This window comes from Bacillus sp. ISL-75 (assembly GCF_018613095.1).
Genome location: NZ_JAGGQX010000017.1, coordinates 67,410 through 114,883, shown reverse-complemented (window position 1 = coordinate 114,883; position 47,474 = coordinate 67,410). Strand labels below are relative to the sequence as shown.

40 protein-coding genes and 2 pseudogenes are annotated in these 47,474 nt (G+C 40.5%); 12 read left to right on the top strand and 30 right to left on the bottom strand.

The annotated features are described in order from the left end of the window. Positions 1 to 94: 94 nt before the first annotated feature. The 12 genes from J7E63_RS30475 to J7E63_RS07680 form a co-directional block, all read right to left on the bottom strand. A complete protein-coding gene (locus J7E63_RS30475; RefSeq protein ID WP_374193710.1) occupies positions 95 to 349 on the bottom strand; it encodes an EAL domain-containing protein in 255 nt (84 codons plus the stop codon). Between the two features lie 370 nt (positions 350 to 719). After that, positions 720 to 1,667, bottom strand: a complete 948-nt coding sequence (manA, locus tag J7E63_RS07730; protein ID WP_215010929.1) for a mannose-6-phosphate isomerase, class I — start codon at positions 1,665 to 1,667, stop codon at positions 720 to 722. 20 nt (positions 1,668 to 1,687) lie between these two features. Continuing rightward, a complete protein-coding gene (locus J7E63_RS07725) occupies positions 1,688 to 2,554 on the bottom strand; it encodes an ROK family protein (RefSeq protein WP_215010918.1) in 867 nt (288 codons plus the stop codon). 26 nt (positions 2,555 to 2,580) lie between these two features. Then, the gene (locus tag J7E63_RS07720) at positions 2,581 to 3,810 is read right to left on the bottom strand and encodes an MFS transporter (protein WP_215010917.1); all 1,230 of its coding nucleotides are present in this window, start codon (positions 3,808 to 3,810) and stop codon (positions 2,581 to 2,583) included. Positions 3,811 to 3,864: 54 nt separating this feature from the next. Then, positions 3,865 to 4,857 (bottom strand): zinc-dependent alcohol dehydrogenase family protein, encoded by a 993-nt coding sequence (locus J7E63_RS07715; protein WP_215010916.1) that lies wholly within the window; start codon positions 4,855 to 4,857, stop codon positions 3,865 to 3,867. Continuing rightward, the gene (locus J7E63_RS07710; RefSeq protein WP_215010915.1) at positions 4,854 to 7,376 is read right to left on the bottom strand and encodes a beta-mannosidase; all 2,523 of its coding nucleotides are present in this window, start codon (positions 7,374 to 7,376) and stop codon (positions 4,854 to 4,856) included. The genes J7E63_RS07715 and J7E63_RS07710 overlap by 4 nt, the downstream gene beginning before the upstream one ends. Before the next feature lie 125 nt (positions 7,377 to 7,501). Continuing rightward, on the bottom strand, positions 7,502 to 8,566 hold the full coding sequence (locus tag J7E63_RS07705; RefSeq protein ID WP_215010914.1) for a BtaManbiosPhlase: 1,065 nt from the start codon (positions 8,564 to 8,566) through the stop codon (positions 7,502 to 7,504). A gap of 31 nt (positions 8,567 to 8,597) precedes the next feature. Next, positions 8,598 to 9,542 carry an MTP-1 family protein gene (locus J7E63_RS07700; protein ID WP_215010913.1) on the bottom strand — a complete coding sequence of 315 codons (945 nt, stop codon included), beginning with the start codon at positions 9,540 to 9,542 and terminating at the stop codon, positions 8,598 to 8,600. Next, on the bottom strand, positions 9,520 to 11,127 hold the full coding sequence (locus J7E63_RS07695) for a glycoside hydrolase family 13 protein (protein ID WP_251033419.1): 1,608 nt from the start codon (positions 11,125 to 11,127) through the stop codon (positions 9,520 to 9,522). Before J7E63_RS07695 ends, J7E63_RS07700 begins: the two co-directional genes overlap by 23 nt. Positions 11,128 to 11,148: 21 nt before the next feature. Then, positions 11,149 to 11,979 carry a carbohydrate ABC transporter permease gene (locus J7E63_RS07690; protein ID WP_088089797.1) on the bottom strand — a complete coding sequence of 277 codons (831 nt, stop codon included), beginning with the start codon at positions 11,977 to 11,979 and terminating at the stop codon, positions 11,149 to 11,151. Continuing rightward, the gene (locus J7E63_RS07685; RefSeq protein WP_088089798.1) at positions 11,966 to 12,844 is read right to left on the bottom strand and encodes a carbohydrate ABC transporter permease; all 879 of its coding nucleotides are present in this window, start codon (positions 12,842 to 12,844) and stop codon (positions 11,966 to 11,968) included. The genes J7E63_RS07690 and J7E63_RS07685 overlap by 14 nt, the downstream gene beginning before the upstream one ends. Then, positions 12,844 to 14,160: an extracellular solute-binding protein gene (locus J7E63_RS07680; protein WP_215010927.1), complete on the bottom strand. Its 1,317-nt coding sequence runs from the start codon at positions 14,158 to 14,160 to the stop codon at positions 12,844 to 12,846. The genes J7E63_RS07685 and J7E63_RS07680 overlap by 1 nt, the downstream gene beginning before the upstream one ends. A 466-nt stretch (positions 14,161 to 14,626) precedes the next feature. Here J7E63_RS07680 and J7E63_RS07675 point away from each other — a divergent pair, with 466 nt between their 5' ends. From J7E63_RS07675 to J7E63_RS07665, 3 genes are read left to right on the top strand one after another with little or no spacing between them, the layout of a single operon-like run. Further along, a complete protein-coding gene (locus J7E63_RS07675) occupies positions 14,627 to 15,658 on the top strand; it encodes a LacI family DNA-binding transcriptional regulator (RefSeq protein ID WP_215010912.1) in 1,032 nt (343 codons plus the stop codon). Beyond that, on the top strand, positions 15,655 to 16,176 hold the full coding sequence (locus J7E63_RS07670) for an AAA family ATPase (protein ID WP_374193708.1): 522 nt from the start codon (positions 15,655 to 15,657) through the stop codon (positions 16,174 to 16,176). The genes J7E63_RS07675 and J7E63_RS07670 overlap by 4 nt, the downstream gene beginning before the upstream one ends. A 27-nt stretch (positions 16,177 to 16,203) precedes the next feature. After that, the gene (locus J7E63_RS07665) at positions 16,204 to 17,109 is read left to right on the top strand and encodes an aminoglycoside phosphotransferase family protein (protein WP_215010911.1); all 906 of its coding nucleotides are present in this window, start codon (positions 16,204 to 16,206) and stop codon (positions 17,107 to 17,109) included. Between the two features lie 137 nt (positions 17,110 to 17,246). On the opposite strand, the gene J7E63_RS07660 is transcribed toward J7E63_RS07665, so the two are convergent. Continuing rightward, entirely contained in the window at positions 17,247 to 17,708 is a 462-nt protein-coding gene (locus J7E63_RS07660) for a P-loop nucleotide/nucleoside kinase family protein (RefSeq protein WP_215010910.1), read from the bottom strand. A gap of 42 nt (positions 17,709 to 17,750) precedes the next feature. Beyond that, positions 17,751 to 18,752 (bottom strand): LacI family DNA-binding transcriptional regulator, encoded by a 1,002-nt coding sequence (locus J7E63_RS07655; protein ID WP_215010909.1) that lies wholly within the window; start codon positions 18,750 to 18,752, stop codon positions 17,751 to 17,753. A 241-nt stretch (positions 18,753 to 18,993) separates the two neighbouring features. Between J7E63_RS07655 and J7E63_RS07650 the strand changes: the two genes are divergently transcribed. After that, positions 18,994 to 20,775, top strand: a complete 1,782-nt coding sequence (locus J7E63_RS07650) for a hypothetical protein (protein WP_215010908.1) — start codon at positions 18,994 to 18,996, stop codon at positions 20,773 to 20,775. A 131-nt stretch (positions 20,776 to 20,906) separates the two neighbouring features. Here the strand turns inward: J7E63_RS07650 and J7E63_RS07645 are convergent, their stop codons facing one another. The 4 genes and pseudogenes from J7E63_RS07645 to J7E63_RS07630 all read right to left on the bottom strand — a co-directional run bounded on the left by J7E63_RS07645 (position 20,907) and on the right by J7E63_RS07630 (position 24,546). Then, positions 20,907 to 22,100: a thiolase family protein gene (locus tag J7E63_RS07645; protein WP_215010907.1), complete on the bottom strand. Its 1,194-nt coding sequence runs from the start codon at positions 22,098 to 22,100 to the stop codon at positions 20,907 to 20,909. A 50-nt stretch (positions 22,101 to 22,150) separates the two neighbouring features. Continuing rightward, positions 22,151 to 23,215, bottom strand: a pseudogene (locus tag J7E63_RS07640) (muconate cycloisomerase family protein). Between the two features lie 78 nt (positions 23,216 to 23,293). Beyond that, positions 23,294 to 23,929, bottom strand: coding sequence for a 3-oxoacid CoA-transferase subunit B (locus J7E63_RS07635; RefSeq protein ID WP_215010906.1), 636 nt, complete (start codon positions 23,927 to 23,929; stop codon positions 23,294 to 23,296). Next, positions 23,922 to 24,546, bottom strand: a pseudogene (locus tag J7E63_RS07630) (CoA transferase subunit A). The gene J7E63_RS07635 and the pseudogene J7E63_RS07630 overlap by 8 nt, the downstream one beginning before the upstream one ends. A 171-nt stretch (positions 24,547 to 24,717) precedes the next feature. On the opposite strand from J7E63_RS07630, the gene J7E63_RS07625 reads away from it, so the two are divergent. Further along, complete coding sequence (locus tag J7E63_RS07625) at positions 24,718 to 25,107, top strand: VOC family protein (RefSeq protein WP_215010905.1); 390 nt, start codon at positions 24,718 to 24,720, stop codon at positions 25,105 to 25,107. A 227-nt stretch (positions 25,108 to 25,334) separates the two neighbouring features. On the opposite strand, the gene J7E63_RS07620 is transcribed toward J7E63_RS07625, so the two are convergent. After that, positions 25,335 to 26,108, bottom strand: coding sequence for a phytanoyl-CoA dioxygenase family protein (locus J7E63_RS07620; RefSeq protein WP_215010904.1), 774 nt, complete (start codon positions 26,106 to 26,108; stop codon positions 25,335 to 25,337). Positions 26,109 to 26,197: 89 nt separating this feature from the next. On the opposite strand from J7E63_RS07620, the gene J7E63_RS07615 reads away from it, so the two are divergent. After that, positions 26,198 to 27,121, top strand: coding sequence for a helix-turn-helix domain-containing protein (locus J7E63_RS07615; protein ID WP_215010903.1), 924 nt, complete (start codon positions 26,198 to 26,200; stop codon positions 27,119 to 27,121). Positions 27,122 to 27,185: 64 nt separating this feature from the next. Here J7E63_RS07615 and J7E63_RS07610 read toward each other — a convergent pair whose 3' ends face one another. Next, positions 27,186 to 28,082, bottom strand: a complete 897-nt coding sequence (locus tag J7E63_RS07610; RefSeq protein WP_215010925.1) for a DMT family transporter — start codon at positions 28,080 to 28,082, stop codon at positions 27,186 to 27,188. A 197-nt stretch (positions 28,083 to 28,279) separates the two neighbouring features. Next, on the bottom strand, positions 28,280 to 29,050 hold the full coding sequence (locus J7E63_RS07605) for a LamB/YcsF family protein (RefSeq protein WP_215010902.1): 771 nt from the start codon (positions 29,048 to 29,050) through the stop codon (positions 28,280 to 28,282). A 272-nt stretch (positions 29,051 to 29,322) separates the two neighbouring features. Here J7E63_RS07605 and pxpB point away from each other — a divergent pair, with 272 nt between their 5' ends. From pxpB to J7E63_RS07590, 3 genes are all read left to right on the top strand, one after another. Continuing rightward, positions 29,323 to 30,057 carry a 5-oxoprolinase subunit PxpB gene (gene pxpB, locus J7E63_RS07600; RefSeq protein WP_215010901.1) on the top strand — a complete coding sequence of 245 codons (735 nt, stop codon included), beginning with the start codon at positions 29,323 to 29,325 and terminating at the stop codon, positions 30,055 to 30,057. Continuing rightward, the gene (locus J7E63_RS07595; RefSeq protein WP_251033417.1) at positions 30,054 to 31,049 is read left to right on the top strand and encodes a 5-oxoprolinase subunit C family protein; all 996 of its coding nucleotides are present in this window, start codon (positions 30,054 to 30,056) and stop codon (positions 31,047 to 31,049) included. Before pxpB ends, J7E63_RS07595 begins: the two co-directional genes overlap by 4 nt. Before the next feature lie 425 nt (positions 31,050 to 31,474). Further along, the gene (locus tag J7E63_RS07590; RefSeq protein ID WP_215010900.1) at positions 31,475 to 32,443 is read left to right on the top strand and encodes an SMP-30/gluconolactonase/LRE family protein; all 969 of its coding nucleotides are present in this window, start codon (positions 31,475 to 31,477) and stop codon (positions 32,441 to 32,443) included. Between the two features lie 233 nt (positions 32,444 to 32,676). Here the strand turns inward: J7E63_RS07590 and J7E63_RS07585 are convergent, their stop codons facing one another. The 5 genes from J7E63_RS07585 to J7E63_RS07565 form a co-directional block, all read right to left on the bottom strand. Beyond that, positions 32,677 to 33,684 (bottom strand): MupG family TIM beta-alpha barrel fold protein, encoded by a 1,008-nt coding sequence (locus J7E63_RS07585; protein WP_215010899.1) that lies wholly within the window; start codon positions 33,682 to 33,684, stop codon positions 32,677 to 32,679. After that, complete coding sequence (locus J7E63_RS07580) at positions 33,681 to 35,042, bottom strand: PTS transporter subunit EIIC (RefSeq protein WP_215010898.1); 1,362 nt, start codon at positions 35,040 to 35,042, stop codon at positions 33,681 to 33,683. Before J7E63_RS07580 ends, J7E63_RS07585 begins: the two co-directional genes overlap by 4 nt. Before the next feature lie 109 nt (positions 35,043 to 35,151). After that, complete coding sequence (locus J7E63_RS07575) at positions 35,152 to 36,006, bottom strand: MurR/RpiR family transcriptional regulator (RefSeq protein WP_088089843.1); 855 nt, start codon at positions 36,004 to 36,006, stop codon at positions 35,152 to 35,154. Positions 36,007 to 36,029: 23 nt separating this feature from the next. Continuing rightward, on the bottom strand, positions 36,030 to 36,938 hold the full coding sequence (gene murQ / locus J7E63_RS07570; RefSeq protein WP_215010897.1) for an N-acetylmuramic acid 6-phosphate etherase: 909 nt from the start codon (positions 36,936 to 36,938) through the stop codon (positions 36,030 to 36,032). Between the two features lie 150 nt (positions 36,939 to 37,088). Then, complete coding sequence (locus tag J7E63_RS07565) at positions 37,089 to 37,952, bottom strand: HAD family hydrolase (protein WP_215010896.1); 864 nt, start codon at positions 37,950 to 37,952, stop codon at positions 37,089 to 37,091. Positions 37,953 to 38,142: 190 nt separating this feature from the next. On the opposite strand from J7E63_RS07565, the gene glcD reads away from it, so the two are divergent. After that, on the top strand, positions 38,143 to 39,555 hold the full coding sequence (gene glcD / locus J7E63_RS07560) for a glycolate oxidase subunit GlcD (protein ID WP_215010895.1): 1,413 nt from the start codon (positions 38,143 to 38,145) through the stop codon (positions 39,553 to 39,555). Continuing rightward, positions 39,552 to 40,874, top strand: a complete 1,323-nt coding sequence (locus J7E63_RS07555) for a (Fe-S)-binding protein (protein WP_215010894.1) — start codon at positions 39,552 to 39,554, stop codon at positions 40,872 to 40,874. The genes glcD and J7E63_RS07555 overlap by 4 nt, the downstream gene beginning before the upstream one ends. A gap of 142 nt (positions 40,875 to 41,016) precedes the next feature. Here J7E63_RS07555 and J7E63_RS07550 read toward each other — a convergent pair whose 3' ends face one another. The 4 genes from J7E63_RS07550 to solA form a co-directional block, all read right to left on the bottom strand. Further along, entirely contained in the window at positions 41,017 to 42,207 is a 1,191-nt protein-coding gene (locus J7E63_RS07550) for an AraC family transcriptional regulator (protein ID WP_215010893.1), read from the bottom strand. Between the two features lie 80 nt (positions 42,208 to 42,287). Beyond that, positions 42,288 to 43,844 (bottom strand): histidine ammonia-lyase, encoded by a 1,557-nt coding sequence (gene hutH, locus J7E63_RS07545; protein ID WP_215010892.1) that lies wholly within the window; start codon positions 43,842 to 43,844, stop codon positions 42,288 to 42,290. A 30-nt stretch (positions 43,845 to 43,874) separates the two neighbouring features. Then, positions 43,875 to 45,254, bottom strand: coding sequence for an MFS transporter (locus J7E63_RS07540; RefSeq protein WP_215010891.1), 1,380 nt, complete (start codon positions 45,252 to 45,254; stop codon positions 43,875 to 43,877). A gap of 233 nt (positions 45,255 to 45,487) precedes the next feature. Next, on the bottom strand, positions 45,488 to 46,651 hold the full coding sequence (solA, locus tag J7E63_RS07535) for an N-methyl-L-tryptophan oxidase (protein WP_251033416.1): 1,164 nt from the start codon (positions 46,649 to 46,651) through the stop codon (positions 45,488 to 45,490). A gap of 341 nt (positions 46,652 to 46,992) precedes the next feature. Between solA and J7E63_RS07530 the strand changes: the two genes are divergently transcribed. Beyond that, on the top strand, positions 46,993 to 47,250 hold the full coding sequence (locus J7E63_RS07530) for an aspartyl-phosphate phosphatase Spo0E family protein (RefSeq protein ID WP_215010890.1): 258 nt from the start codon (positions 46,993 to 46,995) through the stop codon (positions 47,248 to 47,250). The last annotated feature ends 224 nt before the right edge of the window (positions 47,251 to 47,474 follow it).

Below are 47,474 nucleotides of genomic sequence, written 5' to 3'. Positions count from 1 at the left end.
TATGCGCCTGCGGGGTCTCCCCAGCCCCGTCCTCCCGCAGGAGTCTTCGCGCCTTCCGCTCCAATCAACTTAGCTATAAAATCAACAATTTCCTTTAACATAGCCTAAAATAAAGAGAATTCTGCTCCCATTTAGAAAAACTTCTCCACCAAATCAACTGAAGTGGGTCTGCTAAAATAGTAGCCTTGTATTTTATGCAGCCAATGCTGCATAAATATTGATATTGCTCCATTTCCTCAACACCTTCTGCTACCACATTCATACCAAGATTTCTGCCCATCGCAACCAATGCCCGACAAACCGACTTTTGATTTTTATTATCTAGACCCTGGATAAAGGATTTATCAATTTTGATGGTATATCACTCGTTTGAGGCATTTTTTCGACAATTACTTTTGGATTTGGCAGGCTCCTCGATGGAACCTGTTATTTGACCTTAATCTTGACCACATAGAAAGTAAGGAACAAAAAAAACGCGAGATTGAGATCCCGCGGTTTTCATGAAGGTGCAAAACTTATTCACCCTCCCCAAAAATTGAGAGGCTGAATTCATGGTCAGCCCTCTTTTATAGTATCCTTGCAATATTTCTTGCCGTATTAACAATATTAGAATAGGCATGTTTAAGGGCCTGTTCTAGTGATGTCACTCCTGGTACAAAAGCTCCCCTTAATCTAGAGGATCCTTACACTTTGTTTGTTTTATATTAAATTTCAACCTATCAAGTATGCGAAACGATTAATTCACAATTCCCGTCTACTTTAAATTCATCAAATCCCACAGGGATAATCAGATGAGAGCCCTTCTCCAATCCATATTGCTGACCATTATAAAGAAGTGTTCCCTCTCCCTTAATGACGCTGAGTAGCAAATATTGATCATTAAATGAGAAAGCAGCTGTTCCGCTAACGTCCCATTTGTAGACGGAGAAAAAGTCTGACTCCACAAACGTTGTAATCGTTACATTTTCAACTTCCTTGACTTTTGGAGTAACCCCAGCATCTTGATGAGGCACAGTTGTCACATCAATGGCTTTTTCTAAATGCAGCTCGCGCAAATTCCCTTCTCCATCTCTACGGTCGTAATCATACACACGGTAGGTTGTGTCTGAGCTTTGCTGGGTTTCTAATACAAGTGTACCTTCACACAATGCGTGGATGGTTCCGCTTGGAACATAAAAAAAGTCGCCTGGCTTGATTTTGACTCTGTGCAACAGCTCGTTCCATTTCTCTTCATTAATTTGCTCGACTAATTCTTCTTTTGTTTTCGCATTATGGCCGAAGATCATGTCGGCCCCTTCTTTACAATCGACGATATACCAGCATTCGGTTTTACCAAGATCCCCATTTTCATGAACCTTCGCATAAGAATCCTCAGGATGGACCTGAACGGATAAATCCATGTTCGCATCCAATATTTTCATTAAAAGTGGAAAAACCTCTTCCTTCGGATTTCCAAAAAGCTCTGGATTTTTAAGATATAGATCGTCCAAAGCCATACCAGCATACGAACCATTTTCTATAATCGAAGGTCCATTCGGATGAGCGGAAATTGCCCAGCATTCCCCTGTTTGATTATTTGGAATGTCGTACCCAAATTCAGTTTGTAAGGCGGTCCCGCCCCAAATTCTCTCTTTAAAAACTGGTCTTAAAAATAATGGTTGCACTATTATTACCTCCAAAAGTATCTTTAATTTTCCTCTTGAAATGCTTGATGAGCAAGCATGAGCGATCCAGTAATTCCCGCATTGTCACCTAAACCAGGACCGACAATATATTCAGTAAGATCCGGCAAAGCCACATACTCATTAATAAATTCCTTTAAATACTTATAAACGGAACTAAACACCTGTTTTTGATTCATAACTCCCCCGCCAAGGATGATTTTTTTCGGCGAAAGAATCAATACATATTGCATCAGGGCTTGGGCAATATAGTAGCCTTCTAGGTCCCAAACTTCCATTCGATCCACAAGTTGATCTCCTCTCGCTCCCCAGCGCTCTTCAATGGCAGGACCGGCCGCTAGACCTTCTAAGCAATCGTGGTGATAGGGGCACTTCCCTTGAAATTCGTCATTTGGATGCCGTCTCACAAGAATATGCCCCATTTCAGGGTGTGAAAGTCCTTGAAGAAGCCTCCCTTGAACAATGGCTCCTGCTCCAATTCCAGTACCAACTGTAATGTACAAGCAGCTGTCCAATCCTTTCGCTGCGCCAAAGGTGGCCTCACCCAAGGCTGCAGCATTAACATCGGTATTGAATCTAATTGGAACAGAAAAAGCATCTTTTAATGCTTGTACAAAAGGATAATCTTTCCAAGGTGTTTTAGGAGTTGATGTAATATATCCGTAAGTAGCACTTTCCCGATTCACATCAATTGGACCGAACGAACCCACACCAATTGCCTTTAAAGGATATTGCTTGAAAAATTCAATCACCTTTGTCATCGTTTCTGCTGGTACTGTGGTTGGAATCTGAATACGGTCTACGATATAACCCTTTTCATCGCCCACAGCACAAACAAACTTTGTTCCGCCTGCTTCTATTGCACCCAACATACATAAATTCCTCCAAATAAGAATTTCTACATTTCATTAAAACTAACCACAGATCCCTTTTTTGATTTTCTCCAAATAACATATAGGAATGGAATCATGATGACATATATAATCGGAAAAAGACTAAACGAGACAGGTAAAAGCAGGTCAAAATCAAAGTATTTTCTCATCGCTAAAAACAAAAATACTCCGATGATTCTTCCAACACCGAGTGGAATTTCTCGGATAATGATATAGTCCAAGCGCTTTTCCTTGTACTCGGGGTCCTTCTCAATTGCTTCATAAATCATGGCACTCATCGAGGTGGTAATCATATTTTGTGCTAATGGAGAGACAATTCCAAAAATAATCAACGAAATAAGGACAGGAAGGACCGATAACAAAACAGAACTCAAAAATATACTTACCGAACCGATCGCATAAATGGCGAGACGATATTTCGGATTAGAGAACATAGCTAGCAGATAGAATGTAACAATGGCAACAAGCTCAGCAGCCATATTATAAACTCCTAAACTTAATTCTCCACCAGCTACTTTAAAGGTAATCATCGTAATCAAAAAAGTCCCGTACACGCCTGATACAATCCCATCAGCAAACATTACCTTATACATCTTCTTCCATTCCTGTGATGGATTCTTGATGACATCCCAAAAATAACTTTTTGCTGTAATCGGGTGTCCCTTCACTTTTAGAGAGGTTAAAAAGGATATAAAAAAGAATACACAGGTTCCAATAAAAACGACATAATAACCCAGCATCCCTTCTAATTGCGAAATGATGATCCCTGACAAAACTGGGCCGATTACACCACCGATGGTAAATAGAATTCCTTGTACATATAAAAATTGATCTCGATTATCATTGGTTGTTAAGTCTAATACGGCCAAATGCATGCCGACATAATACAAGCTCATTGCCAATCCAGTTGAAAATCCTAACAACATGATATGATCACTTAATGTGTCATGAAAAATGAGCATAATTAAATAGGTAATCAGATAAAAGACAAATCCTAAACGCATCGTAATCATCGGACTCGTTTTCCTTGCAAGCCAGCCACAAAGTCCAAAACAAAAGATGATCGCGATGGACCAATACAAACTATAATAAGCTAGCAGTGAAAAGGTTTTATCCAGTTTCCATAAGAAAACACTTTGAAAAACACCTGACAATACCCCGCCAAAGGAAAATAAGGCATTCATCAGTAAATAGAACTTTAATTCCGTAGAAAAGGACTTAAAAATTTGAAACATTCTTTGATCTCCTTTTGCAGCGTAGTCGGCCTCAAGGGCCGACAACTCCTGCAACTAGTGGTTAATTATCGCTTTTGATACTTTAAGAATAGGAAAGTTCGCCATTGCTTCTGGCAACTCTTCGACAGTAAAACGATGAGAAATCAGCGACTCTACATCCACCACTTTTTTTGCAATAAGTGAAATAGCTTCTTCATGGGTAAATGGGTTCACGAACGAACCCTTAATGGTAAGTTCTTTTGAAAAAATTTCAAATGGCGAAACAGAAATAACAGTTTCTGGCGCTGCCACCCCAAAAAGTAACACTTGGCCGCCTTTTGCTGCTGATTTAACCGCCAATTCCATACTATCCGCTCTGCCCACACATTCAATCACAACATCTGCTTCTAGCTTAGAAGCATTTATTGGATGGACCACGTCATCAGCTCCCAGCTTATAAAGAAGCTCTCTTTTGTTCTCCGCAGGTTCACTCACAATGATAGAATCAACATTTTGCTGTTTGACCAATTGTAAAAACAATTGTCCAATAAAACCGCCGCCAATAATGAGTACCTTACTTAAGGGTGACAACTCAACCTTCCTAAATCCATGTAAAACACAGCCTAAGGGTTCGACAAGCGCAGCCTCTTCAAAAGTCATTTGGTCTGGGAGCTTGTAACAATTGGCATCGGGCACAACACAATACTCACCCATGCCGCCATCCCTTGTTACACCTACCGCCTGAAGATGATTACATAAATGTGCTCGGTTGCTGCGGCAATACTCACATGTACCGCAATAGATGTTCGGATCAATCGAAACTCGATCCCCTTTTTGGAGGGTTGATACTTCTGCACCTACTTCCACTACTTCCCCTGCCAATTCATGACCGAGAACAATTGGCGGCTGGACTTCAGCAGAACCGGGATGACCATGATAAATATGCTGATCTGTACCGCAAATTCCACAGCTTTTCACCTTTACAATGACCTCTTTTGGTGATGGAGAACGATAGTTCCAATCCATTACCTCTATTTGCTTTGTTCCTTGTAAAACCGCTGCTTTCATACGAGTTCCCCCTCTGTTTTCACACTATTAATAGCCTTCACTCTCAAGGTCTCCCAAGGAACGTCTTTTCCCTCAGCCTGTTCAACCTTAATCGTTCTGCTCTCATTCGGCAGTAAATCAAAGAAGTTATCCTCGATTACAAGCTGCTCCATATCCATTTCAATCGTTACCATTCGCGCGAGCATATTCGTAGATACCGTTAACTCCTTTTTCTCCTGATCAACCGTAACCGTTAATTTCGACTCTTCTAATCTGATATCCTTTTGATCACGGAAGTAATAGAAGTTTTCATAGGTTTTATTATTTTTGGAACTGAGGACGATAACAGCCTCTTCTGGCAGAATTCCGGCTAATGCATCTTGTTCCAATACTGCAGCCACTTGTTTCGAAACATTCGGTTCGATGGAAACCATCCATTGCTTTGAAAATACTTTTTCGCCATTAAATTGATAAACGGCCAGCTCAATTTCATCCTCATAGGTTTCTAACCGATCATTTACAACCCAAACCTTCATCTCCATGCCTGGTTCATGATCAAGCGTTAAAAGAACCGGACTATAGAACTTTCTTGCATAATGATAGGAAGCCTTTGGCAATAAATAATAATCGATAACTGACCAGCTTGTACCCGGCCAGCAGTCATTTAACTGCCAAAATAACGCACCGCTTGTATGTGGTTTATTACGCCTGTAATGTTCGATTCCATACTTCAAACCTTCCGCTTGTGTTAACATCGAATAGGAAATGTACTCATCTAAATCCTTAGGTACTCCTGTATACCCTTCCATTAGCAAAATTCCTTTTGGATGATGAATATCCTTATTGCGATACGCCATTTCTTCGCTTCCCCAGTAAAATTGATCCTTCGGGATATTTCGCTCTAATGTATAGCGATTAGAAGAAGCATGCATGCCAAATTCACTTGCAAAGAGTGTGGTATCATTTTTAAAATTTTTAAATGACAGCCCTTCGACACTGTAATTCACTTTCTGTGGTTCCCCAAATGTCCTCGGCTCTATATTGCCGTGCCAAACCTGCCAATTATGCGTATCTCCCTCGTCCCTTGAGTTATGATCATTTCCGCCAAATGGTGAGCTTGGCCAAAACAGACGCGTTGGGTCAAGTTCTTCAAGTAATTCAGGCATTAATTCATGATAGATTTTTTCACCATAAAAAGGATGCGTAATTTCACCTGATGAATACAACGCTTCATAGAGCCAATCATTCTCATTGTTTCCACACCAAAGAGCCAAGCAAGGATGATTACGCAGCCGTTTGACGACATGAATAATTTCTTCTTTAACGTTGGCCATAAAGTTCTTATTGTAATCCGGATACAGAGCACACGAAAACATGAAATCCTGCCAGACTAAAAGGCCAAGCCGATTACACTCGTCATAAAAAACCTCTTTTTCATAGATACCGCCACCCCATACACGAAGCATATTCATATTTGCATCTTTCGACATCTTGATTAAGTGCTTGTAACGGGAATCTGGAACGGCTCCAATGAAGCTATCGATTGGAATCCAATTAGCGCCTTTCGCAAATACCTTTTCACCATTTAAAACAAAGGAAAAACTATGATTGCCGTTTTCGTCTTTTCGTTGGACTTCGATGGTTCTGATCCCAAAGACTTCTTGTTTTTCATCCACTTTCACACCACCCGCAAGCAATTCAACCTTTAGTTGATAAAGATGAGGCGTGCCAATATCATGTGTCCACCATAGCTTTGGATTTTCCACTTCCAATAGCACTGTTGCGTGTTTGCGGTCTACTTTTACTTTAGTAGAGTAACTTTCTGCCCCAAAGGAGAGGTTAACAAAGACCTCATAATCCTTGTTTTTTGTATGTGCATCCACTTCAATATCTACTTCGACAATTGCATTTTCTGGAGAAATCGATTTCGTTTTCGCAAAGATATGATCAATTTTCGCAAAAGTTCTCTTCTCTAAATGAACATCCTTCCAAATCCCTGCAGCAACTAACCGAGGACCCCAGTCCCAGCCAAAATGACTTTGTGCTTTCCTCGTCCAGATTCTTTTCTTGCTAAATCCTGACCAATAATACTGAACCTTGTCTTTCACATGAACATGAATTGGATCAAATTTAACCGCCAGAACATTTTTCCCTTGCTTCAGCTCCCGAGAAACCTCAAAGCTGTGACTGATAAACATATTTGAGGTTGAACCTAGCTCCACACCATTTAAATAAACCGTAGCAAATGTGTCCAAACCTTCAAAAATCAACTCATAGCGGTGGTCTTTACTAACTTCATCATTGAACTCAAAAGTATTGCGATACCACCAAACCTTGTCCTCTACCCACTGACATTTCAAATCATTGTGTCCGAAAAAAGGATCATCAATCAGGTTTCGGTCAATCAGTGTTGAATGCACATCACCAGGTACTGATGCTGTCATCCAGAAGTAATCAATATATTCAGGTGCAGCGACCTCAAGATCACGACCGGTCCCCACATCAAAATATTTTATTTTCCAGTTATCATTCATTTTCATAATACGTCACCTACCATTGTAAAATGCTTACGAAATCTCAGGTTTACTAGTGAAGCCTATATACGCTAAAAACATATTAAAAAGGCCAAAATCAGTCACGCGATTTTGGCACTTATTTTTTCAAATTATCGATAAGTCAATGAATCTAAGATTTCTTTTAAGCTTAATTCCACACAAGCCATGGATGTATCAGCCACGCCGTAGAACATTTTAACTACATCACCTTCAACGACAGCCCCACATGAAAAGACTACATTTCCAAAGAAACCTTCTACCTCATAATCTGCTTCAGGCTCTAGAATCGGTTGATTTGAACGAGCAATGACTTTAGTTGGATTTTCTAAATCAAGTAATACTGCTCCCATACAATAGCGGTGATCGTCAGTTGCACCATGGTAAAGCTCCAGCCAGCCTTTTTCTGTCTTAAATGGAACAGCACCTCCGCCCATGCGTGCGCTATCCCACATTCCCGGACGTAACCCTAGTAAATGCTTGTGGTTACCCCAGTGCAAGAGATTTGTGGATTCAGCAATCCACATTTCTGGCATCCCTACACTTTTTGGTACAGGACGGTGAATCGCATAGTATTTTCCATTAATTTTTTCTGGAAAAATTAATACGTCTTTATTTTCCGGTGCAAAAATCATTCCATGATGTTCAGTTGTTATGAAGTCTTTTGTGGAAACCATCGATTCTCCTACACCAACAGGTGAAACAGCACTAAAATAGATATAATAAGTATCTTCAATTTTAGTAATCCTTGGATCCTCTATCCCAAATGTTTCTAACTCATTAGATGGATAAACAAACGGTTTCTCATCAATTGTGAAATGATGACCACCATCTTTGCTCCTTGCAATCCGTAAGTATGCTATAGATGTTAAATATTCAAATCCTTGTGTGTCCCCGCTTTTTCGAATCACACGTGGATCAGAGAAGTCAAAGGTAGGATCATCTAAACGGAATTCTAAAATCTCTAGTTCGTTTGTTGTAGGATTATAAATAGGTGCTTTCACAATATTAGCGTCTTCGCTGATTGGGCGCTCTGCTACACGAAGAAGCATAATAATTTCATCGTTATAGGTGGTAATCCCTGCATTAAATGCACCAATAACTTCAAAATCAGCTCGATGTGGTTTCACATCTGCTGGAGTGACTAATGGGTTCTCTTCATATCTATATACATTCATGTTATTTACTCCCTCTATAGTTTTATCGGAATTATTGCTCGTATTGTAAAAACGGATCGACGATGGTAATTTTTTGAGCTTCAGCATCACTAATTCCTGCATAAACATCAGCCGTGCCATCTTGTTTTCGAACTAACCCGCCGCTAAACACGACATCCACTAAGTCTGGGCGCTTCGTTGGACCAGGAAGGAACTGACTTCTTGTTGCGATTAGCTCCATATCAGTGAATATTCCCGTATCCGGGTCAAGCGCAAACACCATTGGATAATAGTGGCGGTTTCCTTCGCCATCAAAGGAGGCAACATGTCCCAATACTCCAACAAGACCATTAGCTAAAAGGTGCGGCTCGTTCGCTCCGCCCCATTCTTCGTCAATGAACTGTTCTTGAAGTAATGGCGCTTCGTTGACCACATCAATGGTCAGTTCAGATAATGAAGAGATCCGAGTCCAGCCAATTTTTCCTCTTCCGCCCTTTTCACCCTGAGGTCTTGTTAATACCCCAATGCTTCCATCTTTTAGTTCAACAAGTCGAAGGTCTTTCATCCCGTCTGGACCTTTTGCAAATTCTTGTAAACTTGCAATCGATTGACCTTTATAAAAAACAGTTCTCCAGCCAAGTTGTCCTTCAGTAGTTGGATGAGGGAAAATTTGAACGCCCCCCACTACTAGCTCTCCAGCAATTCGAGTAAAGAAAGGATCTTGTAACTCAAGAACGGGCGCCTTTTCTCTTGGAACCCACTCATTGTTTCTCTCGACAAAGAAGTATACATTGGAATGTTCACTGTCACGTGACTCCACTCGTCCGGCAATGACAAGCTCCCCTTCATCTTCAAACGGCGCACTAATATTATAGACATCATTTTCACCAATGCCTGAGAATACAATTTTTTCAGGATTGGTTGGTTGTGTTTTCGAAGTATATTCCTCTAAAAGCTGTTCACAAGTTTGAGCATTACCTTTCCTTAACAAGGCCATTTCCTATATCCCCCTTTAAGATCATTGCTTCATTCGCTAAAATTCTTATGACGTTTTCGCCATCCAACGTCGTTCTCTTCGTCGAAAGTAACAACTTCATATCAGCTACTACATCAAGCGTTTTTGATTGATTAGTGAAATTCAAAACTACTAATATATTTTCAAATGAATCCGTTCTGACGAAATAGATCATTCCATCTTGATTCCGTAAAAATTCATAATCTCCGTACTGTAGAGATGAATGTTCCTTTCGCAGTTTCAACAAACTTTTATAAAAAGAAAACATCGATTGCGGATCATTTATCTGGTCTTCAACAGTAACTTTGTCTGCATCCTTCGGAACAGTAATCCACGGCAGCCCGTCTGAAAAGCCGACATTGTCATGTGAATTCCATTGCATCGGGGTACGTGACATATCGCGGGATTTTTCATTCGCAATAACTAGGGCCTCCTCATGTGACTTACCCGCTTGTAATGCGAATTTATAGCCCATGATCCCTTGAACATCCTTCATTTTCGATATATCGTCTGTAACCCAATCTCGCATTCCAATTTCATCGCCGAAGTAAATGAACGGAACGCCCTTTGCTGTAAGCATCAAGGCAGCAACTAGTTTAGCCCGATCCTCATCGCCGCCAAATCGTGAAATATGCCGGGACATATCATGACTTGAAAAGAACAAAGTTGGAATTTGAGTGGAATCATAAGCTTGCTCAGTTCCCACTAATTGCTGATAGAGCTTATCCGCATCAAACTTTTCCATGCTTCCGATATTAAAATTAAAGACAACATCTAATTTGTTAAGACCAGAGTATTGCTTAAGAATATCCAGTTCCTCGGAACCAACCTCACCAACGAGAAATTTATCCGGATACTGATGAACAAAATCGGCAATTTCCTCAATAACAGTTAAAACACCCTCCTGGTCCTTATCATATAAATGGATTTGTTCCTCATCATATGGATTGTCTATAAACGAATCATTTACCTTTAAGAAGTTGATGACATCTAGCCGGAAACCATCGATTCCCTTTTCAAGCCAAAACTTCATCACATCAAACATGGCATATTTCACTTCAGGATTGGCCCAATTTAAATCAACCTGTTCCTTCGCAAAGGCATGGTAATAATATTGGTTCGTCTCACTGTCATATTCCCATGCAGAGCCTCCAAAGAAAGATTCCCAATTGTTCGGCTCATCTCTCCAAATATACCAATCTCGTTTCGGATGTTCCTTTGACGACTTTGATTTTTGGAACCATTGATGTTCAGAAGAAGTGTGATTGAGTACTAAATCTGCAATTACCTTGATACCACGTTGATGTGCTTCTTGTATAAACGTTTCAAAATCCGCCATCGTTCCATAATCCGGATCGATCCCATGATAGTCGGAAATGTCATAGCCGTTATCGACCTTTGGTGATGGATAAAACGGAGTCAGCCACAATCCGTCAATTCCCAATTCTTTAAGATAGTCGAGTTTAGAGGTAATCCCAGCAAAGTCACCGATTCCATCACCATTTCCATCTTTAAAGCTCGGCATGTAGATTTCATAAAATGTCGATTTTTTCCACCATTTAACCATTGTGTAAGAACTCCAATTCTTTTACTTAAGTGTAAACTGCATACCTTCTTGGAACTTTTTCGCGAACAGCAAGAAAATAATAATGATCGGAAGTGTTAACAACACAGATGCTGCGTACATCGGACCTGGATAGCCGCCGTACGGACCGAACATTTGTGATAAAAGGACGTTCAGCGTTAGCATATTATCGCTCTTCGCCACTAACATATCCCATAACAATTCAGTCCATCTTTCCATAAACAAGAATAAGAAGATAACAGTCGTAATCGATTTCGACATTGGCAGCACGACTTTAAACATAATTTGCAATTCACTCGCACCATCTAATTTTGCTGCTTCAATAAATGTATCTGGTATCGCCTTAAAGAAGTTCGTATACATAAACACCGCCCACAAACTCATCGCTTTCGGCAAAATCATTCCCCAATAAGAGTCATACATTCCGAGTCGTTGAATCACAAGGAACGTCGGAATTAACAAAATGATCGCTGGGAAAAACATTTGAAATAAAATAACGTTATTAACTGTGTCTCTTCCTTTAAAGGGCATTTTCGCTAATGCATAAGCAACCATTACCCCAGTTACCATCATTAAAAAGGTTGAAGCACCTGAAACAATAAAACTGTTAATAAACGCATTAAGCCATGGCCTCGGGATGACCGCTTCTCCTCCACCGAGCAGCCATTGATACGATTTCAAACTGTACTCTGTTGGAATTAGCTTCTTATCTACTTGGTCCCAATCAGCAAAAGAATTTAATACCATATAAATATACGGAAAGATCATAATCAGTAAGAGAACAACGGCAATTAGGTAACGAAACCATAATCCATTTTTCTTAGCTCCACCCATTTCGTTTCCCCCACATTTCTAAGAGTTTTCGAATGATTAAAATTGAAACAAACGTTACTACCGAAGCGATAATTGCAATCGCTGAAGCATAGCCTGCTTGAAGATTTGAGAACGCTCTTGTAAAAATCTCCATTTGCCATGTATTGGTTGCAAAATTTGGTCCACCGCCTGTTAATTGGTAAACCTCTGTGAAAATACCAAACGTAACTCCGATTGATAAAATTAATACGGTGAATAAAGCAGGGTAAAGGAGCGGGAAAGTAATTTTCCAGAAACGCTGCCAAGGAGTTACCCCATCAATCATCGCCGCTTCGTATACTTCCTTACTAATGCTCTCAAAACCTGAAGTTAAAATAAGGGCGTAGTACCCGGTGAATTTCCAAGCGATAATCATTGCAACCACAAAGAGTGCTGCAAACGGACTTCCAAGCCAATTAATATCTAATCCAAGGGAGTCTCGCAAGAATTCATTTACCGGACTGTTGTACGATAAAATCCCTTTTACGATAAATGATGATACAACCCCAGATGCTAAATAAGGCAGGAAAAAACCAATTAAAAATAGCCCTTTAAATTTAGGTAATCCTTGAACGATTAAGGCAACGATAATCGAAGATGCCACAACCAACGGTACAAATAAAGCCATAAATTTAAAGCTTACAAAAAATGCACTTTGAACACCTGGGCTCTTGAAAGCCTCCATGTAATTTTCCAATCCAACAAAACTAAAAGTTGGTGCAATTAAATTCCAATCGGTAAAGGATAAAAACAGTGACCACCCCAGTGGGATTAGAAAGAAAACGACCGCATATATAAGATAAGGACTGGCAAATAGCCAGCCCATCCTTCCTTGCTTAGTGCTCATTATTTAAGAGCCCCCTCAATTGCTTCTTGCATATCCTTCCAGGCAGTTTTCGGATCTTTCTCACCTTTGACCACTGGATTAAAAGCATGTTGACCAATTAATGTTTGGATATCATTGTATTTCGCGTTATCCATTGGAGGGACACCATTTGGAACGGCAGCTGCATATGGTTGTAATGCAGGGTTTTTGTCAAAGAACGCTTTAAACGCATCATTTGATGTTAAATCATCACGAGCAGGTGGTAAGCTTGTCTTTTCAAGCCATTTCGCATCATTTTTAGGGTTCGAATATACCCACTTAATGAATTCCATCGCTGCTTTTTGTTCTTCTTTTGTTGCAGAAGCGTAAACAACTAGACCTTTTGTATCAGCAAACGTTTTAACATTGGCAGTATCCATACCATCTGGTACAGGTGGTGCTGCTAAAGTATAAGTTTCGTTGAATTTCATATCCGGGAATTTTTCTGCCCAGTAAGGAATAGTCCAAGGACCAACATCGACGAAAATTCCTAACCCACTTTCAAACGGATCTTTTGACTGTCTTGTTAATAATGCATCTGCTTTACGTAGATCATCCATTAAGCCAAGTACCTGTTCGCCAGCTTTTTTATCAGCAGTGAATTTCGTTCCTTCAACAAACTTGTTACCGTTTGATGCAGCATCATACAACATGAAGAAGTCGAACCATCTTTTCCAAGCTGTTGGGTCGGCAAGGTCTGCTTTTGCCCATAGATATTTCTTTGGATATTTTTCCTTTAATTTCTTCGCCACATCTAACATTTCGCTATATGTTTTTGGCGGCTCGTTATAGCCAAGTTCTTTTAAAATGTCCAATCTCCAACCAAATAACATCGCATTGGAGTAAATTGGTAATACGTATTGGTGGCCGTCAGCGAATTCCCAGCTCTTCATAGTATTTTCCATGTTACGGTTTTTCTTAACTTCGTCCCATCCATCTAACTCATCTAATGGAACAAGTGCTTTACTGTCAGATAATTGAGCGGCAAAACCACGGTTAATATTTTCAGACATGGTTGGTGCACTTTTACCAGCGATTGCCGATTGAATACTTGCTTCAGATGTCGGGCTTTCCTTCATCGGACTAACATTAACTTTGATTTTAGGATTTTCCTTCGTAAACTCTTCTGCTACTTCCTTCCAATACACTTGCTGTGTTGGGTTTGGAGCAGCCCAGAATTCAATCGTTGTTACTCCATCTTTCGTGCCCGTACTTTTCTCCTTATTACCTGTAGAACAGGCAGCAAGACCAGAAACTGTAAGCGAAGCTGCGAATAAGATTGATGCTACTTTTTTCATTTTCATCTTCTATTCCTCCAATGACTAATATCTAATCCAATCTTTTATAAAAGTAGTAATGCCCTAATCAATTAGTAAACTAAACAAATTATTACATTGGTTCCAATGGCGTCATTTCCTCATCTGACAGCGCTACCAATAGCTTTCAAAAAAAAGTATACTATTTGTAATCCAAGTCAAAAATTATGGTATTAACCGAAACCCCTCATTTCTCAACATGCAATAATATAATTACAAAACAAAAAAATAATTATTTAGTAACGTTATTAACCACCTAACAAATGCAATTATTGCACCTTATTTTCATAATGTCAACTATTAATCTTTAGATTATAAAGTTGAAAATGAATAACTTACAATGATCGTCATATACACGACTATTGTAATTTTCAGTATGTAACGTTACAATGTAATTACAAACAATTACATTTAATTATTATGATATACATTAAGGGAGAACAAAGAAATGGAAAAAAAAGTGACCATGCAGGATATAGCGGATCGGTTAAATATCTCGAAAAACTCCGTTTCCCAAGCATTATCTGGAAAGCCGGGAGTTAGCGACGAAACCCGAAGGCTTGTACAAAATACTGCGGATGAACTAGGTTATTCCTATTCTAATAGTAGGAATCAAAAGCAAGTTGAAAAAAAGACACTAAAAAACATCGCTCTAATTGCTTCTGATTATGCTTTTTCCCTCAAAAGCTTTTTTGGTGAAATTTACTTAAGTATTGAAAAAGAACTGCGAGCACGTGGGATGAATTTATTTATTGAACCAATTGATAGCATTTCAATCGAAAATTTAACGCTTCCTTCTTTATTAACAAATCATGAAATTGATGGAGTTATAATCTTATCTCATATTAGTACAGACTACACCGCGAAAATTATTAGTACTGGTATCCCTACGGTTTTAATTGATCATCATGAACCTTCCTTACAGTCCGATTCGATTCTGACAAACAATCGCTTTGGAGCATTTACGGCTGTCGAGCATCTCATACAACTTGGACATCAGGACATAGCCTTTGTCGGTGACGTTGATATTTCTCCAAGCTATCAAGAGAGATTAGAAGGATACTTACTTGCTTTACGAAGATATAGGAAACAACCTAAGGAAGCATTCATGTTTACAAACGCACAGGAAAATTTAAATGAAATCAATTTATTCATCGATAACCTTGATGACCAGCCTTCCGCGTGGTTTTGCGTGAACGATGGCCACGGATTTCTAGTGACATCCGTTTTACAGCAAAAAGGCTTCAAGGTACCTGAAGATGTCTCTGTATGCAGTTTTGACAATGGACAATTATCACAAATTGCCACTCCTGCGATTACGACAATGGATATTGATTTAAATTATTTTGGTAAAAAGGCAGTCGAACGGCTTTGTTGGAGAATGGAAAACAAAGATGAACCGATCCAGGAGATCCTGTTACCTACCAAATTAATCATAAGAGAGTCCACTGCTCAGAAAAAACAACAATCATCGGAGTGATTCATTTGAAAACCATTTATATTATTTCTGGACCTTGCGGAGTGGGTAAATCCACTCTTGCAAAAGAACTAGCACGAACAGTAAAGAAAAGTGCCCTTATTAAAGGCGATAACTTCCTCTCGATGTATGAGGAAGCCTCTGCACCGCCTTGGGAAGAAAATTTAGTAATCATGTGGAAAAATATGCTTTCAGTAACGCAAACATTGATTCAACATGATTACAACGTCATTATCGATATTGTTGTGGAAGATGAGTTAGAGTGGTTCTGCAAGCATTTTGCATATCTGAATCTAAAAATTAAGTATGTGGTTTTGCGGGCTGATGAGAACATATTATTAGAACGCTTAAATAAACGGGGTGATCAATTTTTAATTGACCGCTCCTTATTTTTGCTAAATCAACTTGAGAATTCACCAGCAAATAAGAAACATCTTTACGACACCACTCATAAAAGCCCGACTGAAATATTAAAGGATATTATGAATTCTTCTGATTTTGATTTAGATATTTCAAAATAGTATAGCATTTTCAAAAGGAGGTCCTTCATGACCAATTCAAATAGTGCACCAGAAATCAACCTATCTCTCGTGAAACGGTTGATTTCCGGACAATTTCCGCAATGGGCAGACCTTCCCCTTGAGCCGTTCAACTCCACCGGGACGGAAAATGCAATCTATCGGCTTGGTGAGGATATGTTCGTGCGATTACCTCTTGGCGATTGGGCCATCCAGCAGGTGGAGAAGGAGCAACGGTGGCTTCCGTTCCTCGCCCCGCACCTACCGATTACCATCCCTACACCGCTCGCGTTTGGGTTGCCCGCCGAGGGTTACCCCTGGCGCTGGTCTGTATATCGATGGATCAAGGGTGAAAACGCAATTATGGGGCACATCGACAATCCATACCAAGCGGCGACTGAACTGGCTGAATTTGTAACTGCTCTGCAGCGGATTAATCCCGCCGGCGGTCCGCCCCCAGGGCATCACAACTTTGGACGCGGCCTGCCACTTGCCATGCGAGACGATGGTGTCCGCGAAGCAATTGCAAATCTGCACAACACGATTGATACCGATGCGGCAACCCTAGCGTGGGAATCAGCCCTCCAGACACCCGTGTGGGACGGACCACCCGTCTGGATCCACGGAGATCTCCTTCCCGGGAACCTCCTTGTCGAACAAGGGCGACTCGGTGCCGTCATCGACTTCGGTGGACTTGGCGTGGGAGATCCCGCAACTGACTGGATGTTCGCGTGGAATTTGCTTTCCGTCGAAAACCGGGAAATGTTGCGTGCAGCGCATTCAGTTGACGACGCAACCTGGGCACGAGGGCGTGGCTGGGCATTGTCAGTAGGACTGATTGCCCTTCCTTACTACCAAAGCAGCAATCCCGTGTTCGCCGGAGTCGCCCGTCGTCTTATTGATGAAGTTCTCGCCGATTACAAGAAAGGCGTATGATTTGAAGTTACTTTACCGAAAAGTTTTTGCTTTTTATAAAAGACAATAATGGGGATTCACGGTAATCAGACAAGATTACCGTGAACCCCCAAAAATTCCGCTTCCAGGCATATTTTTCCCAAAAATAAAACATTCAATTATGATTCAAGCTCTTCTTGTGTAGGAGACTCAAAAAGGAGCATGTACTCTTTAAGGTTTTCCTCAAGTAACCGAAAAGTACCTGGAGGAAGTTTAGCATTCCTTCCCGCCAAGCGCTCTAAAAGAATCTCTTCAGGCACATCTAAAAAATGAAGTTTAAAGTCAACCCCTAACTCTGCTGCTCTCGCGCGAAAATCATCTCGCTCGCTGCGACCCCACAATCCAAAGTCTAAAATCACATCAACTCCCAGAACTAACACTCTAGCAGCAACATCCCAAAGAAGACTTTCCACTAAGTCGTGCCTAGCATCGTGATCCTTATCATCCATATCGTGTCCAAATAAGCGAATATGCCATTCATCTGGAGTTAGTCTTAGTGCAGAATATTGCTTTTCAAGCTTTCTTGATAGTGTGGTTTTGCCACTACACGGAAGACCAACCATTAAATGCAGTGTCGTCACAGTCCACACCCCCATTCCAATGTCCATTTTTCACTATCCGTTTTATAGTTTAGTCGTGTTCCTTTCTATCATTTCGGTAGTAAGCAATATCTTCTCAAACGGTTTTTCCATATTTTCGATTCGTCGATAGAGCTGTACCACCGAGCGATTTGCAAAATACTCTTTGTTTATCGCAATCGTCGAAAGCTGAGGTAAAGAAAGTGTTGCATAAATAGAATCGTCAAACCCACAGACAGAACATTGCTCAGGTACGTGAACCCCAAGTTTATCCAAGCTTCGAGTAATCAAAAAACCGATGTGATCATTTGCGCAAAACCAGGCATCTGGCAACAAGTGTAATGACTGGATATAGGCATTTACCAAAGACTCCTGCTCATTTACATGGTGGTTTATCCATTGACTTTCAACAGAAAGCCCCTCTTCCTCCATCGCATCACGAAATCCTTCAAATCTTTCACGATAGCTCGGTGACTTTGCTATTTCTCCGATAAAGCCAACCGACCTCGCTCCTTTAGTTATCAATTGTTTAGTAGCTAGATAAGCTCCCTTTCTGTTATCCGTCAAAACAGAATCCACATTCAGATTAGGATCATGATGATCGACCAAAACAACTGGAATACCCGATTGAATGATCGCTTGAATGAACTCCTTTCGAAGATGAGATAGTATCAGGAGTCCATCTACCTTTTTTTCAGTTACAAAGGAAGGCAATATCAAGTTTTCTTCACTTTCCTTATCCACTGCATGAAGCAATAAATGGCCTTCTCTGCTTTTGATTTCCTTTTCAATATGTAAATTAATCACACCAAAAAAGGTGTTCTCAGCAAATATTTCCTCTCTAGCAATTAATCCGATCATGTGAGCAGACTTTATAGTGGTTTTCGTTTTCAACTTTTCCATCGGGTACCCAATTTCCAGTGCTGTGACCAACACCTTCTCCCGTAATTCTTCACTTACACCTGCCCGTCCCGTTAATGCCAGAGACACAGAGTTCTTTGAAATTCCTAGATGATCAGCAATTCGTTGCATCGTGGGTTTCCTCATTGTAACCCTCCCAATTTGATATCCTTTTTATATGGTACAAATTTTGTCAAGTGATTGTCAAGTAGAGTTATTTTCAACAAAATACCCCTAATAGTGGTAATTATCTCCCGAATTATAACCATTACTTTCGATCCATTTAATTGACAAAACAATATTGTAAATTGATAAATCACGTGACAGGTGGTAAAATGAATCGACACCATGACACCGCTTACAATTTATTATCATATAGGGGGATATTATGAAAGCATTTCAATGGATTCTTGCTTTACTTCTAGTATTTAGCTTGTCTGTTCCAACAGGAGCTAAAGCCATGGAAACCGAAAAGGTTGAGGTTAATCTTGATCACCTTGATTTTTTGAATGAAGAAGTCACCATCGATGGGAAGGACATGTTAATTACCCATATTTATTCGGAATATCCCGATTATAACTGGGTTGATGCATCAGGAGAAGGAATTGCCTGCGTTGACGATGTAGCCCGGGCAGCGATAGTTTATTTAAATCATTATGAACAAACTGGCAATATGGAATCGCTGGACAAGGCAAAAAAAGCATTAAACTTTGTCATGCATATGCAAGCTGAAGACGGAGAATTTTATAACTTTATTAATCGTGATTTTTCCATCAATACCGATGGCCCTACTAGTAAAAAGTCTTTTGACTGGTGGGCAGCTCGAGGTATGTGGGCACTCGGCCATGGATATAAAGTCTTCTCGAAGGCTGACCCTGCTTATGCAAAAGAATTAGAGAATAGCTTTTTACTAGCAAATGATGCCCTTCAGAGAAAAGTAAACAAAAATTATGGTGAATACACGGAGATCCATGGCTACAAAATCCCTGCCTGGATCGGTGGATTTGATGCAATGTCTAACAGTTTACTAGGTTTAGCAGAATTTTATAGCGTCAAGACCCTTCCCGTAATCAAGGATTCCATGCTCAAAGTCGGACGAGGACTCGAAGAATATCAATTCGGTTCAGCCGATCAGTATCCTTTTGGCGCTCATTTAGATTGGGAAGGATCCCCTACTCTCTGGCATGCATGGGGTAGCGGTCAATCTTTCGCTCTTGCTAAAGCCGGATCCGTATTGAAGAAGAAAGAATGGATTGATTCTGCTAAACAAGAAGCGGACCAATGGTTTAGTCATCTCCTTGTGTCTGGCATGATTAAAGAAATGGCACCTACCGCAACAAAAGATGAACAAATTGCTTATGGAGTCAATATGCTTACTCAGGCATTTGCAGAATTGTATAAAGCATCCCATCAGAAAAAATATGCCCAGTATGCTGGTATCACAGCTTCCTGGTTCACTGGCAACAATGATGCAAACTTTGTGATGTACGATTCAAATACAGGAAGAGGTTATGACGGATTAAATGGAGTGACTGGAAAAGTGAACAGGAACTCCGGTGCAGAATCAACGATTGAAGCCTTACTTGCTATCCAGGCTGTGCAAGTGATTCCACAAGCGAAGAGTATGCTTCATGTGAAAACAACTGAAAGGCACACGACAGAAGTTTATGAAGCTGAAGGGTTCACAGCACAAGAAGGAACGCCCGAAATCATCACTCCCGCTAGTCCATGGACAGGTGATGCACTTTACAGCGGAAAAGTAGTGAAATTATCTAAGAATGATAGTATCAAATTAGAAGTTGAACCTAAGAAAAAAGGAGAGTACCTCCTGTACGCAGCTCTAGAGAGAAAACATTCTCAAGAAGCAATAAATTTGGAAGTTCGCGTGGATGATCGTCTGATCCGTACCGTCCCAGTATCCGACTCTCCAGACTCTGATTATTTAACGCTAGTGAAATTAACTGAGCCAATCAAACTTGATACAAACAAACATAAGGTTACTCTTACGCTAAAATCCAACAGCAGTGAAGCGTTATTGGTAGATAATCTAGTGCTTCAACCAGTTGCGGAATACGCCACATTCACCAAGGGAAATGGAGAATCCTATAAACTGGAACGGAATTTGGTAAAAGGGAAGAATAAATTAAAGTTAGTTCCAGCAAAAAAATAAATAACCTATTTTCCACTTAAAGCAAACACCCTTGTCTACTTCTTGGACAAGGGTGTTTGCTTATTTTTACTAGATTAGTTGCCTTACATCGTAGAAAAATGTTTTTTAACAACTTCATATATATATATAATTTATATCTGTGCGTTTTCAATGATAGTTGTAATTCCTAGCCCACCTGCAATACATAATGTGATAAGCCCATATCTTTTTCCTGTTCTTTCTAGTTCATGTAAAGCTTTTGTTGCTAGAATGGCACCTGTGGCACCAATTGGATGCCCCATGGCAATGGCACCACCGTTAGGATTCACCTTTTTTAGATCAAGTTTTAATTCTTTTATTACAGCTAAAGCTTGTGCAGAAAAAGCTTCGTTTAATTCAATTAAATCAATATCGGCTAATTTCAAACCAGCTATTTGAAGTGCTTTCAAAGTTGAATTTACTGGACCGATTCCCATAATATTTGGTGAGACTCCGACAGCTGCTTGAGCAATTACTCTTGCTTTTGGTTTTTTACCCAGTCTCCTCGCTTCTTCCTCTGACATAAGGACGAGAGCAGCTGCACCATCATTTCGACCACTACTATTTCCCGCTGTTACTGTTCCATTTTCCTTAAAGACTGGTTTTAACTGAGCTAATTTTTCTAAACTAGTTTCTCTTGGATGCTCATCCACTTTAAACTCAGTCACACCTTTTCTTGTTTTTATTCGATATGGAACGATTTCTTGTAAGAATATCTCTGTCGAAATTGCCCTTTTCGCATTTTCTTGACTTCTTAAGGCAAATTCGTCCTGTTCCGTTCTTGAAATAGAATACATTTCCGCTAAATTTTCGGCTGTCATCCCCATTGTTAACATGCCATAATCTTCAACTGGCTGTGAACCTGGCTGGCTTTCTGTATTTGGGTCCAATAACTGGCCATTGCCCGATTTCAATCCAAAACGAATATTTCTCATATAATACGGAGCTGTACTCATTGATTCTGCTCCACCTGCAATAATGACCTTCCCTAGACCACATTGAATTTGTTGACTAGCTGAATTGATTGCTTGTATCCCTGATCCACATTGACGATGAACGGTATAACCGGGTATTTCAACAGGAAAACCTGCTCGGAGTAAAGCGATTCTTGCTAAATTTGATGCATCAGTACTTTGTTTTGCTTGTCCCATTATTACTTCATCTATCATATCTTTTGAAATATCCGCTCGCTTAACCACTTCGTCAAGGACTGTAGCTGCTAAAAAGTCAGCAGGAACATTTTCTAATGCTCCCCCTAGTTTCCCGATAGCGGTTCGAACCGAGTCAATAATAACGACATTAGTCACTTTTTCGACACCCTTATATTTTATTTTTTCCTTCTTAATATCCTTACAAATTAATTTATACTTCCTACAAATTCTCTTGAATAATGTTTTAGTTTTTCTTTATCAATTTCCATGCCGAACCCTGGTCCTTTTGGAATTTTCAATTCAAAATTCTCATATTCAATTTGATTTACTGTTACATTGTCTTTAAATAGAAGTGGACCAAATAGTTCTGTTCCGAATGTTATTTCTGGGATCGTAGAATAAAGCTGTGCACAAATGGCCGTTCCTAATGATGATTCGATCATGGTTCCACCATACATCGGAATTCCAGCTGCTTCTGCAATCGCCGCTACTTTCTTAGTTGCCGTTAGTCCTCCTGCTTTCGGAACTTTTAGAGCAAATACATCGGCCGCTCTATGCTTTGCAATTTGATAAGCTTCTTGAATCGTTCCAAGTGATTCATCTGCCATAATTGGTACTTTAAATCGCAAGGATAATTTCGACATCCCTTCATTATTCCAACGAACTAAAGGCTGTTCAATCACGTCCACGCCGCCATTTTCTAATGCTTCTATTCAATATAGAGATGTTACTTCATCCCAGGCTTGATTAACATCAACACGAACACTCGCTGCTTCGCCAACTGCCTCTTTAATTTTGATGACGTGTGCTACGTTTTTTTTAGGATCACCTTTTCCAATTTTCAATTTAAAAATATTATGCCTTTTTGTTTCTAAGCAATTTTGAGCCTCTTCAATATCCATTGCTGTGTCTCCACTCGCTAATGTCCAAGCAACAGGTAATGAGGGGTGACACTGTCCCCCGAATAATTCATAACTTGGAATATCCTTATATTTAGCTACTAAATCGACCATTGCCGATTCAACTAATGCTTTTGCAAAGTAATTCCCTTTTACATGTATACCGATTATATGTAATAGAGCATCAAAGTTAATAGGGCTTTTTCCAATGATTAATGGCTTAATATACATTTCAATATTCAATTTAATGGCCTCTGGACTTTCCTCAGAGTAAGAGGCTCCACCAATTGTGGCAACTTCTCCCCAGCCTTCCATTCCATCTTCACTTTTCATACATGCCAGCACAATCGTCTGCGTTAAAATAGTATGCATCGCCAAATGATGAGGCCTGATTGTTGGTAAGCCACTACGTACACATCTAAAGAATGTATTTTCATTTTGTTCCCTCCTTTATTGGCAGAAAAAGACGGCATCAGTCTTTTCTCTCACTTCTCCAAGGGTTACACCTGGCATTAATTCGATTGATTTTAATTTATCTGCTGCCACTTCAAAGACTGCTAATTCCGTAATGATCATGTCTACACTTCTTGTTGAAGTAATTGGATAGTGACATTTTTTTAATAACTTACTTCTTCCGTCTTTTGATGTATGTGTCGTCGTTACAATGACTTTTTTTGCCCCCACTAGCAAATCCATTGCTCCACCTACACCCATAATGTTCTTACCTGGAACTGCCCAATTGGCAATTAGACCTGACTGATCTACCTGCAAAACACCAAGTATCGCAACATCAACATGCCCGCCACGAATCATTGCAAACGATTCTGCACTATTAAAGAAAGAGGCACCAATTGTTTCCCCAACTGGCAGCTTTCCTGCATTTACTAAGTTAGGATCGATTTGTTCTTCCGTCACAATGGTAAAACCTAACAAGCCATTTTCTGTATGAAAATAGACATTTTCATCTTCAATGTATTTCGCCACTAACGTAGGAATTCCAATTCCTAGATTTACGATACAAGGACCTGTAAGTTCTTGCGCTGCCCGTTTTGCGATTATCTCTTGAATTTGATGATCTTCATTCATAATCTATCACACCTTCTTTCGTCAGGATTTTTTCGCGATAATCATGCCATCGACGAATAAATGTGGTGTGACAATCTCTTCTGGAGACAATTCGCCAGGTTCAACAATCTCATCTACTTCTACGATGACAACATCAGCGGCTGTCGCCATCAGTGGATTAAAATTGCGAGCTGTCTTGTAATAAATGAGATTACCGAGTGTATCTGCTATCCATGCCCTGATTAACGCTACATCTGCTCGTAAAGCTGATTCAAAAATATATTTATTTCCATTAATTTCTCTTTCTTCTTTCCCTTTTGCTAGTTCTGTTCCTACACTCGTTTTGGTATAATACCCACCTAATCCTGCACCACCAGCTCTAATAGATTCAGATAATGTCCCTTGAGGTAATAGCTCTAATTCAATTTCACCCCTTTGGTAATAATCTCCCACCTCACGATTACTAGTAAAATAAGATCCTATCGCTTTTTTGATTTTCTTTTGTCTAAGGAGTTCACCTAATCCTTTACCTATCTCACCTAGGTTATTGCTGATAACTGTTAATTCAGTACTTCTTTTTTTGTTAACCCTTCAATTAATGTAAGAGGGGCACCGATTAATCCAAACCCGCCAACCATTAACGTTTGGCCATTTTTCACACAAGTTAAAGCTGCCTCTATATCTTAATTCAAATATTTCAAACCTTTTAGTGCTAATTTATAATTCTTGCTTACCATTTCTTTTCTATTAAACTCCTTTACCTTAAGATTAAAGTGGATCATATTATTCAAGTGAAAAGGGGAAAAAACATGATTTCCAAAATGGAACATACGGCCATTATTGTTTCGGATATGGACCGGTCTATCGAGTTTTATACAAAAATCCTTGGGTTTAATATTCGCCTTCGTGGAGACAATCCAAATAGGGAGCTAGCGTTTTTATATCTTGAGTCACAGCCCGATATGGAAATTGAGCTGATCCGTGATATTAATCCTGTCGGAGAGTATGCAGAGTGTGGAATCGTGAATCATCTTGCATTTACGGTCGAAGATATCGCCCTGGCCATCCACCATTTCAAGGAAAAAGGAATTCATTTCACATCCGGGGAACCAAAGCCGACACTGGAAGGCGGACGTATGATTTTGTTCTATGGACTAGACCGCGAGCTCCTCCAACTTGTAGAGCGTGTGAAATCTTGACACTTTTATAAAAGCCATCTACATTCCTCATGAAATGTGGATGGCTTCCTTATCCCTTTCAGGATAGGCACCTGAATTTAATAAACAGAAAAATAAAAAGGAAGAAGTGTTGGAGCACCTCTCCCTTCAACCCCACTGATTGGTTGATTGTTACTTTTTAAATAACCAGCCTTTTTGACAAACAAAAAAATCATGCTTCCTTCTCTACATATTCATTTAGTTTATCCTCAATTTAAGGCAAAATTAGCATGATAATCACGAAACGTTGGATTTTCTCCACAGACCATCAAGCCTTGCCCCCAGTTTACGTGAACATCGGCAGTCGGTTTATCCAACGGATCACGATATTGGAATAGTACGTTTCTACGCGGCCGGTTACTGCGATTACTATCCGAACCGTGTACCGTTAAATAATTAAAAAACAGTACATCCCCTGCTTCGGCAGGGCAGGGAGTCCCTATGGAAATCGGATATTCCTTATGATTTAAGTAGTGACTGCCTACATGAGAAAGTGGTCCTTCTTGATGAGATTTTGGTATCACCCTTAGGCATCCGTTTTCCAAGTCTGCATCATCAAGGTGAACACTAGCTGCCAGCACGGTATGACTTTCATGTGGGAAATACGGATGATCCTGATGCATTGGAAAAGCTGCTCCCTTTTCAGGTGGTTTAACTAGCATTTTGGAGTGATGTAATTGCACATTCGGTCCGATCAGCTTTTGCAAAACAGACACCATATTAGGATGAATAACCGCTCTTGAGAAAGACGCATCATGATAATGAACGTCATGGAAACCTTTTAACACAAGTTTCTTTAACTCGTTTGCGGGGATGTACTCCCCTTGCCAGGCATGATTTCGATCATGTTTAGTATTTGCTGCACGTTTAATAATGCGTTCAACCGCCGTTTTCATTTGCTCTACTTCCTCTTTAGAAAAAACCCCTTTAACAAGTAAGTATCCATTTTCTTTATAAAAATCAGCATCCTTTGAAGTAATCATGATAATTTCCTCCTTTATGATTAATAGTATAATTGTTATAATTTTAAGAAAATAATGGATTCCAGTCTTTATCAAAAGAGGCTGTTTTTTTGTCTTTTGAAGACATCGGAGGGATATTTTTGGTCGTCCAATCATGTAAACTCAGTGAAGGAATGTTGAATCAATATGCAATGCGGCCGATTGGAGAAGAAATTTCCTTTAAGGTGCATTATTGGGGAGTGAACCCGGAGCATTTTAATAATCCGGTCCATAGGCATTCATTTTTTGAAGTTTGTTATGTACTAAGTGGAGAAGGACAGTATAAAGACCTGGATGTACAATATCCGTTAAAGAAAGGTACAGTATTTTTATCCCGTCCGAACATTCATCACCAAATTTTAAGCGAAACCGGACTTTTTCTTGTATTTGTTGCTTTCGAGATTTTACATGAACAATCAAAGGTTGATGCCATTCGCATGTATAATCTACTGGCGAAAACAAATAGAATTTGTACCAGTGTTGCTGATGATTCCCCAACGGCCTTAATATGGAGGGCATTGGTAGATTATACGTCAAACGGCGGTGCCAACGATTTTAACTTCATTACTAATATGGCACACACGCTCATCCTGTCCTTTAGCACTATGTTTTCCGAAACAAATCAGAGAAGTCGAAATCAGGAAAAAATGTTTTCGAATCGTTCTACCACCCATTTATATCAAGCAAAGCTGTTCATTCGTGATAATTTATCAGAACCATTGAAGCTAGAACATGTCGCCAACTATCTTCACATTTCTAGTCGTCATTTATCAAGGCTCTTCTCCACTGAACTGTGTGATAGTTTCTCCAATTATATTCGCAAGGAAAGGGTAAGAGAGGCGGCTCGCCTGCTTGAAATGACAAGCATTCCTATTAAAGAGATAGCTGATGTCACCGGCTTTGGCTCAGTGCATTCCTTTACACGCGTATTCACTACAATGATGAACGTTTCACCCGCTAAATATCGCAATAATTATGTGAGTAAGAAAATATAGTCTAAAAAAATAAGCCCATTAAATAAGTGGGCTTATTAAGGAATATTTAATTGAGTCGATGATTTTATTTATTACTCATCCTTTTGTATTTAGGCTTATACCGGAAATTCACAAAATGAATGCTTGTGGCAACTAATAGCATCCCGACAATCAGTGTATATGTCACCGTTTCTCCCAAGAAAAGCACGCCGAGGAGAACAGCAACAATAGGAATAAGAAACGTATAGGAACCAACTTTGCTTGCCTCACCCGCATTAACAAGCTTGTAGTAAAGGATGTAGGCATATGGTATGCCAATGGTCGCACCAAAGCAGAGCCCTACTATGTAATATCGATTCCATTCGATTGCTGACCAGCTTTCAAACACTGTGCCGGTCCCTAGGAGGAAAATGCCTCCAATCACAGATTGAATCGCCACCATCCAAAATGCATTCACTTCTTTGCTTACTTTCTTTACGTAGATAACACCTGACGCCCAGCTTACCGCTGTTAGTAACCCGAGTGTCACTCCGATTGGTGAGATATGAACGGTCAAACCGTCGACACTAACCACTGCGATCCCAACGAATCCAAGCAACAAACCCATGATTTGGATTGGCGATAAATATTCTCCAAGGAACAGCCAAGCGAAAAGGCCAAGTAAAATCGGCTGGAAATAGACAAGTACGGAAAACAATCCACCCGGTAAATAGAGCAATCCTAATGTCTGAAGCCCGAAAAAAAGGATGGAGTTAAAGAAAGCCGCAATAAAGTACTTCTGCCAGTTATTCCGCCAATTGATCGCCTTCCGCGTCTTCCAAATAATTAGTGTCAACAAGATTCCACCTAACAGTGTACGCAGTCCTGCATAAAGCAATGGCGGTGAATAGGGTACTGCTAATTTATTGATTGGCCAGCTTGCGCCCCAGATCAAAATGAGCACGAAAAGCGCAGCCTTCGATTTTGTAGACATATTTTCCATCCCCTTTTCAACGACAAACAAGCAGGTCGAACTCCTCACCGTAAAGTTCAAAGAGACGACGCACTGATGCATAGCCTCACGATAGTATAATACTTTGCAGACTCTGCTTATCGCAGTATCTTCTAAAAGACTACGAAATGTTTAGCCTAATTTCAATAGATACGTTTTATAGCACACTGAATGCTTCATCTTCCATATTAAACCTCCAAGTTACTGATTGCATCTACCGTAATATTGTTCTTGACTAACTTTTCGTTAATATATTTGGCAAAGGCAAGGGCATGCGCACCATCACCGTGAATACAAATGGTATCTGCACGAAGCGAAACTTCTGTTTTTTGCTGGGATACTACTTTTCCTTCTGTCACCATTTTCACAATTTGCGCGACAGATTGTTCTTGATCTGTAATCATCGCATCCATTTGTGAGCGAGAAGTCAAAGACCCGTCCGCTTGATACGTTCTATCTGCAAATACCTCATGCGCCGTGCGTAAACCGATCTTTTCTCCGGCTTTTGTCAATTCACTGCCGGCAAGGCCGAATAATATTAAGGTCGGGGATACGTCATAAACCGCTTGTGCAATGGCTTCGGCAAGTTTGCGATCCTTGGCAGCCATATTGTACAAAGCACCATGGGGTTTTACATGCTGCATTTTTTCATTGAACGTCATTAAAAACCCTTGCAATGCCCCAATTTGGTAGACGACCATGTCATATCCTTCTTGAGGTGTAATAGCCATTTCCCTTCGCCCGAATCCGTTTAAATCTGGCAAACCAGGATGTGCTCCAATTTTGACCCCATTGGCAACGGCCATCTTTACCGTTTCTCTCATTACACTTGGATCTCCGCTATGAAAACCACAGGCAATATTTGCAGATGTAACGTATTTCAAAATTTCTTCCTGTTCCCCAAGCTTGTACCGGCCAAAACTCTCCCCTAAATCACAATTCAAATCCACTTGAAACATGTTTCTCCCCTCCATCTTGATCACTCGTCCACCAAACAAAAGCGCTTTCATAATTATGTAGTTTTGAAATTCGGAACTCTAGTTTTGAAACTTAAACCCATTCTAGCATAAATATTTTCAATTAAATATTGTTTACGAAATTGCCCAAAAATTATAAATATCATAATATTCTATATTCCTAGTCTTGTTTTTAAATATAAACTATAATGTTTGTAGTATCCGTTTAACAGAACTTGGTTACCGAAATTCGAAACTCCGAGGAGCTGTTTATAATGGCCCATCAGAAAAATAATGTTAACATAAGGTCTTTAGGGGACTCTGCTCTTGTGATTCAGTTAGGCTATGGAATGAGCCCCGCCATCCATGAAAAAGTGAAAAATCTATCCAACTTATTAGAAAAAAAGCCGTTTACAGGATTCATTGAATCTGTACCGTCTTATAATAGCTTGACTATTTATTACAATCCTGTTGTCGTCTATTTGTCCAACCCTGATAATGGAGCAACAAGTCCTTATAAAAAAGTAAGCACCTTCATTATGGAGTTACTAGATCAATTAGGAACGAGTGAAAAACCCGAACAACGGCTAATAACCATCCCAGTCTTGTACGGGGGAGAATTTGGTCCAGATTTAGAGTATGTAGCAACGTATCATGGACTTTCTGTTGAAAAAGTCATTCAAATTCATTCGTCAAGTGACTATTTAGTCTATATGATTGGCTTTGCGCCGGGGTTTCCGTTCATGGGGGGAATGGACGAAAGAATTGCCACACCACGTAAAGATTCACCCCGCCTAGCCATCGCGCCGGGATCTGTCGGAATTGCTGGTAAACAAACAGGCATCTACCCGCTGGAAACACCAGGAGGATGGCAAATTATCGGCCGCACCCCGCTTGATTTGTTTCTTCCCGAACTTTCACCGCCAACGATGTTACAGTCTGGAGATAGAATCCGCTATGCACCAATTTCTCATGAAGAGTATGCTTCCTATAGGGGGATGAAACAATGAGCATTAAAGTGCATCAGCCTGGATTATTGACTACAATCCAAGATTTAGGGAGATTTGGTTCACAAAAATTTGGGGTACTCGTAAGTGGAGCCATGGATCCTATTTCTCTTAGAGTGGCAAATTTACTCGTTGGAAATAACGAAGGAGAAGGCGCACTTGAAATTACCCTGTTTGGGACAACTCTCGAATTTGAAACGGATGAGTTAATTGCTATTACAGGCGGTGACCTGCAGCCAGCGATTGATGGAAATGTTGCACCGATGTGGCGGCCGGTCCTGATTCGCAAGGGTTCTATTTTACAATTTAAATCCGCCATTAATGGATGCAGGGCGTACGTGGCCTTCGCAGGCGGAATCGATGTTCCCGAAGTGATGGGAAGTAAAAGCACTTATCTTCGTGCGGCGATTGGAGGGCTTCACGGCAGATCATTACAAAAGGGGGATGTATTTGAAAGCGGAACCTTCAATACACTCAGTCGGGCATTGGTTCATCAGCTTGAACGAATGACTACTCATATTCCATGGTCAGTTAACTATACAGAATTTATTAGTTTCAATAAAACACAAACGATTAGGGTTTTACGTGGGGCTGAGTTCGAGCGTTTCGATACGGCTAGTCAACAAACGTTTTTATCAAACCGCTATACCTTAACCACTCAGGCCGATCGGATGGGCTATCGGTTGGAAGGCGAATCACTCAAACTATCAGAGAAGTTTGAGTTGTTATCAGAAGGGGTTACGTACGGGACCATTCAAGTACCTTCAAACGGAAAGCCGATTATTTTAATGGCAGATCGACAAACGACTGGAGGATATCCCAAAATCGGTCAAGTCATTTCCGTCGACCTGCCTTGTTTGGCCCAGATGCAGCCCAACGCTAACATGGAGTTCAAGGAAGTTTCACTTGAGCAAGCAGAAATAGAATTAATCATGCAAGAGCAGATGCTCCGTGAATTAGCGTTAGGCATTCGCTTTAAAGCACTTTATGAATAAGAGGACAGGTGCAGATGAAAATGTGGCTTTCAAGTTGATGGCGTTTATTAAAATGCATAAGCAAAGATTAGGAGAAATCCTAATTTTTTTTCATTTAATAACACTATCATTCTTTGATTTGATGACAAAGAAAATAGATACAAACGATCGATTACGCGTAGATTACAAACTAAACTATTAGTTTAACAGAATAAACATGAATTAAATAGTAGTAAAAATACACTGAGTTCATGATAAAAACGAGTACTTTTTTATGTTGTAAATATTCAAAAGATTATGATAAATTGTTGTTGCGTACGTTACTTAGTGAATTCTTCAGTCAGTTATTTGAGAGATCGGGTAGCATACAAATTGATTAATAGAAAGCGTTTTCATTTATTGAAATTCCGAGAGATTCTTTTAGATAAAAAGGAGGCGTCTATTAAATGAGAAAAAGGGTATTAACAGTAACAGTATTAATATTAATCTCTCTAGTAACCGTAAGTGCCGTTGGAGCAAGAGCACTATATGTAACAAAACCGGTCCCATCGAAGGATAGACATTCTATTTCAGAAATTGTTTATCCTCAAAGCCTATGGGAAAAGGTCGTTACTGGTAGTGGGTTCATGGAAGGTATTAATTTTGACCGTAACGGAGAAATATGGATGGTCAGTCCAGCCACTGGAGAAATAATGAAGGTTGAAGGTTCAAAGGTTTCAATTGTTGGTGAAAAATATAAGGTTCCTGTTGGAGCAAAATTTCACAAAGATGGACGACTCTTTATTGCTGATGGTACAGGAGAACTTTATGCTTATAACACTACTACTGGTCAGCGTACTACCATTGTTAATTCGTACAATGGTTCGTCATTAAAAGGACTTAATGATTTGGTTTTTGATAATGCCGGTGGACTTTATTTTACCGAGCCAACAGGATCTAGTGCAACGAAGCCAACAGGCCGTGTCTTCTATCTTCCGCCAGACGGTTCCGGATTGCAGCTTTTTCAAGAAAATATTGCTTATCCTAATGGAATAGCCATCTCAGCAGATGGACAACGTGTTTATATCTCTGAATTTGGCACAAATCGAATTATCTCTGTCCCATCAAAAAATGCTAAGGATCAACGTGAAGTTGCGTTTGTTTTCGGTCAATTTGAAGGCGGAATAGGTCCAGATGGTTTAGCTGTTGATACAGAGGGAAATCTTTACGTAGCACATTTCCAAGCAGGGGAAATTGTAGTACTTGACCCTAGTGGATTTAAATATGGGACGATTCGTCTTCCTGAAGGTGCGGGGACATTTTCCACGAACCTGACTTTTCACGATGGATACCTCTATGTAACAGAATCATCGAAAAATGAGGTTTGGCGTATTAAGGTGAAAAAGAATGGTTTGGAGCCATACGGATTACAATAGACTATTAATAGCAATTTTGTAGTCTTCCCATGCTATATTTCTCTCGGTTTTTCTAGGGCTGTTGCTTAAACAGCTCCTTTTTTTGTTTTACCCCCTTAACGTAAAAAATCTTTATCTTTCAGTAACATTCAAAAAAGCTGAATCAGGAAGTTGTTAGGGGCTAAACAACTTTTGATTCAGCTCTTTCTGTTAATGAACCCATTACCTCTGGTTTTTCATTTACTCTACGGGAATCAGACCCTAATCAGTTTTACAAGTTGACCCGGTTGCACTAAGGAAAGCAGCGGCACATCCGCCTCCACTACCCTTCCGACCACATTGACACGCTCATCGGCTGGAAGGTCATGAAGCGTGATTTGAACCTCTCCTCGATATCGTCCATAGCCGTCATTGTCTCTCGTAATCGTCCCCACCGGCCGTGCCACCGTATTCTCAGCGACGACCGAGCCTGAACTTCTCGTATCCATAAGCCTGAGAACGTCACGGGAAAAATCAGGGCGAAGCCGGAACTCTCCTGCTTGAAAACCTTCGATTCGGACCGAAACACGATGATGGCAGTCAAAATCCATTAATCGCTGAAGAAGGTCCTCACTTACCTCGGGATCGCCGATATAGACATCCTCCACATCCGTCCGAAACAACTCTAGCGCCGCCAGATACGGATCAACTTCACGATGCGTTTCCAAGGTGGGCAGCCCTTCAAACAGAGGGCCTCGTTTCTCACCGTCTCCTGGAATATACGCACTTACCGGAATACCATACCGTCTAAAAAGCGCATTTTGTGATTGAAAAAACGATTCAGCTAATCCCGTTTCACACCTAGGATAGAAATTATGCCAAGCCAGTAGCTGACTAGCCTCTAACCCGCCTTCAAGGAGAGCGCGCACATCTTCCTCAAACAAAATGCTGGCATTGAGCGCAAGTTTGAATTCCTTCCCCAGGTTTAGAATCGTATCATTTTCAAAAAAGTCATCCAAACGCAAACCGATGACCCCTAAGGATTTTAACGAAGATAAACTTTCCAATCCCAAATGGGCAGGTGTTCGTGCCGATACATCGGCATAAACCTCTATTCCAGCTTCTTTTGCTGCTTTAAGCAACGATTTCGCACGGCCCGCTAAATCACCTGACTCTTCAGGGATGTGAAGCGAAGTAAACGCCCGCCTCACACCCATTTTTCCTGCAAGCGCAATCCGCTCTTCTGCTAAAGGGTCATTTAAATAGAAGGAAATACCAATCAATCAAATTCACCAGCCATGTCATCATTGAAGCCGAATAAATAGGTGAACAAGAAACCAGCAGCATAAGAAATTAACACACCAAGCAGGTAAAGCAGGACTTGCCCAGAAACGACTAGGAAGGCAAGCGGTAAACCAGATACACCAACCGCGATTGTTGCGACATGGAAGACAGCCTGGAACGCACCGCCGACACCTGCACCTAAGCAGGCAGTTAAGAATGGACGGCCTAATGGTAAGGTCACACCGAAAATAAGTGGTTCGCCAATTCCGAGAATTCCTGCAGGCAGACCCCCGCCAATCGCTCTTTTTAAGCGTGTTTTCTTCGTCTTAAAGTAAATTGCAAACGCAGCGCCGACTTGTGCGGCACCACCCATAGCCAAGATTGGCAGAAGCGGGTCATTTCCAAGCGTATTAATTAACTCCAAGTGAATTGGTGTTAAGCCTTGATGTAAACCAGTGACAACGAGCGGCAGGAAGGTTGCCCCAAGCACAAAGCCAGCCACGACACCACCCACATCAAGCAGCGAAGTTAATCCTTTTGTAATCGCATCTGAAACGAAACCACCAAGCGGCATAAAAACAAGATAAGTTACAATACCAGTAAGCAATAAAGCAACCGTTGGCGTGATAAACAGGTCAAGCGATTGTGGAACATAACGACGAACTCGTTTTTCGACAAGGGCTATAAAGATGGCTGCAAAGAGAACTCCAATTAAGCCGCCCCGTCCAGGCAGTAAGGCGGTATCAAACAATTTAATGCCTGCTACAGCAGGGTTAATGATTAAAATACCGGCAATCGCCCCAAGTGCGGGTGAACCACCGAATTCTTTCGCCGCATTGGTACCAACTAAAATGCCAAGGTAACCAAATAAACCGCTTCCAATCACGGACAAGATGGTCGCCAGTTGGGAATCCGCTGCTAACCAGCCCGCTTGGACGATTGCTTTGGTGATCCCTGTAATCAATCCGGAAGCGACAAGTGCTGGGATTAATGGAATGAAAATACTAGAAATTTTTCGTAAGAACAGCTTAAATGGTGTCGCATTCTTTTTGTTAATTTCAGCTTTTTTGCTGGCTGCCTTTTCTTTCAAATCGATCCCGCCAGCAGCATCTATTAATCTACCAAACTCTTCTGTCACCCGGTTTACCTTTCCAGGGCCTAGGATAATTTGAAGTGTTTCTTCCTCTACCACTCCCATGACTCCGTCTATTTTCTTAATGGCAGCCTGGTTAACAAGTGCGTCATCCTTCGGTGTCACACGAAGTCTTGTCATACAATGAGTATAATTTTCAATATTCGCTGGGCCGCCTAATTGTTCAAGAATCTTTTCTGCTAAAATTTTATTCTCTCCAGCCATGCTAATTCCCCTTCTCTCTGTTGTTTTTTCAAAAGTGAACTTCTTATTCCAAGTCAGTAGTGCAGGACGATAAGAGATGGAATGGTGTTCACATCACCTCCTGAAAGGACTATTTCCCTTCCTTAATAAACCGGATCGCTTCTCTTGTTTTATCAATGGAATGAATTGTATCCTCATATTGAACGGTTGCCATCGATAAAAACAAAATATCCATGATATATAACTGCGCAAGGCGTGATGAAGTGGCTGCACTTCGAAACGGAGCCTCTCCTGAATATGCGGTAAACAACTTAATATCCGCCAGAGCAGAGACCGATGATTGCCCATATTTCGTTAAACTAATTGTTTTAACGCCGCGCTCTTTTGCGAGTGCCATAACTTTAATCACCTCAGGTGTCTCTCCTGAGTGGGAAATTCCAAACACCAGATCATCCTTATTGGCATTGGCAATCAATGTAGCAACAAGATGTGTATCCGAAAAGGCGGTTGCATTTTTATGAACCCTAAGGAGCTTTTGCTGCGCGTCCCTAGCGATGATGTTTGAAGCCCCAATTCCAAAAAAATGAACATTTTGAGCAGTCGACAAGGTGTGCACAGCACGTTCCAATTCATCGTAATTGATCATCTCTTCCGAGTCGCGGATGCTTTGGATGCTATTACTCGTTGTCTTCTGAGCGATAGAGAAAAAAGATTCACCAGGCTCGATGTCACGGTACCCTTGTTCAACTGGTTTCACTAGATCCCCAGCAATTCGTACTTTTAAATCTTGAAAACCGTTTAAGCCCAAGGACTTACACAGCCGAATCACAGCAGCACCACTTGTATTAGCCTGCAATCCGATGTCATGAACGGTACTGTTTAAAATCGCTTGAGGATTATCAAGAATAAATTCAGCAATTTTCCGCTCGGAAGCCGGAAGCTGTTCCAGCATATTTTGAATCATTTTTAATCCGCCTGCTGCCACACCAAAGACCACCTTTTTTTAAATTACTCTGCCACGATTTGGATTGCTTTTTTTACATAGCCATTCGCTTCTGTTAATAATCGTTCAGCTTCTTGTTTATTTCTATTCGTTTTTATCATGACGATCGCTGTTTTAACTTGTAGATCGGATGCCTCTAGTGTTTCCAAAGCCTGTTCATAAGAAACCCCGGTAATTTTACGGATGATGCCGATCGCTCGTTCCTTCAATTTTTGGTTGCTCACATGAACATCTACCATTAAATTCTCATAGGCTTTTCCTAAAAGAATCATTGAAGAAGTTGAAATCATGTTCAAAATCATTTTATGGGCGGTCCCTGATTTCAAGCGAGTTGAACCAGTTAGTACCTCTGGACCGACAATTACTTCGATGCTTTGGTCGGCTTCCTTACTAATCGCCGCATTTTTATTGCACGAAAGAGCAACGGTTTTCGCCCCAATGCTTCGTGCATAGCGAAGGGCACCAATGACATAAGGTGTCCGCCCACTCGCTGCAATTCCAATAACGGTATCATCTTTAGTCAGACCCAATTCCTTCAAATCGAATACACCAAGATCAGGCTGATCCTCTGCTCCTTCGACTGCTTTCAAAAAGGCGCCTTCTCCCCCTGCCATAATCCCTTGGACCATTTCAGGGTCCGTACTGAAGGTTGGCGGACATTCGACTGCATCGAGAACTCCTAATCTACCGCTCGTGCCTGCACCTAAATAAATGAGGCGCCCGCCGTTTTTAAAGGATTCAAACACAAATTGAACCGCTGCCTCCACATCTGGTAACACATCCTTGACCGCTAGTGCGACCAGTTGATCTTGCTCATTCATGATTCGTAATATATCGATTGGATTTGCTGTATCTATTTGCATCGACTGTTCATTTCGCGATTCTGTCGTTAATAATTCAAGATTTTCTGTCATTTTTTTGGATCCTCCTGTAAGTCTTTTCTGAGGTGAAAACGGTTACCCGTACATTTATTATATTACACATGAAATAACATTTCAATATTTTTATTAAAATAGTGAAATGTTATTTTAAAACACTATTGTACTGAACTGTTTATTTGGACATTATTCAAGCAAATAGCGGCGAATCGCCTTAGCAACACCAACTTCATTATTCGTACCAGTCACCTGATCCGCTAATTGTCTCAACTTTTCGGGCGCATTTCCCATCGCAATTCCAAGGCCGGCAACCGAGAGCATGAGGGCGTCATTGTAATTATCACCAATCGCAGCCGTTTGAGAGAGTGGAATCTTCAACTCCTCGGTCAGTTTCATAAGAGCAGACGCCTTTGTCACACCAGTGGGGGTAATTTCTAAATTAACAAAGTTAAAACTGCTGCTAATTTCCATATCGACGCTCTGTTCCTTCAGACGTTTGGTAAAATCAGCAAGCTTGTTCCCATCATCAAAGACAGCAATTTTTGTAATGTTCGGCTCTTGTTCCTTTACGTATCGGTAAAAGTCGTCAACCACTTTCACCTGACATTTTTCTCGAAAACTTTGACAATGTTGACGTTCTCCCCCTGATTTTTCAAGGGTAGGAATGTTATTTTCAATCCAGTTTTCGTTCCATTTATTCACCTGTGGGACCAGGAGCGTATCCCCCTCGTAAAAGTGGGCATAGATGCCCTCCGACTCACATAATTCCCAAAAGCTCATCAGCGGCTCGTATTGAAAAACTGATTGCTCGCTGACCTCACCATTTTCATCGATCATTATCGCCCCATTGTAAGCAATGATCGGCTCACCCTTCAGTCCAATCGTACGGGCAATCCATTGGGTTGAAAGCGGGGAACGCCCGCTGCAAATTACGACTTTTCCCCCTCGTTGACGGTATTCGTGGATTGCCTCAATCGTTTCCACATCAATCTCTTTTTCATCGTTTAATAATGTACCGTCCAAGTCCGTCGCTAATAGTCGATATTTCACCTATAATTTCCCCTTTGTAATTTTATTTTATTTTTAATATAATATTACTGAAATTTAATTTCAAATTATAGTGGTGCCTGACACCACTTTTTTAGGACCAAAATTTATATAATATTCTGATTTTCAAACAAGAATCACCTATACTGTAAGAAACATTAAAATAGACAAAACAATGAAACGGGGAAACCAAATGCTCTCGAATACAGTTAAAGAAAAACTAATTTCCATTGTAACCAAGGAAAACTTCGATGATTCCCAAGTCGAACGCTTAGTTTACTCATATGATGCCACACCGAACTTCCAGTCGATGCCTGATGCGGTCATCAGCCCGAGGAATACGATAGAAGTTTCTCAAATCCTAAAGGTATGTAATGAGCATAAGGTTCCAATTGTTCCGCGCGGTTCCGGGACAAACCTTTGTGCTGGGACATGCCCAACCGAGGGCGGGATTGTCCTGCTTTTTAAGCATATGAACGAAATCCTCGAAATTGATGAGGAAAATTTAACTGTCACCGTTCAGCCTGGTGTCATTACCCTTGATATGATTAATAAGGTCGAAGAAAAAGGGCTGTTCTATCCTCCTGATCCAAGCTCGATGAAAATTTCGACGATTGGCGGAAATATCAATGAGAACTCCGGTGGGTTGCGCGGGCTTAAATACGGGGTGACACGCGATTATGTCATCGCCCTTGAAGTCGTTCTGCCAAATGGCGACATCATCCGGACCGGCGGAAAGCTGGCAAAGGATGTTGCTGGTTACGATTTAACCCGTCTGTTTGTCGGATCTGAAGGCACGCTAGTTGTCATTACCGAGGCCACACTCAAATTGATTCCGATGCCGGAGACGAAACAAACGATGCTAGCCCTTTACCAAGACCTATCTGCTGCCGCAAACTCGGTTTCAAAAATCATTGCTAATAAAATTATTCCTACAACACTAGAGTTCCTTGACCAGCCAACCTTAAAGGTAGTCGAGGAATTTGCTCAAATCGGGCTGCCTACCGATGTCAAGGCTGTTCTTTTAATCGAGCAAGACGGCCCACCCGAAGTAGTCGAGCGTGATTTAATCAAAATGGCGGAAGTTTGTAAGCAGGAAAAAGCTGTTTCGATTCAAGTCGCCGCTTCTGAGGCAGAAGCAGACGCACTTAGAACAGCACGACGGGCGGCCCTTTCTGCGATTGCCCGCTTAAAACCGACGACGATACTCGAGGACGCGACGGTTCCTAGGTCAGAAATTGCCAATATGGTGCAGGCGATCAATGAGATAACTGAAAAATACCAGCTGACCATTTGTACGTTTGGCCACGCCGGAGATGGAAACCTCCATCCAACCTGTGCAACAGATGCAAGAAATCATGAAGAAATGGAACGGGTCGAAAAAGCCTTTGAGGAAATTTTTGAAAAAGCGATTGATTTGGGCGGAACGATTACCGGGGAACATGGAGTCGGCGCAATGAAAGCCCCCTACCTTGAATGGAAATTGAAAGAAGAAGGAATTGCAGCAATGAAATCTATTAAAAGCGCGTTTGACCCAAATAACATCATGAATCCTGGGAAGGTTTTTGCCAAAGACAGCAAGAAACGCGTGGTGATTACAAGATGACAACCGTGAAAGAAAAACAAACGATTCAAGAACAATTTAAAGCGCGGATGAATGAAGATGAACTGCTCAACTGTATGCGCTGCGGATTTTGCCTGCCAACCTGTCCGACCTATATTGAATCAGGCTACAAAGAATCTCATTCTCCAAGAGGCCGGATCGCACTAATGAAAGCCGTTGTGGATGGGCTGATTGAGCCGGATGAGGATTTTGAGCGCTCGCTTGAACTCTGTCTTGGCTGCCGCGCCTGTGAACCGGTCTGTCCGTCCGGTGTGAATTATGGCCATTTACTCGAAGAGGCAAGGGACATTATCCATCAAAACAAAAAGCACTCTCTGCCAGCGCGGGTTGTCAGAAAAACCGTTTTTCAAGAGCTGTTCCCGCATCAGAATCGCATGCGCGGGGTGGTCGGCTTAATCGGATTTTATCAGCGCTCCGGCATTCAAACGATTGCCCGAAAAATCGGCTTTTTAGGCCTGTTACCTGACCAATTAGCCGCAATGGAAAAAGTATTGCCCAATGTGCCAACGATGAAAGAGATGAAAAATCGGCCCACCTATTTACCAGCAATAGCTGAGAAGGTCCACAGAGTTGCTTTTTTCAGCGGCTGTTTAATGGACACGATGTTCCTGAAGTCAAACGATGCCACCATGAAGCTACTCCAAAAAGCCGGCTGTGAAGTGGTGATTCCGCAAAATCAAACGTGCTGCGGGGCGCTCCACGGTCATAGTGGAGAAAAAGAAGCAGCCAAAGACTTAGCCAAACGGAATATTAGGGCCTTTGAGGACCTTAACGTTGATTTCATCATTACCAACGCCGGTGGATGCGGCGCCTTCTTAGTCGATTATGATCATTTACTGAAAGATGATCCTGCTTGGAAAGACCGCGCTAGAGACTTTAAGGAAAAGATAAAGGATATTTCCGAAATATTAGCAGCCGTCGATTTTCATAAAAAGGTAACATTAGATCTTCCTGCGCAGGTAATCACCTACCAGGATTCTTGCCACCTAAGAAATGGCATGAAAACATCCGCCGCACCAAGAAGACTCCTTCAAGCCATCCAAGGGGCAGAATATAAAGAAATGAAGGATGCCGATCGGTGCTGCGGTTCGGCCGGAATCTATAATATTGTCGAATCAGAGATGTCGATGGTCATGCTCGACGCAAAAATGATTGAGGCCAAAGCGACACACGCAACGACGATTGTCACCGCAAATCCAGGTTGCTTATTACAGATGCAGCTTGGCATTGAACGGGAAGGATTATCTTCTACAATGCGGGCGGTCCATATCGTGGACTTATTAGTTGAAGCGATGAAATAAGACTGCTCCATTAAAAAAGGATTTTCAAGTAACTGTACTTCATAATTCACTAGCTCGATTTGATATAAAATAGAAAAGGCAGAACCGCTTTTGAGAAGCTGTTCTGCCTTTATACTGTTTGTCGATAAAAATAATAGTACATTCAATTTCTTGCTAATCGATAATCTGAAGGACTAAACTGCATATACTTTTTAAACATGCGGCTAAAATAATTGGCATCAGGGAAACCTATTTTGGCAGCAATCTCACTTATTGGCAAATCAGTCATTTCTAAATACGACAAAGACATGTCAATTCTCATTCGATTTAAATAATCAATCAAACTAATCCCTACTTCTTTTTTAAACAAATGACTAAAATGATGCCGGCTTAAGCAGCAATATTGTGCTATTTCAATCAGCGAAATACTCTTCTGATGGTGTTCTTTAATATAACCGATAGCTTGTTGAATGACAGGACTTACTTTATTTAAATTCGTGTTTACTGATTGCTCGGTAAGCCAAACCGCATATTCACAAACCTGATTAACAAATTTATCGTAACGAATAATATGATACAAGTTTTGAATAAAATTAGTATTATTTGAATGGATCGTTATTGCATTTGCACCTGAATCTATCACCCGTTTAGACAATAATAAGACGATGGACACTACTTCTGTTTTGAAAATATCCTCATTAAAATGACTAGCCACAGCTAATTTTTCCAGGAGGCGTTTCAAATTTTGAATGGTCCCTTCTACATCCCCAATTTTAACAAGCGCCAGCAGCTCTGCCTTTTCTTCATTAAACGGATTGATTACTGGCTCCTCGTTATTTCGTTTCATTTCACAATGAAAGATTAATTGATTACCTTGAAAAAAGCGGCCTGTCATGGATTTCCTTGCTTCTAAAAACGATTGGTAAAGCGCATATGGATCCTGATAATATCGACCAATCCCTATGGATACTGACAGGTCAATAGAATTAGTAGCAAGTTGGATTTCTTTTGCCATATGAACCATTTTTCTATTAAACTCATTTACTGAATCCTGCTCCTCTAATTCTAAAAGAAGAGCTAGAACTCCCTCTTCAATCCAATTCCAAAGAAAAGGAATACGTACGGTTTCCTCAATTTTTTCCACTAGCTGCTGGCCAACTTTTTTTCTCCACTCCAACGAATTCCCGCTCGCGCTTGCTATATCTGGATAACGATCGATTGAAATAATCATAACTAAATGTGGATGAATAGAAATCCCGAATTTTTGTTGTAACTCTGCAAATGTCCCTTCATGAACAAGCGTTCCAGAGAGTAGAAGATGCGAAAAAGCAGCTCTGATTGGATCTTGCTTCATAATCATTCCCCTCGTTCATCCTGTCTTTCTAAGTTAAAGAAAAAGAAGAAGCTTCCTGTGGCTTCCTCCTTAAACAATTACTATTCTATTTCTCCAATTAACTCTTCGACTAGTGTGACGATTTCTCCTTCTTGAATATAATGGAAAATGATTTCAATATCAGGATGGAAAAATCTGTCCTCTTGTACAGTTGGTATTTTCTCTCGAATAAACTGATGAACTTTTCCAGTGACGATTGATGGATTCAATGTTTCATAGAAATCTAAAGCCTGTGTGCCCAGCATCAGTTCAATCGCTAAAATATATTGAAGTTTCTTTGATATTTGATAGGCTTTCTTAGCAGCAAAATAGGCAAAACTCACCACATCCTCTTGATTGGCACAAGTGGAGACATTATCGATGGTAGCTGGATGGGCAAGAACTCTGATTTCATTTAATAATCCTGCAGCCGTATACTGTGGAATCATATAGCCATTATTCAATCCGGGATTGGCCACTAAAAAGTTCGGCAGTTCACTTACATGATAATTCACTAATCGATCAATCCTGCGTTCCGTTATCTTGGCTAAGTTAGCCATCGCGATACACAAGGCATCTGCATCCATTCCTACGAGGGAGCTGTCGAAGTTTCCTCCCATCAGGGCAAGCCCATCTTCCCCTTCAGGCCAGATGATTGGGTTATCACTGGTGGACTGCATTTCATTCATCAGGTTTTCCAGCGTATTTTTTAATACCTTCTTTACCGCACCATGGACTTGTGGAATACAGCGTAGACTTAGAGCATCTTGTAATCGATAATCTTTGTACTGTTCAACAATTTCACTACCACTCAGAATTCTCACTAAATTTCGAGCTGTTTTCCCCTGTTCCTCGTGTTTTTTTACAGAATGGAGGCGAGGATCAAAAGCTTTTATCGTACCCTTTAATGACTCAAACGACATAGCCCCTGAAATATCTGCTGTCTTCACAGCTTGAATCGCATTGTATAAGGCGAGCGTGGCGATTGCTGTAACCGAAGTCGTACCACTTATAAGTGCTAGTCCTTCTTTACAACCTAAGATAACCGGTTTTAGTCCTGCCTTCTCTAAAGCATCACAACCTGAAAGGAGTTCACCGTTATACCAAGCTTTTCCTTCACCCATTAACACTAAGGCAATATGTGCTTCAGGAGCAAGGTAGGCCACTGAACCATCACCGGGTACAACCGGTAATATGTCATGATTTAATAATCCGGACATAAGTTCTAAAACCTCTAAACTGACTCCTGAAAATCCATGCCCTAAATGGTTTAGGATCATTAGCTGAATCGCTCTAACCACTTCTTTTTCCAGTGGCTCACCTACCGAGACAGCATGTGATCGAACAATATTTCGTTGTAGTATTTCAGCATCGTTCTTCGAAATCACTTCTGTTACATTACTGCCAAATCCGGTTGTCACTCCATAAATCGCACGCTCTTCTTGTAAAAACTTTTCGATTAATCCACGTGATGTTTTTACCCTGCTGCAATACGTATCCGTAAAGGAAACTTTTGCAGAATATCTAGCAACAGCGATCACCTCATGAAGCGAAAGCTCATGATCTCCAAGAATAACCTCTTTAATATCTCTTGGCTGTAAGTATTCATTCTTGGTCATCTAAAACACCTCATTATTCAAAAATAAAGCTTATGATAAATTTCTTTTGCTTGAAGGCGAAGAATCTATGATTGGAGAGTTCCCCGTTTCAAGTTCTGGTTTATTAACATCACTTATCGATAGATACTTTGTTTCTGGTGCCCATGCGATCGATACAATTGTTCCAATCAACAGTATAACACTCATCGCAATCATTGATGGTCCCATCCCCCATGAACTAACACTAACTGGTAACAGAAAGGTTCCAATGGCAGAACCAATTCGGCTGACAGCAGTAGTTACGCCGACACCTGTGCCACGAATTTCTGTAGGGAAAAGTTCTGCAGGATAAACTAATGTAAGGTTTGATGCCGCAGACATAACAAAAGTAAAGGTAGCAAAGATAATGATCGCTAAAGTTTGCGAATCCTTAGGCAATACACTTAACAAAAATAAAGAAATGGTAAGTATGATAAAGGTAGAAATCGTGAAGCTTCTTCGCGTAAGCTTTTCCGTACACCAAACTCCAACGATCGATCCAACTAGCAGGAAAATGTTCAGTTGCATATCAACACTAAACGTTTCTTCAAATCCCATTTTACTTAATATCGTAGGAAGAAAGGTATAGATGGCGAAATATGGAACAACCTGACATAAATAAAATAACGATCCAAAGGTTGTCCGTTTCCAAAGATGTTTACTGAAAAGATCGACCATACGGAAGGCTGTTTTGGAATTTTCTTTAATCGTTTCATCCAGGATGGCATTGGGTCCAATATATTTTCTAACGATGGCACGAGCCTCTTCCACACGTCCCATTTTAATTAACCAGAGTGGCGATTCTGGAGTTCCAATACGCAAAATTAATAAAAGGAAAGCGGGAATGGCAGCACTCATAAGCATCCATCGCCAAGAGTCCGGGCCTGATTTTTGTAAATAAAAACCTACAATATTTGAAACGACATAACCAACTGTCCAAAGTACATTTAAAGAAGAAAGCAATAATCCTCTATACTTTCTAGGGGCAAACTCAGCTAGTAAAGTCGACCCAACAGCGTAGTCTCCGCCTAATGCAATCCCAATCAATAAGCGTAAAATGAATAGCGTCCATGGGTCATTGACAAAAAACTGTAAAGCAGAGGCAATCGTAATAATCAGAAAGTTAGCTAAGTAGATTTTTTGTCTGCCAATGCGATCAGATAATCCACCTAGAAATAGGCTCCCAAAAAAGAGACCAATTAAAGCCGAGCTTCCGATTAATCCTTCCCATATAGGTCCAAGTTTCATTTCTGGTCCTAATAATGAAAGCGCCATTCCAATTATCCCTAAAGCAAAACCATCTGAAAAATTAGAACCGAAAGTAAGTGCAGTAATACGAAGATGAAATTTATTAAGCGGGGCATCATCCATTAAATATTTTTGATTGCTCATAAAAAACTCCTTTTCACTGTTTTTTAATTTTTCAGATAAATACTCTCAAAAAAAATAACTTAATTCCCTTTCATCGTTATTTAAGCGTTTACACTTTAGCTAACTAAATTATAATGCTTTGAAATACAGAAGGCTCTAGATAATCATTCGAACTATTAGCACAATGTTGCTATTGTAAAGTAATTATCTGTGCATAAAAAAGGAGGGAACCCGAATTTAAGGTTCCCCCCTTATTAATTATTAAATTCATTTGAAAATCGATGAAGTGAAAACATGGAGATATCATCATTTGTTTTACCTTCAGTAACTAGATCACAAATGATTTTTCCTATGATGCTTGCAAATTTAAAGCCATGTCCTGAAAAACCAGCGGCTATAATGACATTTGAAAATAACGGGTGATGGTCAATAATAAAATGCTCATCAGGAGTAAGTGTATAAAGACAGGTTTTACCTTTAATCAGGTGACCATTGGCTTTTGGCAGATACTTCTTAATAAAGTTTCGAGCCTCATACTCATCTGATAAATTCACCCCGTATTCCCGATTGAAGCAATCCGGATCTACCTTTTCTCCTCCATCATGCCTTCCGATTTTTACCCCACTTCCATTGATATTTGGAAAGCCATAATAATGTTCATCTAATAAATCAATCGTGAAAGCCGGAAAACGACTGGAATCATAAAGAAAATCATCACATTCAAACCATGAGACTGTTTTCCGTGTCGGCTGAAGAGGAATGTCTAATCCTGTTCCCTCAAGGATTTTTCCTGTCCAAGCGCCCGAACAGACAACCACATAATCAGCAACATATTGCTCGCTATTTGTTTGTACAATGGCACCTTCACCAAACTTTTCAATTTTCTCCACTTTTGTAAATGGCACCAATGTCATCCCATTCGCTAAGCCAAGTCGGCGATAGGCTCGAATGCATTCTTCACTAAATAACACTCCTGAATTTTTTTCTAAACATCCAACGGATCCTTCTGGTAAATTGAAGCCTGGCCACCGAACATTTATCTCATCACTTGATAGTATTTCAATAGGTAAAGAAAATTCTTTTGCACTTTTGACAACTTCCTCGATAAATAAAGAGCCCTCTGCACCGACACACAATACTCCTGTAGAAGAAAACAAATCCATTCCTGATTCTTGTTCTAATTCTCGCCATAATGCTTGAGCTCGGAGTGCAAGCGGAACATATTTCCTTCCTTCTCCATAGGCATGGCGAATGATTCTAGTATCCCCATGATGGCTGCCCAAGCTATGGGGGGGATCATTCGAATCTAGTAATAATGTCCTTTTTCCAAGCTTCGATAAATAATACCCTGCAGCCATGCCCATAGACCCTGCGCCTACAATAATCACATCATAGTGGTCCATCAAACGATCACACATCCTTTCATACACCTTTTTAAGTATGAAATAATAATATCAGAAATTTCTTTCTTAATAGAAGAAACTCGGTCTTTTTAATCTCCAGAAGAGCTTACTTTCTACCTATTAGTTGTTGGAACACTCCTGCAAATTTTAGTCTTAAAGTCCTTCAACTCTTTAAGGGACTACCATATGAGTGAATTCAACAGGCCATATTGTCGAAAATCTACATGCCTCGTCTATTTTTGTCTCCTTTTATCTTGTTTTATCGAATCTATTCCATATCAGTCAAAAGATGCTATAATTCAATTCATCTCTATTAGAATCTTTTTTTACTGAAATTTTACGAGGTGTTATCGGCAATGAGACTAGAACAATGTGAAGCTGCTATTAAAGAGAAACAAACCGAAATGATTAACTTAGGAATGACAAAAGGACTTCAAAATGAAGAAACCATCTTTTGCAGCCAAGAACTAGACAAACTGCTTAACGAATATAATAGGTTATTATTAGACGATAAACATTCTAATCCCCTAAATCCTTATGTTGACCTTTTCACAATATTTACAACACATGTACATAGGATTTTATCGATTCCTTACAGATCATTTTTCATTTAATTTCAATAGTGGTACCTTCAATTTAAGTCCTTTGAGAACCATTTCTAAATGTGTTTGAATTCGTTACTAATTTAGAGAGAATGCACCCATGGCATTCTCTCTCTTTTTTGTCTTTTTTTTTGGAATAAAGGGAAAAAGCAACGTAGGAAGGCTCTACGTGACCGAAACCGTTCAAAGAAGGATGAGAGGGTCACGTAGGAAGGTTCTACGTGACCGGAACCGTT

Bases quoted from the DNA above. Each gene is read 5' to 3' on its own strand.
- J7E63_RS07725 (WP_215010918.1), bottom strand. From the start codon at position 2,554: ATGTTGGGTGCAATAGAAGCAGGCGGAACAAAGTTTGTTTGTGCTGTG.
- J7E63_RS07720 (WP_215010917.1), bottom strand. From the start codon at position 3,810: ATGTTTCAAATTTTTAAGTCCTTTTCTACGGAATTAAAGTTCTATTTA.
- J7E63_RS07715 (WP_215010916.1), bottom strand. From the start codon at position 4,857: ATGAAAGCAGCGGTTTTACAAGGAACAAAGCAAATAGAGGTAATGGAT.
- J7E63_RS07710 (WP_215010915.1), bottom strand. From the start codon at position 7,376: ATGAAAATGAATGATAACTGGAAAATAAAATATTTTGATGTGGGGACC.
- J7E63_RS07705 (WP_215010914.1), bottom strand. From the start codon at position 8,566: ATGAATGTATATAGATATGAAGAGAACCCATTAGTCACTCCAGCAGAT.
- J7E63_RS07700 (WP_215010913.1), bottom strand. From the start codon at position 9,542: ATGGCCTTGTTAAGGAAAGGTAATGCTCAAACTTGTGAACAGCTTTTA.
- J7E63_RS07695 (WP_251033419.1), bottom strand. From the start codon at position 11,127: ATGGTTAAATGGTGGAAAAAATCGACATTTTATGAAATCTACATGCCG.
- J7E63_RS07690 (WP_088089797.1), bottom strand. From the start codon at position 11,979: ATGGGTGGAGCTAAGAAAAATGGATTATGGTTTCGTTACCTAATTGCC.
- J7E63_RS07685 (WP_088089798.1), bottom strand. From the start codon at position 12,844: ATGAGCACTAAGCAAGGAAGGATGGGCTGGCTATTTGCCAGTCCTTAT.
- J7E63_RS07680 (WP_215010927.1), bottom strand. From the start codon at position 14,160: ATGAAAAAAGTAGCATCAATCTTATTCGCAGCTTCGCTTACAGTTTCT.
- J7E63_RS07675 (WP_215010912.1), top strand. From the start codon at position 14,627: ATGGAAAAAAAAGTGACCATGCAGGATATAGCGGATCGGTTAAATATC.
- J7E63_RS07665 (WP_215010911.1), top strand. From the start codon at position 16,204: ATGACCAATTCAAATAGTGCACCAGAAATCAACCTATCTCTCGTGAAA.
- J7E63_RS07655 (WP_215010909.1), bottom strand. From the start codon at position 18,752: ATGAGGAAACCCACGATGCAACGAATTGCTGATCATCTAGGAATTTCA.
- J7E63_RS07650 (WP_215010908.1), top strand. From the start codon at position 18,994: ATGAAAGCATTTCAATGGATTCTTGCTTTACTTCTAGTATTTAGCTTG.
- J7E63_RS07635 (WP_215010906.1), bottom strand. From the start codon at position 23,929: ATGAATGAAGATCATCAAATTCAAGAGATAATCGCAAAACGGGCAGCG.
- J7E63_RS07625 (WP_215010905.1), top strand. From the start codon at position 24,718: ATGATTTCCAAAATGGAACATACGGCCATTATTGTTTCGGATATGGAC.
- J7E63_RS07620 (WP_215010904.1), bottom strand. From the start codon at position 26,108: ATGATTACTTCAAAGGATGCTGATTTTTATAAAGAAAATGGATACTTA.
- J7E63_RS07610 (WP_215010925.1), bottom strand. From the start codon at position 28,082: ATGGAAAATATGTCTACAAAATCGAAGGCTGCGCTTTTCGTGCTCATT.
- J7E63_RS07605 (WP_215010902.1), bottom strand. From the start codon at position 29,050: ATGTTTCAAGTGGATTTGAATTGTGATTTAGGGGAGAGTTTTGGCCGG.
- pxpB (WP_215010901.1), top strand. From the start codon at position 29,323: ATGGCCCATCAGAAAAATAATGTTAACATAAGGTCTTTAGGGGACTCT.
- J7E63_RS07595 (WP_251033417.1), top strand. From the start codon at position 30,054: ATGAGCATTAAAGTGCATCAGCCTGGATTATTGACTACAATCCAAGAT.
- J7E63_RS07590 (WP_215010900.1), top strand. From the start codon at position 31,475: ATGAGAAAAAGGGTATTAACAGTAACAGTATTAATATTAATCTCTCTA.
- J7E63_RS07580 (WP_215010898.1), bottom strand. From the start codon at position 35,042: ATGGCTGGAGAGAATAAAATTTTAGCAGAAAAGATTCTTGAACAATTA.
- murQ (WP_215010897.1), bottom strand. From the start codon at position 36,938: ATGACAGAAAATCTTGAATTATTAACGACAGAATCGCGAAATGAACAG.
- glcD (WP_215010895.1), top strand. From the start codon at position 38,143: ATGCTCTCGAATACAGTTAAAGAAAAACTAATTTCCATTGTAACCAAG.
- J7E63_RS07555 (WP_215010894.1), top strand. From the start codon at position 39,552: ATGACAACCGTGAAAGAAAAACAAACGATTCAAGAACAATTTAAAGCG.
- J7E63_RS07550 (WP_215010893.1), bottom strand. From the start codon at position 42,207: ATGAAGCAAGATCCAATCAGAGCTGCTTTTTCGCATCTTCTACTCTCT.
- hutH (WP_215010892.1), bottom strand. From the start codon at position 43,844: ATGACCAAGAATGAATACTTACAGCCAAGAGATATTAAAGAGGTTATT.
- J7E63_RS07540 (WP_215010891.1), bottom strand. From the start codon at position 45,254: ATGAGCAATCAAAAATATTTAATGGATGATGCCCCGCTTAATAAATTT.
- solA (WP_251033416.1), bottom strand. From the start codon at position 46,651: ATGTGTGATCGTTTGATGGACCACTATGATGTGATTATTGTAGGCGCA.
- J7E63_RS07530 (WP_215010890.1), top strand. From the start codon at position 46,993: ATGAGACTAGAACAATGTGAAGCTGCTATTAAAGAGAAACAAACCGAA.